At 70.9% G+C, this 44,537-nt stretch carries 44 protein-coding genes; 22 read left to right on the top strand and 22 right to left on the bottom strand.

Features of this window, described 5'->3' with window-relative positions; translation table 11 throughout:
• Positions 1-124: 124 nt before the first annotated feature.
• From secD to ACZ5C2_RS11365, 4 genes are read right to left on the bottom strand one after another with little or no spacing between them, the layout of a single operon-like run.
• Positions 125-2,449: a protein translocase subunit SecD gene (gene secD, locus ACZ5C2_RS11380; protein ID WP_468789073.1), complete on the bottom strand. Its 2,325-nt coding sequence runs from the start codon at positions 2,447-2,449 to the stop codon at positions 125-127.
• Positions 2,450-2,492: 43 nt separating this feature from the next.
• Positions 2,493-2,915, bottom strand: a complete 423-nt coding sequence (locus ACZ5C2_RS11375; RefSeq protein ID WP_468789071.1) for a hypothetical protein — start codon at positions 2,913-2,915, stop codon at positions 2,493-2,495.
• The gene (locus tag ACZ5C2_RS11370; protein ID WP_468789069.1) at positions 2,912-3,598 is read right to left on the bottom strand and encodes a response regulator; all 687 of its coding nucleotides are present in this window, start codon (positions 3,596-3,598) and stop codon (positions 2,912-2,914) included. Before ACZ5C2_RS11370 ends, ACZ5C2_RS11375 begins: the two co-directional genes overlap by 4 nt.
• Entirely contained in the window at positions 3,595-4,575 is a 981-nt protein-coding gene (locus ACZ5C2_RS11365; RefSeq protein WP_468789146.1) for a HAMP domain-containing sensor histidine kinase, read from the bottom strand. Before ACZ5C2_RS11365 ends, ACZ5C2_RS11370 begins: the two co-directional genes overlap by 4 nt.
• A 280-nt stretch (positions 4,576-4,855) precedes the next feature.
• Here ACZ5C2_RS11365 and ACZ5C2_RS11360 point away from each other — a divergent pair, with 280 nt between their 5' ends.
• From ACZ5C2_RS11360 to ACZ5C2_RS11345, 4 genes are all read left to right on the top strand, one after another.
• Positions 4,856-5,182: a TraR/DksA family transcriptional regulator gene (locus tag ACZ5C2_RS11360; protein WP_468789067.1), complete on the top strand. Its 327-nt coding sequence runs from the start codon at positions 4,856-4,858 to the stop codon at positions 5,180-5,182.
• A 49-nt stretch (positions 5,183-5,231) separates the two neighbouring features.
• A complete protein-coding gene (locus ACZ5C2_RS11355; RefSeq protein WP_468789065.1) occupies positions 5,232-5,597 on the top strand; it encodes a TraR/DksA family transcriptional regulator in 366 nt (121 codons plus the stop codon).
• Positions 5,594-6,397: a rod shape-determining protein gene (locus ACZ5C2_RS11350; RefSeq protein WP_468789063.1), complete on the top strand. Its 804-nt coding sequence runs from the start codon at positions 5,594-5,596 to the stop codon at positions 6,395-6,397. Before ACZ5C2_RS11355 ends, ACZ5C2_RS11350 begins: the two co-directional genes overlap by 4 nt.
• Positions 6,398-6,476: 79 nt before the next feature.
• Positions 6,477-7,100 (top strand): Rv1733c family protein, encoded by a 624-nt coding sequence (locus ACZ5C2_RS11345; protein WP_468789061.1) that lies wholly within the window; start codon positions 6,477-6,479, stop codon positions 7,098-7,100.
• 7 nt (positions 7,101-7,107) lie between these two features.
• On the opposite strand, the gene ACZ5C2_RS11340 is transcribed toward ACZ5C2_RS11345, so the two are convergent.
• A complete protein-coding gene (locus ACZ5C2_RS11340; protein ID WP_468789059.1) occupies positions 7,108-7,362 on the bottom strand; it encodes a hypothetical protein in 255 nt (84 codons plus the stop codon).
• Positions 7,363-7,597: 235 nt separating this feature from the next.
• Between ACZ5C2_RS11340 and ACZ5C2_RS11335 the strand changes: the two genes are divergently transcribed.
• Together ACZ5C2_RS11335 and ACZ5C2_RS11330 are read left to right on the top strand one after the other, a co-directional pair.
• Positions 7,598-8,602 (top strand): glycoside hydrolase family 11 protein, encoded by a 1,005-nt coding sequence (locus tag ACZ5C2_RS11335; RefSeq protein ID WP_468789057.1) that lies wholly within the window; start codon positions 7,598-7,600, stop codon positions 8,600-8,602.
• A gap of 25 nt (positions 8,603-8,627) precedes the next feature.
• On the top strand, positions 8,628-9,632 hold the full coding sequence (locus ACZ5C2_RS11330) for a polysaccharide deacetylase family protein (protein WP_468789055.1): 1,005 nt from the start codon (positions 8,628-8,630) through the stop codon (positions 9,630-9,632).
• Between the two features lie 57 nt (positions 9,633-9,689).
• On the opposite strand, the gene ACZ5C2_RS11325 is transcribed toward ACZ5C2_RS11330, so the two are convergent.
• Positions 9,690-10,331, bottom strand: a complete 642-nt coding sequence (locus ACZ5C2_RS11325) for a dienelactone hydrolase family protein (protein WP_468789053.1) — start codon at positions 10,329-10,331, stop codon at positions 9,690-9,692.
• A gap of 14 nt (positions 10,332-10,345) precedes the next feature.
• Complete coding sequence (locus ACZ5C2_RS11320) at positions 10,346-10,771, bottom strand: DUF2267 domain-containing protein (RefSeq protein ID WP_468789051.1); 426 nt, start codon at positions 10,769-10,771, stop codon at positions 10,346-10,348.
• 155 nt (positions 10,772-10,926) lie between these two features.
• Between ACZ5C2_RS11320 and ACZ5C2_RS11315 the strand changes: the two genes are divergently transcribed.
• On the top strand, positions 10,927-11,262 hold the full coding sequence (locus tag ACZ5C2_RS11315) for a DUF6343 family protein (protein WP_468789049.1): 336 nt from the start codon (positions 10,927-10,929) through the stop codon (positions 11,260-11,262).
• 123 nt (positions 11,263-11,385) lie between these two features.
• Here the strand turns inward: ACZ5C2_RS11315 and ACZ5C2_RS11310 are convergent, their stop codons facing one another.
• The 4 genes from ACZ5C2_RS11310 to ACZ5C2_RS11295 form a co-directional block, all read right to left on the bottom strand.
• Positions 11,386-12,123, bottom strand: a complete 738-nt coding sequence (locus ACZ5C2_RS11310) for a nitroreductase family protein (RefSeq protein WP_468789047.1) — start codon at positions 12,121-12,123, stop codon at positions 11,386-11,388.
• Positions 12,124-12,213: 90 nt separating this feature from the next.
• A complete protein-coding gene (locus tag ACZ5C2_RS11305) occupies positions 12,214-12,339 on the bottom strand; it encodes a hypothetical protein (protein WP_468789045.1) in 126 nt (41 codons plus the stop codon).
• 164 nt (positions 12,340-12,503) lie between these two features.
• Positions 12,504-13,163 (bottom strand): SDR family oxidoreductase, encoded by a 660-nt coding sequence (locus ACZ5C2_RS11300; protein WP_468789043.1) that lies wholly within the window; start codon positions 13,161-13,163, stop codon positions 12,504-12,506.
• A 293-nt stretch (positions 13,164-13,456) separates the two neighbouring features.
• Positions 13,457-14,095 (bottom strand): hypothetical protein, encoded by a 639-nt coding sequence (locus ACZ5C2_RS11295; protein ID WP_468789041.1) that lies wholly within the window; start codon positions 14,093-14,095, stop codon positions 13,457-13,459.
• A 144-nt stretch (positions 14,096-14,239) separates the two neighbouring features.
• Between ACZ5C2_RS11295 and ACZ5C2_RS11290 the strand changes: the two genes are divergently transcribed.
• On the top strand, positions 14,240-14,572 hold the full coding sequence (locus ACZ5C2_RS11290) for a deoxyxylulose-5-phosphate synthase (RefSeq protein WP_468789039.1): 333 nt from the start codon (positions 14,240-14,242) through the stop codon (positions 14,570-14,572).
• A gap of 26 nt (positions 14,573-14,598) precedes the next feature.
• Complete coding sequence (locus tag ACZ5C2_RS11285; RefSeq protein WP_468789037.1) at positions 14,599-15,438, top strand: SMI1/KNR4 family protein; 840 nt, start codon at positions 14,599-14,601, stop codon at positions 15,436-15,438.
• Between the two features lie 171 nt (positions 15,439-15,609).
• On the opposite strand, the gene ACZ5C2_RS11280 is transcribed toward ACZ5C2_RS11285, so the two are convergent.
• Together ACZ5C2_RS11280 and ACZ5C2_RS11275 are read right to left on the bottom strand one after the other, a co-directional pair.
• Positions 15,610-15,954 carry a hypothetical protein gene (locus ACZ5C2_RS11280; RefSeq protein ID WP_468789035.1) on the bottom strand — a complete coding sequence of 115 codons (345 nt, stop codon included), beginning with the start codon at positions 15,952-15,954 and terminating at the stop codon, positions 15,610-15,612.
• A 125-nt stretch (positions 15,955-16,079) separates the two neighbouring features.
• A complete protein-coding gene (locus ACZ5C2_RS11275; RefSeq protein ID WP_468789033.1) occupies positions 16,080-18,629 on the bottom strand; it encodes a GmrSD restriction endonuclease domain-containing protein in 2,550 nt (849 codons plus the stop codon).
• Between the two features lie 715 nt (positions 18,630-19,344).
• Here ACZ5C2_RS11275 and ACZ5C2_RS11270 point away from each other — a divergent pair.
• Positions 19,345-19,587: a hypothetical protein gene (locus ACZ5C2_RS11270; protein WP_468789031.1), complete on the top strand. Its 243-nt coding sequence runs from the start codon at positions 19,345-19,347 to the stop codon at positions 19,585-19,587.
• A 359-nt stretch (positions 19,588-19,946) separates the two neighbouring features.
• On the opposite strand, the gene ACZ5C2_RS11265 is transcribed toward ACZ5C2_RS11270, so the two are convergent.
• The 3 genes from ACZ5C2_RS11265 to ACZ5C2_RS11255 form a co-directional block, all read right to left on the bottom strand.
• Positions 19,947-20,831, bottom strand: a complete 885-nt coding sequence (locus tag ACZ5C2_RS11265; protein ID WP_468789029.1) for a fructosamine kinase family protein — start codon at positions 20,829-20,831, stop codon at positions 19,947-19,949.
• Positions 20,832-20,975: 144 nt separating this feature from the next.
• Complete coding sequence (locus tag ACZ5C2_RS11260) at positions 20,976-21,386, bottom strand: GNAT family N-acetyltransferase (protein ID WP_468789027.1); 411 nt, start codon at positions 21,384-21,386, stop codon at positions 20,976-20,978.
• A 456-nt stretch (positions 21,387-21,842) separates the two neighbouring features.
• On the bottom strand, positions 21,843-22,865 hold the full coding sequence (locus ACZ5C2_RS11255; protein ID WP_468789025.1) for a LacI family DNA-binding transcriptional regulator: 1,023 nt from the start codon (positions 22,863-22,865) through the stop codon (positions 21,843-21,845).
• 138 nt (positions 22,866-23,003) lie between these two features.
• On the opposite strand from ACZ5C2_RS11255, the gene ACZ5C2_RS11250 reads away from it, so the two are divergent.
• The 9 genes from ACZ5C2_RS11250 (at position 23,004) to ACZ5C2_RS11210 (ending at position 33,507) form a co-directional block, all read left to right on the top strand.
• Positions 23,004-24,308, top strand: coding sequence for an ABC transporter substrate-binding protein (locus ACZ5C2_RS11250; protein ID WP_468789023.1), 1,305 nt, complete (start codon positions 23,004-23,006; stop codon positions 24,306-24,308).
• 10 nt (positions 24,309-24,318) lie between these two features.
• The gene (locus ACZ5C2_RS11245) at positions 24,319-25,275 is read left to right on the top strand and encodes a carbohydrate ABC transporter permease (RefSeq protein WP_468789021.1); all 957 of its coding nucleotides are present in this window, start codon (positions 24,319-24,321) and stop codon (positions 25,273-25,275) included.
• Positions 25,272-26,090, top strand: a complete 819-nt coding sequence (locus ACZ5C2_RS11240) for a carbohydrate ABC transporter permease (protein ID WP_468789019.1) — start codon at positions 25,272-25,274, stop codon at positions 26,088-26,090. Before ACZ5C2_RS11245 ends, ACZ5C2_RS11240 begins: the two co-directional genes overlap by 4 nt.
• On the top strand, positions 26,087-28,468 hold the full coding sequence (locus tag ACZ5C2_RS11235; RefSeq protein WP_468789017.1) for a beta-xylosidase/alpha-l-arabinosidase: 2,382 nt from the start codon (positions 26,087-26,089) through the stop codon (positions 28,466-28,468). Before ACZ5C2_RS11240 ends, ACZ5C2_RS11235 begins: the two co-directional genes overlap by 4 nt.
• Positions 28,469-29,180: 712 nt before the next feature.
• Positions 29,181-29,528: a hypothetical protein gene (locus ACZ5C2_RS11230; RefSeq protein WP_468789015.1), complete on the top strand. Its 348-nt coding sequence runs from the start codon at positions 29,181-29,183 to the stop codon at positions 29,526-29,528.
• 360 nt (positions 29,529-29,888) lie between these two features.
• Positions 29,889-30,791 (top strand): universal stress protein, encoded by a 903-nt coding sequence (locus tag ACZ5C2_RS11225; RefSeq protein ID WP_468789013.1) that lies wholly within the window; start codon positions 29,889-29,891, stop codon positions 30,789-30,791.
• A gap of 33 nt (positions 30,792-30,824) precedes the next feature.
• A complete protein-coding gene (gene adhP / locus ACZ5C2_RS11220; RefSeq protein ID WP_468789011.1) occupies positions 30,825-31,847 on the top strand; it encodes an alcohol dehydrogenase AdhP in 1,023 nt (340 codons plus the stop codon).
• A gap of 541 nt (positions 31,848-32,388) precedes the next feature.
• Entirely contained in the window at positions 32,389-32,868 is a 480-nt protein-coding gene (locus ACZ5C2_RS11215) for an erythromycin esterase family protein (RefSeq protein ID WP_468789009.1), read from the top strand.
• A 78-nt stretch (positions 32,869-32,946) separates the two neighbouring features.
• Positions 32,947-33,507 carry an ester cyclase gene (locus ACZ5C2_RS11210; protein ID WP_468789007.1) on the top strand — a complete coding sequence of 187 codons (561 nt, stop codon included), beginning with the start codon at positions 32,947-32,949 and terminating at the stop codon, positions 33,505-33,507.
• 62 nt (positions 33,508-33,569) lie between these two features.
• On the opposite strand, the gene ACZ5C2_RS11205 is transcribed toward ACZ5C2_RS11210, so the two are convergent.
• Both ACZ5C2_RS11205 and ACZ5C2_RS11200 read right to left on the bottom strand, forming a co-directional pair.
• A complete protein-coding gene (locus ACZ5C2_RS11205; RefSeq protein WP_468789005.1) occupies positions 33,570-37,190 on the bottom strand; it encodes a SpoIIE family protein phosphatase in 3,621 nt (1,206 codons plus the stop codon).
• A gap of 3 nt (positions 37,191-37,193) precedes the next feature.
• Positions 37,194-37,400 (bottom strand): hypothetical protein, encoded by a 207-nt coding sequence (locus tag ACZ5C2_RS11200; protein WP_468789003.1) that lies wholly within the window; start codon positions 37,398-37,400, stop codon positions 37,194-37,196.
• A 485-nt stretch (positions 37,401-37,885) separates the two neighbouring features.
• Here ACZ5C2_RS11200 and ACZ5C2_RS11195 point away from each other — a divergent pair, with 485 nt between their 5' ends.
• Positions 37,886-39,301, top strand: coding sequence for a DEAD/DEAH box helicase (locus ACZ5C2_RS11195; protein ID WP_468789001.1), 1,416 nt, complete (start codon positions 37,886-37,888; stop codon positions 39,299-39,301).
• Between the two features lie 214 nt (positions 39,302-39,515).
• Positions 39,516-39,758 (top strand): DUF5302 domain-containing protein, encoded by a 243-nt coding sequence (locus ACZ5C2_RS11190; RefSeq protein ID WP_468788999.1) that lies wholly within the window; start codon positions 39,516-39,518, stop codon positions 39,756-39,758.
• A 377-nt stretch (positions 39,759-40,135) separates the two neighbouring features.
• On the opposite strand, the gene ACZ5C2_RS11185 is transcribed toward ACZ5C2_RS11190, so the two are convergent.
• The 4 genes from ACZ5C2_RS11185 to ACZ5C2_RS11170 all read right to left on the bottom strand — a co-directional run bounded on the left by ACZ5C2_RS11185 (position 40,136) and on the right by ACZ5C2_RS11170 (position 43,069).
• Entirely contained in the window at positions 40,136-41,407 is a 1,272-nt protein-coding gene (locus ACZ5C2_RS11185; RefSeq protein ID WP_468788997.1) for a PP2C family protein-serine/threonine phosphatase, read from the bottom strand.
• Positions 41,407-42,219, bottom strand: a complete 813-nt coding sequence (locus ACZ5C2_RS11180; protein ID WP_468788995.1) for an alpha/beta fold hydrolase — start codon at positions 42,217-42,219, stop codon at positions 41,407-41,409. The genes ACZ5C2_RS11185 and ACZ5C2_RS11180 overlap by 1 nt, the downstream gene beginning before the upstream one ends.
• Positions 42,186-42,380: a hypothetical protein gene (locus tag ACZ5C2_RS11175; protein ID WP_468788993.1), complete on the bottom strand. Its 195-nt coding sequence runs from the start codon at positions 42,378-42,380 to the stop codon at positions 42,186-42,188. Before ACZ5C2_RS11175 ends, ACZ5C2_RS11180 begins: the two co-directional genes overlap by 34 nt.
• 299 nt (positions 42,381-42,679) lie before the next feature.
• Positions 42,680-43,069 carry an ArsR/SmtB family transcription factor gene (locus tag ACZ5C2_RS11170; RefSeq protein ID WP_468788991.1) on the bottom strand — a complete coding sequence of 130 codons (390 nt, stop codon included), beginning with the start codon at positions 43,067-43,069 and terminating at the stop codon, positions 42,680-42,682.
• Between the two features lie 93 nt (positions 43,070-43,162).
• Here ACZ5C2_RS11170 and ACZ5C2_RS11165 point away from each other — a divergent pair.
• Positions 43,163-44,537: heavy metal translocating P-type ATPase (locus tag ACZ5C2_RS11165; RefSeq protein ID WP_468788989.1), on the top strand; the 1,375-nt coding region annotated here is incomplete at its 3' end.

Raw genomic sequence — 44,537 nt, 5'->3', positions numbered from 1 at the left:
CCGCACCCACCACAAATTCCCGCGCCATCCGTCCTGCCCGCTCTACCACGCACCCCCCCCCCCCCCCCCCCCCCCCCCCCCCCCCCCCCCCCCCCCCCCCCCCCCCCCCCCCCCGCTTCGGTCGTCACTCCCCGGTATGCGTGGCCCTGGCCCGGCCCGCCTCCTTCCCGGCGCCGGACTTCGCCCGGCCGGAAGCGCCACGGCCACGACCGCGGCCCCGCTTCCGGCCGCCCCTGCCGTCACCGGCGAGCGTGTCGAACTCGATGGCGAGCGGCGAGGCGGTCAGCACCGACGAGTACGTGCCCACGAGCATGCCGATCAGCAGGGCGAGCGCGAAGTCGGTGAGCGAGTCTCCGCCGAGCAGCACCAGCGCGGCCAGGATGAAGATCACACCGATACCGGTGTTGACGGTCCGGGGCACCGTCTGCAGGATCGCCAGATTGGTGACGTCGGCCAACGGCGCCTTGCTGTCCTTGCGCCACAGCTCGCGGATCCGGTCGAAGACCACCACGGAGTCGTTCACCGAGTAACCGATCACGGTGAGCAGCGCGGCCAGGAACACCCCGTCGATCGGCTTGCCCAGCCAGGCGAAGATGCCGACGAGGATCACCACGTCGTGCGCCACGGCGGCCACCGCCCCCGCACCGAAGATCCAGCGGAACCGGAAGGCCAGGTACAGCAGCTGGGCGCCGAGTGCCAGACCGAGCGCGATCAGCGCGTTGCGCCGCAGCTCGTCGCCGAGGCTCGGGCCGATCAGCTCGTCGCGGACCTTCTCCGCCCCGCCGCCGACCTCACCGATGGCGTCGGCGACCTTGACCGCCTCCGCGTTGGTCAGCTCCTCGGTGCGCACCGTCAGCTTGTTGTCCCCGGACGACTGCACGACCGCCTGCGGGAATCCGGCGTCGGCCACGGCCTCCCGGGCCCGTTCCGGGTCGACGGCCGTGCTGGTCGAGTACTCGATCAGCCGGCCGCCGGTGAACTCCACACCGAAGTTCAGCCCGCGCACCACGATGCCCGCGCCGGCGACGGCCAGCACGACGGCGGACACCGCCAGCCAGCGGCGCGGACGCCGCATCAGCTGCGGGTTACGGCGGGTGAGGTAGGTACGGACCCGGCCGATGGAGGCCAGACCGGTGAACGCCGGCCGGCGGTGCACCCAGGGGCGGGCCACGGCGAACTCGGCCAGCACCCGGGTGATCACCAGGGCGCTGATCATGGAGGCGAGGACACCGATGCCCAGCGTGACACCGAAGCCCTTCACCGGACCGGAGGCGAGCAGGAACAGCAGCGCCGCCGCGATCAGCGTGGTGATGTTGGAGTCCGCGATGGCGCTGAACGCGCCCTTGAAACCGGCGGTCAGGGCCGAGCGGCTGCTCGGCCGGTTGCGCTTGCCGTACTCCTCCCGGGCCCGTTCGAAGACCAGCACATTGGCGTCCACCGCCATACCGATGGCCAGCACGAAACCGGCCAGACCGGGCAGGGTCAGCGTCGCGCCGAGGCCCGCCAGAGCGGCGTAGGAGATCAGGCCGTAGCAGAGCAGGGCCAGCGTGGCCAGGACACCCATCAGCCGGTAGACGACGATGATGAAGAGCGCGGTCAGGGCCGTGCCGACGACGGCCGCCCAGGCGCTCGCCTCGATGGCCTCGGCACCCAGCGTCGGGCCGACGGTCCGCTGTTCGACCGTCTCGACCGGCACCGGCAGGGCGCCGCCCTTGACCAGCAGGGCCAGTTCCTTGGCCTCGTCGCTGGTGAAGGAACCGGTGATCTGGGTCGATCCGCCGGTGATGCCGACGTCGCAGGAGACGGACGGGTCGACCTGGGGCGAAGAGATGATCTTGTCGTCCAGGACGATCGCGACCCGGCGCTGCGGGTCACCCGCCGGGTGGCAGGCGGCCTCACCGGTGAGCCGGGCCCAGCCCTTGTCGTCCTTGAAGTCCACGGTGACGTGCCAGCCCGCGCCGGTCTGCTGGTCGAACTGGGCCTTGGCATCCTCCACGTCCTGGCCGCTGAGAGCCGCGGGACCCAGCCGCAGCCGCTCGCCGGACTCGTCGGACAGTACCTCCTCGCCCTTCTCCTTCGGTTTGTCCGCCGCGGTGGCGGTGCCGAGTACCGGGTGGACGGAGAGCTGCGCGGTACGGCCCAGGACGTCGGCGGCCTGCCGCGGGTCCTGCAGACCCGGCAGCTCCACGATGATCCGGTTCTCACCGGAGCGGACGATGCTCGGTTCGGCCACCCCGAGCGCGTCGACACGGCCGCGCAGCACCTCCAGGGTGCGCTCGGTGGCCTCCCCGTCGGCCTTCACGGTCTCGGAGTCACGGGTCTCCAGCACGATCTGGGTGCCGCCCCGCAGATCCAGACCCAGACGGACCGGAACGGTGACGGCGATGAACACGGATGCGGCGATCACGATGAGCGCGAACAACGCCCTGAAGCGGGCGGGACGTTTCACAGATGCCTCCAGCAGGCACGCAAAAAGTGAGGAAGAGGGAATCTCAGATGCTGGAGGCCGCGGGCGGCGCCCGCCCCAGGTCCGACGGCACGTGCGCGGCGGCGGGCGGCGCATGCCCGGCCGCCGGCGCGGGCCGCGCCGGTCGGGGTGGCATCAGCGGTGTGTGCGCCGCGGTGAAGAGCAGATGCCCGGTGGACACCGTCCGCTCACCGGCGTACCGCTCCAGCCGGGTGAGCAGCGAGCGGACACCGACGTAGGCGTCGTCACTGTACGGACGGGTGTCGGCGGAGTGCGACGAGGGAGCGGGGGGCGCCGGGGGGAAGGACGCGGGGGACCCGGCGCGGGGAACGAACTCGGCACCGCCGGTGACCCCCAGGGCCAGCAGCACGGCCGCGAACGCGGCGAAGGCCGCCGCGGCCGCACGGAGCGGAAGGCGGGGGAAGGAGCCCCGCGGGTCGGCGGTCAAGGCTCGACGAGCCCGGCGCGAATGGCGTAACGGGTCAGTTCGAGGCGGTCCCGCAGCCCCAGCTTGTGCAGCAGGTTCTCGCGGTGCCGCTGCACCGTTTTGACGCTGATGAACAGCAGCTCGGCGATCTCCTTCGACGAGTGGCCCTCGGCGACGAGCTTCAGCACCTCCTCCTCACGGGGAGTCAGCAACTGCTCGGGCGCCTCCTCCCCGTGCCGTACCCGGTCGAGGTAGTTGCGGATCAGCGCGGTCACCGCGCCCGGGTACAGGAACGGCTCGTCCCGCATCGCGGCTCGGCAGGCGGCGACCAGATCGCGGTCGGCGACGGACTTCAGCACATAACCGCCGGCGCCCGCCTTCAGCGCCTGGAACAGGTACTGCTCGTTGTCGTGCATCGTCAGCATCAGGATACGCAGACCCGGCTTCAGCGCGGTCAGCTCGCGCGCGGCCTGCAGACCGGTCAGCCGCGGCATGGCGATGTCCAGGACCGCCAGGTCCACATCGTGGGTACGGGCCATGGCGATCGCCTCCGCACCGTCACCGGCCTCGGCCACCACCTCCAGATCCGGCTCCCGGTCGAGGATGAGCCGGACGCCGCGCCGCACCAGCGCGTGGTCGTCGGCGAGCAGAATCCGGATCGGCGGCTGCGTCTGGTGGCCGGCGGGAGTTTCCTGTGGGGTCATGACTGCTTCCTGACGGCGGGCACGGTGAGCCGGACACGTGTCCCGATTCCTGTCGCGGGGATCGCGGAGGTCTCGTCCGGGCTCGTGATGTCCAGCATGGCCCCGATCAGCAGCGCCCGTTCCCGCATCCCACGAAGACCGGCGCCCTCCCGCGCCGCACCGATACCGCGTCCGTCGTCGCTCACCTCGAGAATGACGCGTCCGTCCGCACCGCGCAGGCTCACCTCCACGCTCCGCGCCTCGGCATGCCGGGCGGCGTTGGTCAGACTTTCCTGCGCCACACGGTAGATCACCAGCTCCGTCTCGTGGTCGAGCGCGGGCAGATCGGAGTCGAAGCGGCGCCGCACGCGCAGCCCGGTGTGCGTGGCGAACTCGGTGGCCAGTGAGGTCACCGCACTGACCAGGCCGAGATCGTCCAGTACGCCCGGACGCAGTCGGCGCACCAGCCGGCGGACCTCGTCGAGGCTCCCCCGGGTGATCTCCTGCGCCTGCTGGAGCTCACCACGCAGCGGCTCGGACGCCTCGTCCGAGGCCCGCTTCAGGGCCAGCAGCACGGCGGTCATGCTCTGGCCGACCTCGTCGTGCAACTCCTGGGCGATACGGCGACGCTCGCCCTCCTGGGCCAGAATGGCGCGGGCACTGCTCGCGACGCGTTCCCCCTCGAGCCGCTCCAGCATCGCGTTGAACGCGCTGACCAGCTCGGCCACCTCGCCGCCGCCACCGCTCACGGGCAGCCGCTGACCGGGACGCAGCAGGTCGACGGTGGTCATCAGCCGGGTCACCCGGTCGAGCGGGGCCAGCCCGATGCGCAGCAGGGCGGCGTTGGCGACGAGCATGACGCCGAGCCCGCCCACCAGGATCACCGCCTCGGTCAGCAGCACCGGAACGGACACGGTCACCGGGGCCCACAGCAGCAGTGCGGTGGCACCGCCCAGCACCACCGCGTTGAGCCCGAAGATCCGCCAGTACAGGGACACGGAGGTCACGCCTTCCTCTTTCTCGTCTGCCTCTACTGTCGGTCACCGCGCCGTCTTCCGCGGCGGCGGCCCCCTTGTCCCGGCTGACAGCGGCCAGCGTGCACGGCACCGGCTGCCCGGGTCGATGGGGCCCGCGCCCCATTTCCGGCGGCCCGCCCGACCCATGCCGCACGGGGTGGGTCCTCGAACCCGTCACAGATGGGTACCGCGCCCAATGGGCCCCAGACCGGAAACGGGCGATGGTGAGGACATCACCCGTACGTCTTGAGGAGGCCCCTCCGTGTCGCTCGACCTGCCCCGCACCGAACCGCGTACCGTCCACCCGGCCGCGGACGAGGTCCGTCAGCGGCTGGAACACGCCCGAACAACCCGGCTCGCACAGCTCAAGGCCCTCGACGAAACCGGGCAGAACCCCGGTGACCACCTGATGTCCAACCAGAAGGACGCCATCAAGCGCGTCCTCACGGAGATCGACGAGGCATTCGCCCGCGTCGAGGAAGGCACCTACGGCACCTGCCTGGGCTGCTCGAAGTCGGTCCCGCCGGAGCGGCTGGAGATTCTCCCGCACACCCGCTACTGCGTCGCCTGCCAGAGCCGCGCCGCCTGACCCCCTCGAGACCCGTCCTTCTCGCCCGCTCTGCCCAAGGGGTGCAGTGGTGACCCACCAGACCATCGACGAGCCGGACACGGTCCTCACCCCCGAGGACCTCGCCGCGCTGCGCGAAAGCCTGCACGAGCAGCGACTGTTCCGGCAGGAGCAGCTGGGGCAGTTCGCCTCGGCGAACCGCGCCGACGACCGCCGGCGGCGGGCGGACGCCGCCCAGATCGAGGTCGGCGTCAAACTCGCCGCCTCCGCGCGCATGGTGCTCGCCGATGTCGAGGCGGCGCTCGCCCGGATGGACTCCGGGGACTACGGCACCTGTCATCTGTGCCGCCGCCCGGTCGAACGCCACCGCCTGCTGATCGTCCCCCAGGCCCGCTACTGCGGGCGCTGCCAGCAGGTGAGGGAGGCCGGCCGGTGACCGCGATCCGGCACCCCCGGCCGAAACCCGTACGTCACCGGCACTGGCCGCTGTGCCGGCGCTGCTCAGGTATCGCTCTCGACCTGGGCAGCGCCCGCACCCGCGCGTGGATCGCGGGGCGGGGCATGGTCCTGGACGTCCCCACCGTGACCTTCCCGGGCACCGGTGCCGTCCACCCCATCCAGCGCGGCACCATCGTGGACACCGCCGGCACGGCCCGGATGCTGGACCGGCTGCTCGGGCACCGGATGCCCAGGATCGGCCGACCGCTGGTCGTCGTCACGGCACCCGTCCTGGACGGGCTCGCCTTCCGGACCGCGGCCCGCACGGCCGTGGAGATTCTCCGTCCGCGCGCCGTACTGACCGTGCCGGGCGCACGGGCGGTGGCGCTGGCCGCCGGAGCCGATCACATCCGGCCTCTGCTGATCGTGGACATCGGCGCCCACCTCACCGAGGTGGTGCTGCTCGCGGACGGCACGGTGACCGACGCCCGGCGTACCGCGCTGGGCACCGGCGACCTGCGCGACGGCACGGCACCCGAGCTCGTCACCGAGGCGGTGACCGGGATGGTGACGGCGATGCTGCGGCAGGACCGTACCTCGCTCACCCGCACCGCCCTGCGCCGGGGCGTCCTGCTGGCCGGCGGCGGCGCGCTGCGCCCCGACATCACCCGCGACCTGCCCGACAGCCTCGGCTGCGCGGTCCAGCCGGTGCCGTCCCCGCACACCGCCGCCGTGCGGGGCGCCGCCGGGCTGCTTGCCTCGGCGCACCACCACCCCTCTGTCGGCGGAACCCTCTGACCGGTCCCGGCTGCCGACGGCTCCGCACGAGCCGACGGCTTCGCACGAGCGGACGGCTCCACACGAGAGGAGAGACGACGTGGCGGGCGAAATACCTCCGGCACAGCCGCCCCCCGGCCCACCCCGGCGCCCCCTGCTGTGGCGGTGGCGGCGCAACCCCCTGCGCCGCCGATCCGACCGGTTCCACGCCTGGACCGGCCTCGGCGTGCTGATCGCCGTACTGGCCGTGGCACCGGTGGCCGCGGTCCTCGTCGGCGACGCCGCCCGCGGCCACTACGAGGACATCGCACGCCACCAGACGCAGACCCGGTACGAGACGAACGCGACGCTCACCCGGGACGCCCCCCGTCACCCGGAGCCGGGCTCGGACGAGGAGAAGCAGACCCGCTACCCGGTCGAGGTCCGCGTCGTCACCCGCGAGGGCCGGATCCGCACCACCCGCGCGGAGGTCGAGCCGGGGCTGACCGCCGACAACAGTGTCCGCATCTGGATCACCGCCGACGGCGAGGCGACGGACCCGCCGCTCACCTCCAAGGAGATCCGCAGCCGCACCATGGGCTGGACCCTCGTCGCCGCCATGGGCGTCGCCCTCACCGGCGCCGCCGCCCACGCCCTGACCGGCCTCGTGCTGCGCCGCCGCAACCTGACCCGCTGGGACACGGCCTGGGCGGAGACGGCCCCCCGCTGGACGACACCCACGTGAGCCGCGGTCAGCGGGTCTCCGCCGTGAGCGCCTCGACCCGGCGCAGGGTGCGGACCGCCTCCGCGGCGTGAACGCCGTCCAGGGTCGCGGATCCTCCCGGCGAGGAACGTGATGCCGTGAGCCGCAGTGCGACCGGACCCTCCTCAGCACGGGCCCGGGACAACGCCGTCTCGGAGACAGGGCCTTGGCTCGCCCCCGACAGGACGCCCGACGTCCCCCGGGAGCGGCTGACCACCCCGCTGTCGAGTCCGCCGTGGCCCATCGAAACATTCGGTAACGCCATATCAGGCTTCGGCACTTGCTCGGCTCATTCCATGTGTTCCCTGAATTTGACCGGTTCAGTACCTCTCGTGAACTGCGGAAACCCGTAGCCGGCCTCGTTTTGGATCAAGCGAAGATTTCGAAACATTGACCGAAACTGTTGACGGTTGACGCGCACAGACCAACACTGTCCGGCATTGACCTCCCCAACCGAGCCGTCACAGGAGGCGCACCACATGAACGTGTCCGCACCCCCGAGGGGCCACAGACGCAGCCGTCTGCTGCTCAGCGTCAGAAGTGTCTGGACCATCGCGCTGGCCGCCGTCACCGCGTTGCTCCTGACCGCCACCACGGCCACCGCCGCCGTGACCACGAACCAGACCGGCACCAACAACGGCTGGTGGTACTCGTTCTGGACCGACGCCCAGGGAACCGTCTCCATGGACCTGGGCTCCGGCGGCAACTACAGCACTCAGTGGAGCAACACCGGCAACTTCGTCGCGGGCAAGGGCTGGAGCACCGGCGGGCGCAAGACCGTCAACTACTCCGGCTCCTTCAACCCGTCCGGGAACGCGTACCTGACGCTCTACGGATGGACCACCGGCCCGCTCGTCGAGTACTACATCGTCGACAACTGGGGCACCTACCGGCCCACCGGCGAGTACAAGGGCACCGTCACCAGCGACGGCGGCACGTACGACATCTACAAGACGACCCGGTACAACGCCCCCTCCATCGAGGGCACCAGGACCTTCGACCAGTACTGGAGCGTCCGGCAGTCCAAGCGCACGGGCGGCACCATCACCAGCGGCAACCACTTCGACGCCTGGGCGAGCAAGGGGATGAACCTGGGCAACCACAACTACATGATCATGGCCACCGAGGGCTACCAGAGCAGCGGCAACTCCAACATCACGGTGAGCGAAGGCTCCGGCGGTGGCGGTGGCGGTGGCGGTGGCGGCGGTGGCACCCCCGGTGGCTGCAACGCGACCCTGTCGGCCGGCGAGAAGTTCGGCGACCGCTACAACCTCAACGTCTCGGTGAGCGGTTCCAGCAACTGGACCGTCACGATGCGGGTGCCGTCCCCGGCGAAGGTCTCGGCGACCTGGAACGTCAGCGCGTCCTACCCCGACAGCCAGACGCTCGTCGCCACGTCCAACGGCAACGGCAACAACTGGGGCACCACGATCCAGACCAACGGCAACTGGACCTGGCCGTCGGTCTCCTGCAGCGCCGGCTGACCCTCGCACGAGGAGGACTCCTCTCATGAGCACCGGAAAACGACAGTCGGTCACCCGGTACCTGGTCCCGGGACTGGCCGTCGCCGCACTGACCGTGGCAGGCACCGTGACCTCGACCGTCAACGCACCCGAGTCGCACGCGGCCGCCTGCAACGGCTACGTCGGCCTCACCTTCGACGACGGCCCCTCGACCAGCACCAGAAGCCTGCTCAACGCGCTCACGCAGAACGGGCTGCGGGCCACGATGTTCAACCAGGGTCAGTACGCCGCCGCCAACCCGTCCCTGGTCAAGGCGCAGGTCGACGCAGGCATGTGGGTTGCCAACCACAGCTACACCCACCCCCACATGACCCAGCTGAGCCAGTCCCAGATGGACTCGGAGATCGCCCGCACCCAGCAGGCGATCGCCAACGCGGGCGGCGGCACGCCGAAGTTGTTCCGCCCTCCGTACGGCGAGACCAACTCGACACTGCGTGCGCTCGAGGCCAAGTACGGTCTGACCGAGGTCATTTGGGACGTCGACTCGCAGGACTGGAACAACGCGAGCACCGACGCCATTGTGCAGGCCGCCTCCCGGCTCACCAACGGTCAGGTCATCCTGATGCACGACTGGTCGGCCAACACCATCGCCGCGATCCCGCGCATCGCGCAGAACCTGGCGTCCAGGGGTCTGTGCGCCGGCATGATCTCCCCGGGGACCGGCCGCGCCGTGGCCCCCGACGGTTCCGGAGGCGGTGGCGGGGGAGGCGGTGGTGGTGGCGGTACCTCGTGCGCCGCGACCCTGTCCGCGGGCAGCCGCTGGGGCGACCGTTACAACCTCAACGTCTCGGTCAGCGGTGCGGACAACTGGACCGTGACCATGAACGTGCCCTCACCGGCCAAGGTGTCGGCGACCTGGAACGTCAGCACGTCCTACCCCGACGGTCAGACGCTCGTCGCGAAGTCCAACGGCAGCGGCAACAACTGGGGGGTGACGATTCAGACCAACGGCAACTGGAACTGGCCGACGGTCTCCTGCAGCACGAGCTGAACCCGAACCAAGGGCGAGCCGCAGCGCACACCACGCCGCGGCTCGCCGCACGCCCTGTCACAGATGCGTACGGAACCAGTCGGCGGCGAGCCCGGCGACCTCCTCCAGCGCGCCGGGCTCGGGGAAGAGGTGGGTCGCGCCGGGCACCACGTGGATGCGGTGCTCGGCGGGCAGTCGCCCGGCGGCCCGGCGGTTGAGCCCGAGGACCGTCTCGTCGTCACCCCCGACGACGAGCAGTACCGGGGACACGACCAGGGCCAGCGCGTCTCCCGCCAGATCCGGACGTCCGCCCCGCGACACGACGGCCGCCACCCGCCCGGGCCGCTCCGTCGCCGCCACCAGTGCCGCCGCTGCACCCGTGCTCGCCCCGAACAGGCCCACCGGAAGGTCCACGGTGTCCGGGCGCTGCTCGAGCCAGTCGATCGCATGCGCCAGGCGCCGTGCCAGCAGCCCGATGTCGAACCGGTGCCGCCCCGTCGCGGCGTCCTCGCTCTCCTCGTCCTCCGTCAGCAGGTCCAGAAGCAGCGTGCCGAACCCCGCCCCCTGCAATGCGGTGGCGACGGCCCGGTTGCGGGGACTGTGCCGTGAGCTGCCGCTGCCGTGCGCGAACAGGACCATCCCGCGCGCCCCGGCGGGAATCTCGAGATCACCGGCCAGATCCGCCCCACTCGAGGGAACCGTCACGGATGTGGACACCATGCCCGGTCACCCCCTCAGTCGGGGTTCTCGGCGGCACGCCCGACGGGCAGCAGACCTCCGATGTCCTTCGGCAGCGCGGCAGCCACCTTCTCCGTCAGCTCCGGAGCGAGGGCCGCGTCGAGCACCTCCAGCACGGCGGCAGCATCCCGCAGCGCGGCGTCCTCGTCCGTCTCCGCACGGCCGGCGATGCGTCCGGCGAACGTCGTCAGGCCGAATCGTTCACCCGAGGTGGCGGCCGGCCCCTCGACGACGGCATCCCTGGCCTGACGCATGGGTGCGGCCAGAGTCGGAGGCAGTTGGGCGGCCACATGGTCCGCCGGGCCGGACGGCAGCCGCTCGGCCGGCGTGCTCAGCACGGCACGGGTCGCCATCTCCGCCGATCCCCGGTCCGGGAGCCGGGTGAGGGCCTGCACTTTCCCGATGATCTCATCGTGATGCATGAGGTGGTGTCCTTCCGCACGGTGCGGTCGTCGGCGGACGAGTACCCGCGACGGATGCCCGGGACACCGGTCTGCGCTCGGATGCCCGGATACCCGTTTGCCCTCGTCACACCCGGATACCCGGCCCGTCCGGACCAGCCCGGGAGGAGTGCGGCATGCGTGACCAACGTACCGGCCGAGCCGGGAAGCCGGCCTCCCCTGCCCGCTCCGGAGCGGTCGGCCGCCGCTTCCCCCGCTCCGGCACCGAGCCGGTCACCGCCCGCAGCCCGCTGCGTCTGCGCCTGCTGCTCGCGGCGGTGTTCCTGCCCCTCTTCGTCGCGGGCTGTGCCCTCTTCGGCGTCTGGGCCGCGAACGCCGACCCGGGTGACAGCCCCGGCCGTGGCCCGCTGATCTTCCTCTCGGCCGTCTGTGGAGTGCTCGCCCTGACGGCCCTCCTGGACCTCCTCGTCGTACTGCGCCGCCTGCGGGGCGAACGGGGAACCGCCCGCTGACCGACCGCGGGCGACACTTTCCTGCCCCGCTCGCGGGCCGACGGGTCCGCAGACCGGGTGCCCGGGCCACGACCGTGTACCCGGGCGGGAACCAACCCCCCACCCTGGACGAGCCGTTGCGGCCTACCAGCCGTTCCGGTGCACGACCTCGGCCACCGGGCGGCGGCTCACCGGGCCGAACCTGCCGCGCGGCCATCCCACCGGGATGGCCGCGAACGTGTTCATGGCGTCGGGGATGCCCAGCGCCGCCTTCCACTCGTTCTCCAGGAACAGGTGCCAGATGGTGATGTTGGCGGCGAGACCCAGGCCCCGCGCGGCGAGCAGCAGGTTCTGTACGCCCGGGTAGACGCAGGAGCCCTCCGCCAGCGCGGAGAACCGCTCCTGGATCCGCCCCATGCGCTCCGCCGCCTCCGCGCCGAGAGCCTCGGCGTAGCGCTGGAGGCCCTCCTGCTCGATCCTCGGCTCCGGGAACTGGTAGCAGGGCACGATCAGCGCCGGGGTCTCGGCGAAGTGGTCACGCTGGTACTCGATGGCGGCGACCATGCGTCCGTACGCGGCCTCGTCCATGCCGGCGGGAGCGTACTTGCCGGTGGTGGCCAGGTAGGCGTCCACACACCGCTTCCACAGGGGGGCGAGATCGGCCATGACCGCGGGGTCGGTGACGACGACGTACTCGAAGCGCTGCATGTTGCCGCCGCTGGGACCCCAGACGGCTGCCTGTATCAGCCGGTCCAGGAGCTCGTCGGGAACCGGATCGGGCCGCAGGCGCCGCATGGCCCGCATGGTGGACATCGTCGTGAAGAGGGCCGGTTCGGCGGTGTCGCCGACCGGTGCCTCGGACAGGGCGTCTGGAGTATGCATGATCGCGAGTGTAGGGACTGCGTGTGCCGGGAAAGGCCATCAGTCCCAACAACCGCGGACATTGACGCTGCCTCAGCGGCACGAGGTGTGTCAGATGTCGAGTCCGCCCGCCGCGAGCAGGTCGGACACGTCGCTCGCAGTGAGGAGCTGCCGGGCCCTCACGGACTCCCGGGTGAGAGCGCGTGTCGACGGGGAACGTGCCGTTGTGTTCAGCATCTGCTCCGCATCTCTGGCCGAACCGTCCACGTGCCGCTCCCGTTAGCCTCCTGCGTGGAGCAGGAGCATCCTCTCGTCCGTGACGTCTGGGCCTGGCAGGGGAGCCGGTGACAGACGAGCCCGTGTCGTGACCGTGAGCAGTTCGTCGTTGACGTTCCCACCCATCAGGTCGAGCGCCGCGTGCGCGGTCTGCTCTCCCATGGAGGAGCCATCTGCCGGTGAGCCTCCTCCCGGCTGATCTCCTCGACGGACACCTCGTGCCCCAGGGCCGCCCCGATCGCTCGGGCCTGCTGCCGGGGTGTGATCCGTGCCGGTCCGGTCAGTGCGTACGTCCGCCCGCGGTGCCCCGGCCGGGTCAACGCCGCCCGCGCCACCGCAGCGATGCCGACGGGTTGCACGGCGGGAAGTTCGATGTCCGCATAGGGCAACCGGATCGACCGGTGCTCCCGGATTGACACCGCCCACCACAGGGCGGCCGACGCGAACTGCGTCGGACGCAGGAGCGTCCAGCTCATTCCGCTGTCCCCGAGCAGCCACTCGACGGCCAGGTTCCCGGCGGCGGCGGGCAGGTGCGGATGGGTCCGCACCGTCACGGAGGACACGAGCACCACGTGCTCCACACCCGCCTGCCGGGTGGCGGTGAGAATGTTCGCGTCCGCGCCCATGCCCGGTACGAGGAACAGGGAACGCGCTCCGTCCAGTGCCGGCTTCAGCGAGGCGGGCCGGACGAGGTCACCCTCGAGGGCTTCGACTTCGTCGGGGAAGGAGGACTGTGTGGCGTCACGCGTCAGGCCCCGCACGGGTGAGGCGCCGGACTCGTGCAACTGCCGTACTCCCACAGGCCGGGCCGGGGGAAGTCGAGCACCCGATTGTCGGCGTTGAGCCACTGCCGGTAGAAACTGCGCAGGAGAGGTGGGCGAGCGCGGGATTCCTCGTCGATGGTCCGGTCGGGATGCGGGAAGCCCGGCAGGCACGCGGGGCGTGTGCGAGTCGACGATCCCGCGTCTTCTTGAAGAGGAGGGCCTTGGCCTCCGGGTCTCTCGCCCGCTGCCGCCGTGCCTGGTGCCGACGGCGTCGCAAGCCGCGCCCCGCGCACATGACGGCGGGGCGACACGTCCTATGCGCCGGGCGTACCCGGGTCGCGGAGGAGCAGGGCGCGGGCGAGGGCGGACGTCACCGGGGCTGCGTGGCCGGGCAGTTGTCGGGCGGCCCACGCGACCGCCAGGACCAGGAACTCGGCCAGGTCGCGCTCCGCGCCGGTGAGTAGACGTCGCAGTTCGCCGGCTGCCAGCTCGATCACGGGGCTGTCGTCCCGGTCGGCGTCCACGGTCAGGCGGACGACGTCGCCGTGACGTTCGGCGAGCGGGGATGGGTCGTGGCCGAAGGAGGCCCAGCCGTCTCCGTCGAGGACGTCGAACCAGTCGCGGCGTTCCTCGAGGCCGTTGCAGCAGCCCGGCAGCAGGGTGACGCCGGAGGCCGTGTCCGTGACCTGCAGGCCGCCGGACGCGTGGAGGTCGTCCATGGTGAGCAGCCCGTGCAGGAAGGAGCCGAGCGGGTCCGCGGGCCGCGACGGGTGGCCGTCGGCCGCCGGTACGACGTCGTTGTGGGCGGCGATGCTCATGACCGCCGTGCCGACGTCGGCGGGAGCGAGCGTGCCGCTGAGCGGCAGGAGGCCATACGACTCGATCCCGGCGACCGGCCAGTGCGTGAAGTCGGCGGGGGCGGAGACTTCGAGGACAGGCTGCAACACGATCATCCGGAGAGTGTGCGGCACGTCGTCCCCGTTCCGCACTGCCACACTGCGACGGCTACCGTCCGTGAGAATCCCCGAAGACCTCCAGGCAGTGCCCCTGCTCCCAAATGCGTGGAACCCCGCACAGGTGCCGCCTACCCTTGCCGCATGGGCCACGCGAAGACCTCCTACGTTTGCCTGCCCTGTCGGGCCTCGTACAAGCAGCCCTACGACAGGGACAGGCCGCACCGCACCTGTCCCCGCTGCGCGGAACCGCTCATCCACGTGGGGTCGGCCTTCGCGGCACCCCCACGCCGGGACACCACGGCCTGGCGCACGCTGTCCGTCCTCCTCCACGCCGGCGTCCGCTTCCACAAGGGGTGCTGCGGCGGGCCCGGTTACCGTCCGCGTACGCTGAGGGAGGTACGTGAGCGCATGACGTACGCCCGCCGCACGGGAGAGTCCTTCGCCAGGGCGCTCGTACGCCACGACGTGCCGTGACGGAAAACGTAGGACTGGCACGGTTCGTGACTCCACCTCCGGTCCCCGTCGACGCCCGCGGAAGCTGGTCGGCGGTGGAAGCCGCGCTCGGGACGCGGCTGCCCGAGGACTACAAGCACCTCGTCGAGGCGTACGGGTGGGGCGAGTTCTGCGACTACCTCAATCTCCACACCCCGTTCGGCACGAGCAGGCACAACGGCCTCGCGTGGCAGAGCGGCAGGCCGTCCGGCATGGCGGAGAGAGACCGGGAGCGCTACCCGTACCCTCTCCATCCGGATCCGGGCGGACTGCTGCTCTGGGGCACCACCATCGACGCCGACCGGCTCTGCTGGCTCACCACGGGAACGGCCGAGAACTGGCCCGTAGTGGTGTGGAGCAGCGAAAGCCGTTACGAGACCCATCCCATGGGTGCCGCCGGGTTCGTCGAGGCATGGACCAGGGGATGCATCACCTCCCGGCTGCTCGCGGACATGGAGCCGGAACCGGCCCCGTGGTTCAACGCGTTCCGGCCCCGTATCCACCGCTGCCTGCGCCTCTCGGAGGGGCCACTCGACCACGACCAGCGCCTGACGATCCTCCGGGAGGCGCTGGCCCCGACCGTGGACCGGGGCACCTGGCGGTCGGAACGGGGCGACGCCGGTCAGGACCACTTCGCCACCGTCGATACCGACTGGCTGCTCACCTACGACGTGTCGCACCCGCACCAGATCCGGAGCTCGTTCCCGCCGGAGGACGGCCCCGCGGCCCGGCGACGCCTTTTCGCCGCCGTCCGGAGGATGCGGTGCGAGGTGACCCGGATCAGCGCGTCCGACGGCGTGCCGCTACCCGCCTGGGACACGGTCACCGACGAGGACACGCAGGCGTAGGCGGCGCGTGTCCCGAGGGCGTGGCTCAGGCGGGACAGCCGGCCCTGCGAGGTGATCGTGCCCCAGCGGATCACCAGGTAGCCCGAACCGCCGATCTCCGCCACGGCGTAGTGGGTGCACGGCCAGCCGTCGCCCGAGGTCTGCCGTTGGTCCCCCAGGGCCCGGCACGCCTCACCGGCGACCATGTCCGCCCAGGTCTCGGCCGCCGTCCGGACTCAACCAGCCGATGTGACGAAACACGGGCACGATACGGAAGTGGACGAAGCCGGGTACCGGCGTCTCCTCGTCCTCGGCGGGGAAGAACAAGGCGTGCTGGAGAGGCTTCTCGTCCTGGGGATCCTCCAGATCGACGAGCGGCAGGTTAGGACGGTCGTAGCCGGGTTCCAGTGTGACGCCTCCCCGCGCCGTCAGCTCTCGCAGTGCAAGCAGTCCCACCCGATCGGTGAGGTCCCACGTGGTCAGAGACCTGGTGAACCGCGGCCTGTCGCGCCCGCCGACGTACGTCAGGTACACCATGATGCGGAGTTCTGGCCGCCCGGCGTGCGAGTGACGCCCGAACGCAGCCGTTCGTGGAGATTGGACAGGGCCGAGGGCATCTCGGGCATCACCGGAGGCCTGTGGAGCCGTGATGGTCGCTTCGCTCAGTCGCGATGTGTCAGATCCAGTGCCATCGTGTGTACGAACCAGTCCAGCACCCCGCAGATCTCCTCCCCGTGCTCCGCGAACACCCGCACCGGGAAGGACGGGCGCAGCTCCAGCTTCGCTTCGGGCAGGTCGATGCCGTCGATCTTGTTGAGGCGGTTCAGCAGCTCACGGCGCTGTTCCGTGTCGTCGAAGGGACGGCGGTCCTTGAGGTACTGGAAGACGACCTCGACCGCTCCGCCCACCGGGTAGATCGCCAAGGGCCAGATCAGATGAGGGCGGCGACTGGTGCCGGCGTCGAGCATCGGGAAGCAACTCGTCTCCTCATGGCGGCCGTAGTTGACGTAACCACCTTGGAGACGCCAGAAGTCGAGTGCGCCCAGGACCCCGGCGGACGCCTCGGGCCAGTGTCCCTGCAACTGTGCGCGGAAGCGCTCGGCCGCCGCCGCGTCCTCTCCGCCGGGGAGGGGATCGTGCGAGACGGACTGCGCGACGTCCTTGCCGAGCAGGGTGGCCAGCTCGGCGGCGGTCAGGCGCTGCGAGCCGTGGGCACGGCCCGACGGGTCGAACATCACGCCTTCGCTCATCAGCAGCTCCTGCGGCGGCTGCCGCTCGCTGCCCTCCTCCCAGCGGAACGCCGGGGAGATCTTTCCGTCCGCGGTGAGGACACGGTGGGCCCCGATCACGGTGGGGTTGGAGCCCAGGTAGGTGCCGACCGGCACCGGGTGGCTGCCGATCAGCTCGGCGACATCACCGTACGTCGTCCACGTGCCGCTCGGCATCGCCACCAGGACCGCCCGCAGTTCCGCCCATCCCGGCCATTCCTCGCCGGTCGGCTTGACTCCGCCGATGGGGCCGGGCCACAGCTCCACCGCCCGTTCCGTCAGACGGTCGGCACGGGCCAGGATCTCGTTCTTGCCCCATCGCCGCTCCGCGGCGATCTCCTGGTTCATGCGCAGGGCGCTCGAGTCGAGGATCTGCTGCTTGCGCTCGAACGGGCTGTTGGACAGCTTCGCGTTGTCCCCGGTGAGGGTCAGGTTGCCCAGTGTGTGCACCAGCAGATCGTGCAATTCCTGGGGGGTCTGGTTCGGCTCGGTCTCGTCGGCGAGCAGATCGAACCAGGCCGGGGCCGGGCGCTGCGGAAGCACGTGCTCGACGCTGAGGGCCGCCTTGACGAAGTCGACGGGCTCGCTGGAACCGTAGCTCTCCTCCAGCCTGCGCAGGATGTGACTCCGCTGCGGGGGCCGGCCGCTCCAGTAGAACGGCTTGCTGCGGATCGCCTCGCGCAGTTCCTCGTCGCTCGGCCACCGGCGGCGTCGCCCGGACAGGAACCGCCGGACCGCCTCGGCGGCGGGGCGGTCGGTCTCCAGCTCCTTCGGAGCCTCCATGAAGATGCGGTTGAGGCCGGTGGTCGGCGTCTGGCAGATGAGTCGCCGCACCAGGTAGGACTCGACGTACCGCAGTGCCTCCGCCGCGTCCTCGGATGTGGTGGTTCCGCCGTCGACGAGGTCCAGCAGGTGCAGGGCCAAGGGGTAGTGGGTCTGGCCGCCCCAGGCGGCCAGGCGCTCCAGCACGGCGCGCAGCGCGGGTGACCGTTCACGCCGGGGCTCGATGATGCGGAGGAACCGCTTTCCCCGCTCGGCCAGCTGCGCGATCTCACGCTGCAGTGAGTCCTCGTCGCCGGCCAGTGGCAGCAGCCGCTTCTGCTGCTCCCGGTAGATCTCGCTCTGCTTGGTCTTGTGGTGGCCCCGCACCACCAGGTCCAGCCAGACGAGGAGTTCGAGGTTCTTGGGGCCGAGGCTCTGCTGCATGGGCAGCCACAGTTCCTGGTAGACCCGCTCACCCTGCTTGGGCAGGAGCATGAACACGTAGTTGCGCAGCAGGTCGCTCTGGCTCAGCCCGACGCCCGTGTTGTTGATCGACTCGAAGATCCGGTACACGTTGTCACCGGACTCCGCGGTGATCTCCACGATCGACAGCAGATCCTTGAGGACGGTGCCGACCGTCGCGATCCACCGGTCGTCCCCGGCGGCTTCCTGCCCCTCGGCGAGCGCGCCGAGGAAGAAGCGGTAGGCGGCACCGATGTTGTCGCTCCCGCCGGCCTCCGCCCGGGACTGGACGCAGGCCGTGTACGCCTCGCGGTCGGCCTGCGTTGGCAGCAACCGGTAGTGGTCGAGGCCCTCGTGGTATTCGTTCACCAGGAGCTGACGGTGAATCCGGGTGACACCGCGTGTGTCACCCGTCTTCTTGAGATGGTCGCGTAACGCGGCGAACGCCAGCATCAAGGTGGTCAGTCGTTGCTGGCCGTCCACGACGAGCCACCGCTGCACACCGCCGGCCTGGAATTGGCCGGGTGCGAGCACCACGGAGCCGAGGAAGTGCGGGGCGACGGTTTCGCCCGACAGTTGCTGGTCGACGAGTTCGCCGACATCCTCCCAGAGCCGCGTCAGCTGCTCCCTTCCCCAGCTGTACGTCCGCTGGTAGAGGGGGACTTGAAACTGCTTCTCCCCTTGGATCAGCTTGAGGAAGGTGATTTCCTGCGCGCGCATACGCTTCCTTTCCCGGCCAGGTGGGCAAGGCCTGACGCTTGTCCAACGGGCTCGGTCCCACGGCGGTCACTCAATCCAGGATGCACTCAGTCAACAGCGAGGGGTGTCAAGCCACCCGCGGTTGAGGGAGTACCCCTGTGGGCCGGAACGCTTGCATCGACGGAGCGAGTGACGAACTGCTGGCCATGACCTACGCGGCCCGCCCTACCCGGCGTTGACCCGAGCCCTCACGGCCGCAGCGGAGCGGGGTGTGGCCATCGACGTGGTCGTCGAGACTCTGGCAGGCGCGAGAGGGCTCCTTTCCGGCCGGGAGCCGGCCGAGGCGTTCGGGGGTGCGCCTGTGGCACTGGGCTCGCGATCTGGTCCGTCACCCGCACTCGCGTCAGCACGCCAAGGTCGCGGTAGCCGATCGCCGGACGCTGTTCCCGGGCAGTGCCAACCTGAGCGGTGGTGAGGCACCGAAGCGAGCGGCCGAGCACATCGTGGAGTTGCAGCGTCTCGGGGAGTTGAGGCGACTTCCGTCCTGACCGCGGAGGACCTCGCGCCCGGCGTGCCGATGAGCGTCGGGCTGTGCGCGGGGCGGACCGGACGCCAGGACGGCGAGCGGAGTTCGGCCACACCGTGCTTCCGACGCCGCTCCAGGTCTGCTCGGCGACGGGTGCCTGCTTCGTCGATCCGGTGACGGACCGGCCACGCGTGCGATCATGCTGGTGCCATGACCCTACGTGATCCGAAGGCCGAGGTGCAGCAGCTCCTCTACGAACTCTGTGTCGACCTCGGCTTCTGTCTCCCACCACAGGAACAGCAGCGACTGCAGGAGACGCCACCGGTCGACGCGGACGACTTCACCGACGCCGTCTTTCAGGCGGAAGGCATGGACCCCGGCCGGCACGGGCAACTGCGACGTCAGGTGCGGGAGAAGGTGGATCGGCACATGCGCGAGTGGGGCGGTCCCTGAAGCCTGCCGGAGTCCTCTACGTACATACATGGCGTGTGCTGAGGCGGCCGTTTCGGCGCGGCTGCCGCCGTTGTGAAGGCTGCTGCGGCGGCGGGCACGGATACCGTCCGCGTACCCCGAGGGGGGTCTGCGAGCGGATGACGTACGCCCGCCACACACGCGAGCCCTTCGCCAGTGCACTCGTGCGCCACGACCTGCCGAGACGGAAACCCCGGAACGGCACAGTCAGTGACGCCAATTCCCGGGTCCCGGTCCCCGTCGCGCCCGTGGAAACCGGACGGCATCGCGGGGCGGCGGTCCGGCAGGCCACTCGCCCGAGGTGAGGGCCGTTGTCAGCCGGAGGGCCGGGATCTTCCCGGTCAGGGTCGTCGGCGGAACGGAGCGAGCGTGGCGCGGACGAGGTCGGCGGCACCCCAGTCGGGGTCGAACTGCGCGATCACGGCCAGGTGTTGGCGGAGCTGGAGGATGGGCATGCGGGCGCGCCAGTCGCGGTCGAGCCGGGTCAGCTCGGCGTACAGCTCGAACAGCACGTGCGCCTCGGGTGGCGGTGCCGTGGTCCACAGGTGGGCCAGGTCGACCTCGGCCCACGTGTACGACACGGCCGGGTCGATCAGTGCGGGCCGCCCGTCGGGAGTGGCCATGACGTTCTGCGCCCACAGATCGCCGTGCGTCAGGCACGCGGGCGCGACCGGCAGCAGTTCGGGCAGCCGGGCGCACAGCCGCTCCAGCGCCTCCCGGTCCGCGTGGTCCAACGCCTCCTCGACACGGGGCTCACTCAGCCAGCGCAGCAGCCGGTGCCGCGCGAAGAACTCGAACCCGTCGTCCTCCCAGGTGTTGACCTGCCGACGACGACCCAGCCGGTTGTCCTGGTGCCACCCGAACCGAGGGTGGCGGGTGGTGGTGTGCAGATGTGCGAGCCCGTGCGCGAGGTGCTCCCAGAAGACCTTGGTGCGTGGCGGGGGTTGGAGGACGGACAGCACGAGCAGGTCGCGGTCCGCAAGGATGACGTCGGGTGTGGTGATGCCGCCCGCCTCGCGCAGCGCGGTGAGTCCTTCGGCCTCCGCGCCGGCGGCGTCGCCTGACGACGGCTCACCGAGCGCCTTGGCGAACACCGTGGTGCCGTCACCGCGGCGGGCGAGCCCCGCGGTCGCGGCGAGCCCTCCCGTGGCCGGCTCGACTGCGACGACGTCGTGCAGACCGGCCGCGTGCAGGCGGGAGAGCAGAAGGGACATCGGTTCTGTCACGAGTGGGCTCCTCAGTGGTGGTGACCATCGGGGAAGTGGGGCGGTGCGCAGCGCCGCCCGACGCCACCTGCCTGCCCGGCGCCGCGTTCGGAGTATGCACGCCCCGGACGTCGGCCACGGGCCGGATGGGCGGGGTGCTCGCGCTCAGGCCGATACGGGTTCGGCCGGACCCACCACGCCGTCGTCCGGCGCGTCGGCAAGCGGAAACTGTCCCTGCTGCTGGGAGAGCGCGAGGTCGCGGTGGCTGGCGGCGCCGGTGGACAGGACGATGCGCCGGCTTCCCTCCCCGGCCGACTCGGCCCGGCGCAGCAGCCACCGCCCCACACCCAGCCCCCGCAGGTCGGGCACGAAGGCGAGCCGCCCGACGTGCAGATCGGCGCCGGTGTGACGGGTGCGGGCCATACCGAGCGGCTGCCCGTCCTGCCACAGCCCCGCCGTGTCCCAGTCGGCCAGCCGGGCGCGCACCTCGTCGGGCGACTCGTGGAGCGCCGCAATCGCCAGGGTGTCGTCGGCGAGCGCCTCGTCCATCCGGCAGCAGCGCCGCAGGACCGTCACCTCGGGGGCGCCGTCCGAGCCGAGACGCCGGGCGTACGAGCCGGGGAGCGGACCCCGCCACGGCGTCCGCCCGTCCGCCCGTCCGCCCGTCCGCGTTCGCGCACGGGGACAGGGCCCCCGAGGCGTCCGCCCGTTCCTCCAGCAGCTCTGGCCGCCGAACTCGCCCGTGTCCGCTGTCTGCGGTCCGTGGCTGGGTCGTGTGGCGCAGGGGCTGACCGGCGGGACGGCCAAGGGTGTGTTGCGAAGGCGGCGCCCGCCGCACGACGCCCGGCACGCCCTCTGGCCGCACCGTCCGAAAGCCCGGTGACGCCGAGTGCAAGGGCTTCCCGGGCGGTACGCCGAGAGCGCGCACCGGACGCCGCGAGGCCGCCCTCCGGGCGACGACGCCACGTTCTCAACAGCCGGGCGCACGTCGGCCTTATCCGAGGCAGCGGGGCCGCTTGGCGCGCGTCGGCCTCACGCTCCTTCGAGCCGGGCCGTGCTCTGCCGCACCACCAGATGCGTCGCCAGCTCGATGCGCTGCGCCGCCGCGCCGGGGTCCTCCGGGCGGAGGAGCATGCGGGAGGCCTCCTCGGCCATGCGCCGCAAGGGCTGGTGGACCGTGGTGAGGGGCGGGCTCGACCACTGGGCCAGGGGGACGTCGTCGTAGCCCACCACCGACAGATCCTCCGGCACGCGCAGGCCCGTGACCCGGGTCGCCTCCAGGACCCCGAGCGCCTGGAGGTCGCTGCCCGCGAAGACGGCCGTCGGCCGGTCGCGGCCCTTGAGCAGGTCCATGGCATGCTCGAAACCGCTCTGTACATGGAAGTCGCCGAAGCGCATCAGACGCGGGTCGGTCTCCAGGCCCGCCATCGCCATGGCCGAGCGGTAGCCGTCGAGGCGGGCGAGTGAGCAGAGCATGTCCTCGGGGCCGGTGATGATCGCGACCCGCTCGTGACCGAGGTCGGTGAGATGGCGGGTGGCGGCGAGGCCGCCGGCCCAGTTCGCGGAGCCGACCGAGGGGACGTCGGGGTCGGGGTCGCCGGCGGGGTCGATGACCACGAAGGGGATGGCCGCCGCCCTGAGCTGGCGCTTTATGTCCCCCGGGAGGCTGGAGAAGACCAGCACGACGCCCAGCGGCCTGCGCTGCAGCACCCCCGGGAGCCACTCGGGTGCGGGAGTGTGCCGGGTGCCGCTCTCGGTGAGCACCACCGTCGCGCGGTTGTCCTTGGCGACGTTCTCCACGCCCCGGATCAGCTCCATCGCCCAGACGCTCTCCAGCTCGTGGAAGACGATTTCGATGAGCGGGGAACGGGACGACGGCTGAGCGCGACGGCGGTAGCCGTGGGCGTCCAGCAGTCGTTCCACCTTGGCCCGGGTCGCGCGCGAGACATCCGAACGGCCGTTGAGGACCTTCGAAACTGTCGGCATCGAAACGCCGGCCTCTTTCGCCACCGTGGCCAGGGTGACTCTGCCGCTCACCTCGTCGTCATCGTGCATAGGCGCAGGATACGGCACGGCGTGTCGATAACGGTTTGGGTGAGTACCGACTCGACCGTTGACCGAAACACCGGTCTGACCTACTGTCCCACGGCATGGACTTTCGGTGATGAGGCCGAAACTTTCGAAAGGCGAACGATGAAGACACGTGCGCGCTTGCCCAGACTGGTCGCCTTTGGTGCGACGCTCTCCCTCGCACTCAGCCTCTCGGCCTGCGGTGACGGGAACGGCGGGGCGTCGGCGGACGACGGCAAGATCCATATCCTGGTCTACGGGGACGCCACCAACAAGATCGAGAAGCAGGTCGTCGACAAGTTCAACAAGACGTCCGACGTCAAGGCGGTCCTCGACACCATTCCCGGTGCGGAGTACCAGCAGAAGCTTCAGACGATCATCAGCACCCCCCAGGCCCCGGACGTCTTCTTCAACTGGGGCGGCGGCAGCATCAAGCCGTTCGTCAAGGCCGACCTGCTCCTGCCGCTCGACGGCTTCATCAAGAAGAACCCGGACCTCGAGAACAAGTTCCTGCCGTCCGTCTTCAGCAACGCCGTGGTCGACGGCAAGCCGTACGGCGTCCCGATGCGCGGCACCCAGCCGGTCCTGCTCTTCCACAACAAGAACGTCCTCAAGGACGCGGGCGTCACGCCGCCGAAGACCTGGGACGAACTGCTCGACGCCGTCGGCAAGCTCAAGGACAAGGGTGTCACGCCGATCGCACTCGGCGGCGGTGACATCTGGCCGACGCAGATGTGGTTCCAGTACCTCTTCGACCGCATCGCCGGACCGGACCTGCTCGCGAAGGCCATCAAGGGCGACAAGAGCGCCTGGGAGAGCCCGGACAGCAAGAAGGCCCTGAACATGATCAGGGAGCTCGTCGACACCGGCGCCTTCGGCAAGAACTACGACTCCGTCAAGTACACCAACGGCGGATCGGTCCAGCTGCTGGCTTCGGGCAAGGCCGGCTTCGAACTGATGGGCTCCTGGTACTACTCCCAGCAGCAGACGGACCACCCGGACTTCGCCGAGAAGGGCCTCGGCTACAGCGCCTTCCCGACCGTCGAGGGCGGTAAGGGCGACCCGGCCAACGTCGCCGGCAACACCAACAACTACTACTCGGTGATGAAGAAGACCAAGCACCCCGAGGCCGTCGCCGAGTTCCTGAAGCTCATGTACTCCGACGAGTTCGTCAAGTCGCAGCTGGACGTCGGCAACCTGACGACCACGACCAACACGGACAAGTTCATCGACACCTCGGCCACCCCCGAGTACTCGCGCTTCCAGTACGACCTGGTCGCCGACGCCCCGTCGTTCCAGCTCTCCTGGGACCAGGCGTACCCGCAGAAGGCCAGCTCGGACCTGCACAAGGCCGTCCAGCAGTTCTTCAACGGACAGCTCGACACGGACGGCTTCATCAAGGCCATGCAGGCACTCCCGACCGACTGACGAACGGCTCATGACCACAAAGATCACGAGCGCCCGGTCCGCCGCCGGACCCCGCAAGGGGTCCCGGCGGCGGCCGCCCGCCTCGTCCGCAACGCAGGTGGGTCGCCCCGGCTTCGCCTGGGCGCTGCCCGCCGCAGTGTTCTTCGCCCTCTTCGCGATCACCCCGCTGATCATGGTGGCGGTGTTGTCCTTCATGAGCTGGGACGGGATCGGCTCGCCCGAGTTCGTCGGCATGGACAACTGGTCGCGCCTGATGGACGACCCCGTGATGCTCAAGAGCATCTGGCTGACCCTGCTGCTGACCGTGCTCGGGGTGGTCATCCAGACCCCGCTGAGCATCGTGCTCGGCGTCTGGGCGGCCGGCCACCAGCGCAACCGGGCCGTCCTGTCCGTCATCTACTTCATCCCGCTGCTGCTGTCCGCCACGGCCGTCTCCGTGCTCTGGCGGGCGCTGCTCGACCCGAACTTCGGCATCCCGGCCGACGCCACCTGGCTGTTCGGCGACGGCAACCTGTTCGGTGATCAGGCCACCGCCATCGGTGTCCTGGCGTTCGTCAGCACCTGGCAGTTCACCCCGTTCCACACCCTGATCTACCAGGGCGCCGCCCGGGCCGTTCCGCGCGTGCTCTACCAGGCCGCGGAGATCGACGGAGCGGGCCGCTACCGGCAGTTCTTCCACATCACCCTGCCGCAGCTGCGCAATGCGATGATCACCTCGATGATCCTGATGATCGTCGGCGGTCTGACCACCTTCGAGACCGTGCTCATCCTGACCCAGGGCGGCCCCGGTACCGACACCACCATCAGCGCCTACTACATGTACGACAAGGCGTTCAAGGGCTTCGACTTCGGCGCCGGCTCCGCCATCGCCCTGGCCCTGGTCATCGCGGCCACGATCATCTCGCTCATCGTCGTCCGGGTCTCCGGCTACGACAAGATGCGCAGCACCATGGAGGGTGTGTCATGAGGCGCCGTCCCAACTACCTGGCCGGCGCCGGATCCCTCTTCTGGCTCTTCGTGGTCGGCCTGCCGCTGTACGTGCTGCTCGCCGCGACCCTGCGCACCCGCCAGGACTACGCCGAGAACGGCCCGGTCTCCATCCCGGACACCTTCACCCTGGACAACTACACCGGCGCCTTCAACTCGGGCTTCGACCAGTACTTCTTCAACACGCTGGTCGTCACCGCCTGCGTGATCGGCATCGTGCTGCTGCTGGTCCCGCCGCTCGCCTACGCGATCGTCCGCAGCCGCGGCCGGACCACGTCGGCGATCTTCCGGCTGTTCCTGCTCGGCCTGGCCATCCCGGCCCAGGCCGTCATCGTGCCGATGTTCTACCTGATCAGCGAAGCCGGGCTGTACGACAACCTGCTGGGCGTCATCCTGCCCACGGCCGCGTTCTGCCTGCCCATGTCGGCTCTGATCCTCAGCGGCGCGATGCGTGACATCTCCCCGGAACTGTACGAGGCGATGGCCATGGACGGCGCCTCCCCGCGGCGCATGTTCTTCCAGCTGGTACTGCCGCTGTCGAGGGGCGGACTGTCCACGATCGTGGTCTTCTCCGCGCTCCAGGCATGGAACGGCTTCCTGTTCCCGCTCGTCCTGACCCAGTCCGACTCCAGCAAGGTCGTGACCCTGGGTCTGTACAACTTCCAGACCGAACACGGCATCGACATCCCCGGTCTGCTGGGAGCCGTGGTGCTGTCGATGGTGCCCATCCTGCTCGTCTACCTGTTCGCCCGCCGTGCCCTGGTCCAGGGCCTGATGGGTGTCGGAGGAAAGTGACTGCCGACGTGGCCGTAGAGACCACCCCCGAAATCCCCCTCTGGAACGACCCCGACCGCCCAGTCGCCGCCCGGGTCGACGCGCTGATCGGCGCGATGACCCTGGAAGAGAAGATCGCCCAGCTGTACGGCGTGTGGGTCGGCGCGTCCGCCAACGGCGGCGAAGTGGCCCCGCACCAGCACGACATGGAGGAGGCCGTCGACCTCGACGCGCTTCTGCCCTCCGGCCTGGGCCAGCTGACCCGCCCCTTCGGCACCGCACCCGTCGACCCGGCGCTCGGCGCGCTCTCCCTGCTGCGCACCCAGTCCCGTATCACCTCGGCGAACCGCTTCGGCATTCCCGCCGTCGCCCACGAGGAGTGCCTGGCCGGCTTCGCCGCCTGGGGAGCCACCGCCTACCCCGTCCCGCTGTCCTGGGGCGCCACCTTCGACCCGGACGTGGTGCGCCGCATGGCCGCCGCCATCGGCCGCGACATGCGGTCCGTCGGTGTCCACCAAGGTCTCGCGCCCGTCCTCGACGTGGTGCGCGACGCCCGCTGGGGTCGGGTGGAGGAGACCATCGGCGAGGACCCGTACCTGGTCGGCACCATCGGCACCGCGTACGTGCAGGGCCTGGAGTCCGCCGGCATCGTCGCCACCCTGAAGCACTTCGTCGGCTACTCGGCCTCCCGCGCCGGACGCAACCTCGCCCCCTCGTCCATGGGCGCCCGCGAACGGGCCGACGTCCTGCTGCCGCCGTTCGAGATGGCCATCCGCGAGGGCGGCGCCCGCTCCGTGATGCACTCCTACACGGACACCGACGGCGTCCCCGCCGCGGCCGACGAGAGTCTGCTGACCGGACTGCTCCGCGACGCCTGGGGCTTCGACGGCACCGTCGTCGCCGACTACTTCGGCATCGCCTTCCTCAGGACCCTGCACGGCATCGCGGGCGACTGGGCCGGCGCCGCGGGCGCCGCGCTCAAGGCCGGCGTCGACGTCGAACTGCCCACCGTCAAGACGTTCGGCGCACCGCTCGTCGAGGCCGTCACGGACGGCCGGGTACCGGAGTCGGTCATCGACCGCGCCCTGCGCCGCGTCCTCGGCCAGAAGGCGATGCTCGGCCTGCTCGACCCGGACTGGAGCCCGGTGCCGCCCGCGCTCGACGGCGCCGACCTGGACGACCCGGACGCCCTGCGCGGCAAGATCGACCTGGACCGGCCGGAGAACCGGGAACTGGCGCGCGAGATCGCCGAGAAGGCGGTCGTTCTGCTCACCAACGACGGCACCCTGCCGCTCACCCGGCCCCGCCGCATCGCCCTGGTCGGCCCCAACGCGGCCGAGGCCACCGCCGTACTGGGCTGCTACTCCTTCCCCCAGCACGTGGGCGTGCAGCACCCGGACGTCCCGGTCGGCATCGACCTGCCCACCCTGCGGGACACCCTGGCCGCCGAGTTCCCCGACGCGGACATCACGGTCGTCCGCGGCACCGGCGTCGATGACGGAGACCTCTCCGGCATCGGCGCGGCGGTCGACGCGGCCGGGGAGGCGGACATCGTTATCGCCGTACTCGGCGACCGCGCGGGCCTGTTCGGCCGCGGCACCAGCGGCGAGGGCTGCGACGCGGAGTCCCTCGCGCTGCCCGGCGCCCAGCAGCACCTGCTGGACGCGCTGCTCGACTCCGGCAGTCCGGTGGTGACCGTCCTGCTCGCCGGGCGGCCGTACGCGCTCGGCCGCGCCACCGCCGAGTCCGCGGCGATCGTGCAGTCCTTCTTCCCCGGAGTCGCCGGCACCCACGCCATCGCCGGGGTACTCAGCGGACGCACCGACCCCTCCGGAAGGCTCCCGGTCAGCGTGCCGCGCGGCCCGGGCTCCCAGCCGACCACCTACCTCGGTGCCCGGCTCGCCCAGGTCAGCGAGGTGTCCAACATCGACCCGACGCCGGCGTTCGGCTTCGGCCACGGCCTGACGTACACGGAGTTCGCCTGGAGCGACCTCACCGTGGACACCGAACAGGCTCCCACCGACGGAGAGTTCACCCTCTCCCTCACCGTCCGCAACACCGGTGACCGCTCCGGCACCGACGTCGTGCAGCTCTATCTCCACGACCCGGTCGCCTCCGTCGTCCAGCCGGTGCAGCGCCTCGTCGGCTACGCCCGGGTGCCGCTGGAGCCGGGCGAGGCCCGCCGCGTCCACGTCACGGTCCCGGCCGATGTGGCCAGCTTCACCGGCCGCGACGGCCGCCGGGTCGTCGAACCCGGTGACCTGGAACTCCGCCTCGCCACGTCGAGCACGGACGCGCGCCTGACGGCGGCGGTCACCCTGACCGGCCAGGAACGCCAGGTGGACCACACCCGCCGCTTCCACGCGGCCTTCACCCAGGAGCCGGCGGCGCAGGCCTGACCCGGACAGTCCGACACGGTCCCCGGCCGGCAGGCACCGGCCGGGGACCGCGCCATGGCGGGTTCATGGAGCGACGCCCGCTCTCACCGTGTGGTGCGCGACGTGACCGACTGGCGTGCGAAACCATGCCGTCCGCGCGCCCCCGTCTACGACACCCGGCGACCCGTGCCCAACTCCACGCCATTCCGCAGCTTTCCCTCAGCGGCCCGCCGGTGGAGGCCGAGTGAGCCCCCGGGAACCGGTGCCCTCCATGACGGCGTTGGGCACCGCCTCGCTCGAGGAGGCGGCACTGGACCTGCTGCTGGACATCGGCTGGGGTCAGACGCCGAGCCCACCCGTCGCGAGCAGGTCCGCGACATCGCTCACCAGTTTCCTGCTCAGGTCGCCGGCCCTGTTACCGGCTCACACCGATCCTCGGCCGCGGTGCGATGGACCCTGTCCGGCAGGGGTGTGACCTGCGCCTGGAGCGACCCGTGGCCGCTCAGCGCAGTCGGCCGCCAGTGGCCCCTTCGCGCACGATGGTGCCGCAGGGCACGCCGTCCCGTGCGCGAGGCCCAGGCTGATCTGCTGGTCCTCCCGCGTTCCCGTCAGGCTCGTGACCTCGGCGACGAACACGTCTGCCCCGCGTCGCTCACCTGCACGGCCCGGCCTTGTGTGCGGGCCCCGATATCGGGTAGCCGGGCGAAAACGCCCGAATCATGAGGTGAGAGCGATGCTCATGTTGGCGCTTCTGCTGGTGCTGGCCACCGCGGCTTTCACGACCATCGCCGTCGTGGAGAACTTTTCCGCTGGGCCCGACTACGCGGTGGAGATGTTCGGCAATCACCTGGTGACGCTGAGCGCGCCGGGGCTGTTCCTTTCCGGCGTGGGACTGACGTTGATCTTCTGCCTGGACTTGCCACGCTCGCCGCCGGTCTCAAGCGGCGACGCCGCGTGCGCAGGGCCGGCGCATCCCCACGCGCGGCATCCACGCCGGGGGAGGAGCGGACTGACCGTCCACCGCGGTCGCAGTCCGCTCACCACCGACGGGGACGGCACATCTTCGGACATTGAACCGTAGGCACACCGGGCGGTCGGAGACCCGGTGTGCCGAGGACGACCTCGGTGGTGTGCGAGTCCCCGTCACGGGAGGAGCGGTGCCGACCTGCCCCGGACGGCGGCGTCACGCCGGCCGGGTCCGCAGGAGCGGGGAGCGCGGGCAGCGAGACCTCTCCCAGCGCGCACCGATGTTCCTTACCACCATCGGGCCAGACGCCTGCTGCCGGTGCGGCGAAGTACGCCCCCGGGCTCGCCGACGGGCGCACCGCACCGGCGCACCGGTGGGGCCGGTCGGTCCTGGAGGGGGGCCAGGAGCCCCTGGTCCGAGAATCCGTCCTACGAGACGCTTGTAGCCGGAGCACCGATACTGGAGGAGGGCACCATGGCCCGCACGATCACCGTAGGACTCGACGGCTCGGCCGAGAGCCGCGCCGGTGCCGAGTGGGCGGCCCGCGAGGCGGAACTGCGCGGCCTGCCGGTCCGGCTGGTTCACGTGTGGCAGCCGGTGCCGGAGCCGATCGCCCAGGCTCCGCTCCTGGGTGCGGAGACCCAGCAGTGGACCGAGCGGATCCCCCGCGAGGCAGCGGAGGACCTGGGGCTGCGTCACCCCGGGGTCGAGGTGCGCACCGAGCACCGTTCCGGCACGCCCTCCGACATCCTGGTGGAGGTCGCTCGTGACGCGGAGCTGCTGGTTCTTGGATCCCGTGCGCTGAGCGGGCTGGGCGGATTCCTGGTGGGGTCCGTCGGGCAGGCCGTGGTCGCCCGGACCGAGGTGCCCGTGGTCCTGGTGCGCGCCGGGGCACAGGCCGCGGACGAACACGCGCTGGACCCGGCCGGTGTCCCGTCCGCCGCCACCGCGTTCCGGCCGGTCGTGCTCGGCCTGGACGCCAAAGGCTCCGACGACACCGTCATCGACTTCGCCTTCCAGGAGGCACAGCGTCGCACCACGGACGTGCGCGTCGTTCAGGCCTGGAACGCGTCGCCGTACTCCGTCTACACCGTGGGCTCGGGCTTCGAGCCCCATGAGGAGTTCGCCCGCGAGAGGGCCGACGCACTCGCCGTGGCATTGCGTCCCTGGCGGCAGAAGTACCCGGACGTGCCGGTCGTGGAGATCTCCCGCCCGGGCAGCGCCGCCGCCCTCCTGATCGACGCCTCCCGTGACGCCTCCCTCGTCGTCGTGGGCCGGCGCATACGCCGCGGTCCCTTCGGCGCCCACATCGGTGCCGTCACCCACGCGGTGCTGCATCACTCCACCGCTCCCATCGCCGTCGTCGCACACGACTGACGCGTTCCACCACGCAAGAGAAGCGAGCACATCATGAAGGCAGCGGTCGTACGGGAGTTCGGAAAACCCCTGGTCATCGAGGAGCGCCCCGATCCCGAGCCCGGCCCCGGCCAGGTCCGCGTCCGCGTGGAGGCGTCGGGGTTGTGCCACACCGACATCCACGCCGCGCACGGTGACTGGCCCGTCAAGCCCACTCCACCCTTCGTGCCCGGCCACGAAGGTGTCGGCCTCGTCGAGAAGCTCGGCGAAGGCGTCACGCACCTCGCCGTCGGTCAACGGGTCGCCGTGCCGTGGCTGGGCAGCGCGTGCGGGCGGTGCGAGCACTGCCTGTCCGGCTGGGAGACGCTGTGCGAGAGCCAGGTCAACACCGGCTACGGCTGTGACGGCGGCTACGCCGAGAAGATGCTGGCATGGGCCGACTTCGCGCAGCCCGTGCCCGAGGGCGTCAGCGCCGTCGACGCCGCCCCGCTGACCTGCGCGGGCGTCACCACCTACAAGGCTCTGAAGGTCGCCGACGTCCGGCCCGCCCAGCTCGTCGCCATCTCCGGCATCGGCGGACTCGGCCACCTGGCGGTCCAGTACGCGAAGATCGCCGGCGCCACCGTCGCGGCCATCGACGTCACCGACGACAAGCTCGAACTCGCCCGGGAACTCGGCGCGGACATCCTCATCGACGCCCGCACCCAGGACGTCGGCGCGGAGCTCAGGCGGCACGGAGGCGCCCATGCCGCCCTCGCCCTCGCCGTGAACCCGGCCGCCTTCGAAGCAGTCAACTCCGGCCTGCGACGCGGCGGAAAGCTCGTCATGGTCGCCCTGCCCGCCCACGGGACCATCCAGGTGCCCATCTTCGACACCGTGCTCAACGGCACCTCGGTGATCGGCTCCATCGTCGGCACCCGCCAGGACCTCGCCGAGGTCTTCCAACTCCACGCGGCCGGCCGGACCAGGGTCATCCAGGAGACCCGCCCGCTCACCTCCGTCAACGAATCCATCGACGAGGTCCTGCACGGTCAGGTCAAGGCCCGCATCGTCTTCGACCTCGGAGCGGGAGGCTGAGCACGCTGCACCAGGTCGTCGCGTCGACGGGCCGATTCCGGCCCGCCGGCCGTCGACGGGCGGCCGGCGCCTACGACGCGGGGCCGGCCGGCGGCGGCCCCGAACCCCGGACCCCGGCACAAGGACGCCCGGCGCCCAGTACGGCGAGACCGTGGGCAGCGAGCGTGCTCCGGGTTCCTCGCGGGCACAGCGCCGGGGACCGGTGACGCGGTAGCGCTCGCCGAGAGCCGTGCGGGGGATGACACCGTCGCGGGCGCCGACGATGGCCGGCTTCCGATACCCGAGACCCTTGTGGCGGTGCATCGTGCCGACGTGCACCTCACCGCCCTCTTGTGCCCGTCCTCGGAGAGTGCGGCGACCGTGATCCCCGCCCTGGTGGCCAGGCGGAAGCAGCACCCTCGAGCTCGCCCCGGCCGCCGTCGCCGCGTCCGGGGCGCATCACGGACGCCCGCCGACACCGCGTCCGGTAGCGCCTGCGGTACTCACAGGAAGGCAGCCTGGGGGTTGGTGCGGGTCTCCCCGCGCACGGAAAGCTACTGGCATGACACCACGCAAGGCAGCAGTGCTCTCCTCGGCCCTCCTCCTCTCCCTGGGCATGTCGGCGGTGGCCACGCCGGCCACCGCCGACATGCCCAGGCACTCCTCCGGCCGGAGCGCGACGAGCGTGGTCCACGTGATCGAGCGCAGCGCCCACACACTGAGAAGCACCGAACCCCACGGCACGCTGCGGGACTTGGACGCGCTGGGCCGCATGGTGGGGAACGCCGAGGTGGTGGGTCTGGGCGAGGCCACCCACGGCTCCGGGGACTTCTTCCGGATGAAGCACCGGGTCCTGCGTCACCTGGTCGAGCAGAAGGGCTTCCGGGCCTTCTCCCTGGAACTGCCCTGGAGCAGCGGCGTACGGATCAACGAGTACGTGCTGTACGGCAAGGGTGACCTGGGCCGCATAGCCCGCGAAGAGTTCCAGGGCTCCTACCGTATCTGGAACAACCAGGACTACCTGAACCTGGCTCCCGGATGAACCCCGGCACTGGTCCACACGTTCAGTCAGACGGGCCGCATCTCCCACGGCGTCCACCCCATCCGAGGAGGTTCCACCATGTCGCGATTCGTCCTGCCGTCCGAGGAGGTTCTGCGCGCCCGCGAGAAGGTCGTGCTCGACCACTTCCGTGACGAGGTGCGCCAGGACTGGGACGCCACCCTGTCCACGTTCCCGCATCCGCACTACGAGCTCGTCGCCCAGATGACCGTGCACGACGGCGACGGCGCCGTGCGCGAGTACTACCGTGACACGCGGGTGGCCTTCCCCGACCAGGACCACGAGATCATCGCGTTCCGGCACAGCGTCGATGCGGTGATCGTGGAGTTCTGGCTGCGGGGCACGCACAAAGGGCCGCTCGGCAGGATTCCGCCGACCGGGTCGGAACACCGCACCCGCATGACGGCGTACTTCGTCTTCGACGAGCACGAGAACCTCGTCACCGAGCGGGTCTACTTCGACCAGCTGACCATCCTCAAGCAGCTCATCCGCGGTGTCGACAGGCGCAGCCCGCGTGGCCTGCTCCGGCTTGTCCGCGTCCTCAGGGGTGTCCTCGCGATGTCCGGTGACGCCCCCGACCCGCGGCTGCTCCAGACCACGCCGCCCGACTTCGTTCGCTGACCACGCCGAGCAGTGGGCCACGGTCGGACAGCGGGGGCAGCCGGTTCCGCGGGCCACGCCGGTCAGCCGCCGAGTGTCCCCGGTGTTGTCTGCTCCGCCCAGATGACCTTGCCCTCCTTGGTGTAGCGCGTGCCCCAGCGCTCGGCGAACTGGGCCACGAGGAAGAGGCCCCGTCCGCCCTCGTCCATGCTGGCCGCGTAACGCAGATGCGGTGAGGTGCTGCTGTGGTCGGAGACCTCGAAGATGAGCGCACGGTCGCGGATCAACCGCGCCTTGATCGGCCCTGTGGCGTGGCGCACGGCGTTGGTGATCAGTTCGCTGCAGATCAGCTCCGTGGTGTAGACGAGATCCTCCAGCTCCCACTCCATGAGCCGGGCGGAGACGGCAGCGCGTACCCGGCGAACGGCGGCGGGATCGCGCTCCACGTCCCACTCGGCGACCTGCCCCGGCCCCAGCATCCGTGTACGGGCGACGAGCAGTGCGATGTCGTCGCTCCGGGGCTCGGGGAGCAGGGCGTCGAGCACGGCGTCGCAGGTCCCCTCGGGCGACGGGTCCGCGCGCGCCAGCGTCTCGCGGAGCAGCCGGAGACCGATGTCGATGTCCAGGGCGCGGCGCTCCACGAGGCCGTCCGTGAACAGGACGAGCCTGCTGCCCTCGGCCAGACTCAGCTCGGTGGCCTCGAAGGGCAGCCCGCCGATGCCCAGGGGAAGGCACGGCGGCACGTCCAGGAACTCCACCCTCCCGTCGGGATGTACGAGCGCGGGCGGCGGGTGACCGGCGCTGGCGATGACACAGGTGCCGGACACGGAGTCGTAGACCGCGTACAGGCAGGTGGCGCCGGTGACTGTGGTCTTGTCGCCGGCCGTGATCGCGTCCTGGTCGATCAGGGTGACCAGCTCGTCGAGGTGGCTGAGGAGTTCCTCCGGTGGCAGGTCCAGTGGCGTGGAGAAGTTGTGCACGGCGGTACGCAGCTGCCCCATGGTGGCTGCGGCATGCAGTCCGTGCCCGACGATGTCCCCCATGACCAGCGCCACCCTGGCGCCCGGCAGCGGGATGACGTCGAACCAGTCGCCGCCGACTGCCTGTGCGGGGAGGTAACGGGAAGCGACCTCGACGGCGTTCTGTTCGGGCAGCCCGCGGGGCAGCAGTCTCCGCTGCAGCGCCACGGCCAAGCCGTGCTCGCGGGTGTAGCGGCGCGCGTTGTCGACGGAGACGGAGGCCCGGGTGGCCAGTTCGGCCGCGAGGGAGAGATCGTCCTGATCGAAGGGCTCGGGCCTCTCGGAGCGCCAGAAGTGGACCATGCCCAGCAGCACGCCGCGGGCGGACAGCGGTGCCGTGATGAGCGAATGGATCCCGTAGTCGATGACGCGGGAGCCCCGCGCGGGGTCCAGGTCCACTTCCTGCCATTGCGTGGAATCACGCAGATGAGGCACCAGGACCGCCAGGCCGCTCTCGACGGCGCGGGCCTGCGGGGAGGACGGCGCGAACGTCATCCGGTCGCCGACGGCGAACAGGGGAGCATCGTCGCGGATGCCGCTGACGGCCGCGCGCTGCATCCGTTTACTGCCGGTGTTGGCGCCGTCCGCCCCCAGTTCCTCCTCGCGCAGCACGGACTCGGCCAGGTCGACGGCGACGTAGTCGGCGAAGCGCGGAACCGCGACCTGCGCCAGCTCTTCGGCCGTACGGGTCACGTCCAACGTGGTGCCGATGCCGCCGGTCGCGTCGTAGAGCAACTTCAGTCGCCACCGGACCAGCTCGACCCTCTGTGACGCCTCGCCGATCATCTGCATCACTTCTTCGGTGCCGACCTCCTCCTCTCCGGCGACCGCGGCGACCGCGAGCCTCGCGGACGCGGCGCCCACCGAACCGGCGAGCTGGGCCTCCACGTGGTGGACCAGCTCCGGCGACGCTTCGGCTGCCGGTGAGCCGGCTCTGCCTCCCGGGGAGGAGAGCAACACGCGCTGGGCGCCCTCCCGCCCCAGGAAGCGTTCCAGCAGGGTCTGCAGTTCGCCGACCGTGGCACGGACCTGCCAGCGTCGCTCCCTGAAGGGCTCCTCGGGGACCCCGACGAACTGCACCGCCTGCGCCCGCTCGGCAGCGCCCGGTCGGTCCGCGAGCGAGACGACGACATACCCGCCGACGTTCACCAGCGCACTCCAGAACATCGCGTGACTGATCGGGTCCATCGCCGGCATGCCGAACAGCTGCTCCGGCCGAAGCGGCCCGATGCCGAGCGGGCCCTCCCGCAAGAACGAAGAGGACAGCAGCCCGGCATCGGCGAAGGTCGGCAGCACCAGCGTGTACGCCCACACGACGAACCCCGCCACCAGGCCGGCCAGCACGCCCCGGCGGGTTCCGCCCTTCCAGAACAGGCCGCCCAGGATGGCGGGCGCGAACTGTGCCACAGCCGCGAACGAGACCAGGCCGATCGACACCAGTGCCGTCTCCTCGCCCGCGACCCGGAAGTACGCGTACCCGAGCAGCAGGATCAGCACGATGGCGGCCCGGCGAATCCCCAGGACCAGCCCGGCGAGGTTGTCCCGGTGCGCCAGCCTGGACTTGCTGCGCAGCAGCAGCGGCATCACGAGTGAGTTCGACACCATGGTGCTGAGCGCGATCGTCTCGACGATGATCATGCTGGTGGCCGCGCTGAGACCACCGATGAAGACGAACAGCGCGAGTGCCCCCTGGCCTCCGGCCATCGGCAGGGTCAGCACGTAGGTGTCGGCGTCGGCCCCCTTCCCGAACCGCAGAAGCCCGCCTGCCGCGATCGGGAGGACGAAGGCACTGATCATGAGCAAGTACAGCGGGAACAGCCACAACACCCGTTTGAGGTGCCTCTCGTCGACGTTCTCGACCACGCTGATCTGCCACTGGCGGGGCAGCAGCACGATCGCCAGCATGGACAGCACCATGAGCCAGACCCAGGAGCCGTAGCCGGTCTGCCCACGCAGCGTGAACAGCGTGGTGTGGCCCGCGTCCGCCGCCCGGGAGAACAGGTCGTCGAACCCGCTGAACATCCAGAAGACCACGAAGATCCCGACGGAGAGGAATGCCACGAGCTTGACCACGGACTCGAACGCGATGGCGGCGACCATGCCCTCGTGGTGCTCGGTGGCGTCCAGATGACGGGTGCCGAAGAGGATGGTGAACGCGGCGAGCACCAGCGCCGCGTACAGCCCGGTGTCCTGCAGCACCGGGATATGACTCAGTTCCGGGGCGGAGGTGATCTCGGGGTGGCGCCGAATGGTCGCGAAGGTGATGGAGACGGCCTTGAGCTGCAGTGAGATGTAGGGAATGACCCCCACCACAGCGATGACCGTCACCAGAGCGCCCAGTGCGGTGCTCTTGCCGTAGCGGGCGGAGACGAAGTCGGCCAGCGAGGTGACCCGGTGCCGGCGGCTGATCCGGATGATCCTGCGCAGTACCAGCCAGCCCAGCGCGAGCATGATCGTCGGCCCCAGGTAGATCGGCAGGAAGCCGACTCCGGCCCTGGCGGCCCATCCGACGCTGCCGTAGTACGTCCACGAGGTGGCGTACACGCCGAAGGACAGCGCGTAGACCGTGGCATTGTTGATGACGCTCCGGCCGGAATCCGCCCGCCGGTCACCGTAGAAGGCCACGGCGAAGAGCAGGCCGAGGTACCCGGCCGAGACGGCGACGATGAACCAGGTCTGGAGCACTGCCTACCTCGATCTGCCGCCGATCACGGCGACCAGGCCGATGACGATCGCCCACACGAGAAACAGGTAGGCCGCGAGTACGGGGACGCCGAACACCTGGCCCACGCGATCGAACCGCGCCAAGAACGGCGGAATGATCAGCACGAACCCCAGCACCGCTACGGCCGTCAGGCGCAGACCGAGTTGCTCGTCGTCCCGCGACTCCGCCATGAGTCGCCTCCACATCCTCAATGTCACGCGTCGTGACGTGCGCCTGCATGCCGGTCATGTCACACCACGGGCCCCACCGGCGCCGCGGTGACGCGCACTCCGCTCAGTTCAGCACGGCACCGGGACGCCCGCTACCTCGCCGAACCGGGGCCCCACTACCCGCTGCGCGTGACGGGCGGCCGGCCGACGGATGGGTGACGCGGCGTACCGGAGCCGCCGGCGGAGGCTTCAGGTCGGCGGCGCGAGCCGGTGGACCGGGTCGGCCGGCGGTTCCTCGTGCGGTTCGGTCGAGGCCGCGACACCGGATGTGACGGTGGCTCGGGGCGCCGGTGTCCGGGCATGTCGCGATGCGATGCCTTGTGTTAGTGTCTTGCGTTTGCGTGGTCGTCGCGGTGGGCGATTCTGCCTGTTCGGTTCCCCTGGTGCGTGGGCTGTTCAGTCCTGCCGGGCCTTCCTCGGTACGTTCTCCTGCGGAAGGCCTGTTCATGAAGCATCCCGATGACTCCGGCATCGCCCACGGCGGTACCGCCCGGCCCGGGGCCACGACCCCGGCGCCGCCCACGGCCGTCTCCTTCGCCGGTCTGGAACTGCCGGGCGAACTGCTGCGGACACTGAGCGAACTCGGGGTGCGCGAACCCTTCCCCATCCAGGCCGCCACACTGCCCGATGCCCTTCGGGGGCGCGACGTCCTGGGACGCGGGCGCACCGGATCGGGCAAGACGCTAGCCTTCGGCCTGCCGCTGCTGACCCGTACGGCCGGGCGGCGCGCCGAACCGAAGCAGCCCCTCGCTCTGGTCCTCGTGCCCACCCGGGAGCTGGCCCAGCAGGTCACCCAGGCGCTGACGCCGTACGCCGAGGCGCTGCGGCTGCGGATGGCCACGGTCGTCGGCGGCATGTCGATCGGCCGGCAGGTCGCCGCGCTGCGCCAGGGAGCCGAGGTGGTCGTCGCCACCCCCGGACGCCTGCACGACCTGATCGAGCGCGGCGCCTGCCGCCTGGAACGGGTACGGATCACCGTGCTGGACGAGGCCGACCAGATGTGCGACCTGGGATTCCTGCCGCAGGTGGTCGACGTCCTCGACCAGGTGCGGTCCGACGGTCAGCGGATGCTGTTCTCGGCCACGCTGGACCGCGATGTCGACCAGCTGGTCCACCGCTACCTCCACGACCCCGTCGTCCACGCGGTCGACCCGTCCGCGGGCACGGTCACGACGATGCGGCACCACGTTCTGGTCGTCCACGGACCTGATCGCTACGCCGTCGTCACGGAGATCGCCGCCCGCGACGGCCGGGTCCTGCTGTTCCTCGACACCAAGCACGCTGTCGACCAGCTCACCCGGCATCTGCGGGCCAGCGGGGTGCACGCCGGGGCCCTGCACAGCGGCAAGTCCCAGCCACAGCGCACACGGACCCTGGCGCAGTTCAGGAACGGACAGGTCACCGTTCTGGTGGCGACCAATGTCGCGGCCCGTGGCCTGCACGTCGACGACCTCGATCTCGTGGTCAACGTCGACCCGCCCACCGACCCCAAGGACTACGTGCACCGGGCGGGCCGCACAGCCCGCGCCGGTGAGTCCGGCAGCGTGGTCACACTCGTCCTGACGGGCCAGCGCCGCGAGGTCAGCCGCATGATGGCCGGGGCCGGCATCGAGCCGACCGTCACCAAGGTGCGCTCGGGCGAGGCGGAGCTGAGCCGGATCACCGGCGCCAAGGCACCCTCCGGGACCCCGCTCGACGGCGGGCCCGCCGCCCTCCGGCCCAAGAACACCAACGCTCCCTTCCGTGGCCTCGGCACCAGCAAGGACACCTCCCGTGCCGCAGGCGGCAAGTCCCGGAAGGCCGGCGAGGCCCGCAAGCTCGTCGAGGCCCGCAAGGCCGCCCGCGTGCGCCGCAGCGGCTGAGGGCCGGACCGCCGGCCGGTCTCCCGTCCACGGGCTCACGGCGCATCCCGGCCCGCGGCCCGCCTGTGCCTCTCCCCCTACGAAGCGAACGTCCTTGGAATCCGGGAGAGGCACATCCGCCGAAATGTGGCGGGATGACGTTGCCGGTGCCCCGCACCACGCCCGGCATGACAAGCTGTGCTTTCACCACCCCGCCCGAACCCAGGAGGTCACCATGACCGCAGAGCCCACAGCCACGGAAGGTTCGGAGCCGACCGACCCCGAGACGCCCCCCTTGGCGCCGGACAGCGACGGCAACTACGACCTCAAGCGCAAGTTCCGCGAAGCCCTGGCGCGCAAGCGCGGTGCGCAGGCGGACTCCGCCGATGCCGCCGCCAATCCCAACGCGTCGAAGGTGCGGGCGGCGCACGGCCCGGCCGCGAACCAGCGGTCGTTCCGGCGCAAGAGCGGCGGCTGAGCCGATCACTCCCGTGGTCCGGCCGCCTTGCGGGGATCGGCCGCCGGAGCCGGAGCATCGGGGGGCGGGGCCGTTCCGCGAGGTCCCGCTGCCCCGCCCGGTGCGGGCAGCGATCGAGGGGTGACAGGAGAAGCACGGCACCACGCAGGAGGGCTGCTTTCCCCGCGGACCGCACGCGTCGGCGCTCCATCGGCTCCGTGCGGTGCCCCTGCGGAGGCTGAGGCCGCCGAGGTCGAGGACGAGCTGCTGACCCGCATGCAGGGAGAGCCTGGGCAGCGCATTGCGGACGTCGTCGGCGGTGTGGTGGTCCAGTTCCCCGGCGAGCGCGATGACCGTTCCGGCGGGGATGGTGCGGGTGCGGAGGGCCGGGTGCTGGGTCACTCCTGCTCTTCACCGGGAAGCCGGGGCACGTGGATGGCTAGGACGGCCGTGTCGTCGTCCACGCCGGTGCCGAAGGTGTCGAGCAGGTCGCGGATCGCGCCGATGGTGGCGGACGCCGTGGTGGGTGCGAGGGCGCGGCCGAAGTCGAGAAGGGCTTCGTCGCCGTAGCGTTCCGCGTTGCCGGCGGTGGCGTTGATGTGGGCTTCGGTGAGGCCGTCGGTGTGCAGCAGCAGGGTGTCGCCGTTGGCGAGGTGGATGTCGGTGGTGGCGATGTGGGCGTCGGACAGGACGCCGATGAGCTGCCCGCCGGGGGTGGGCAGGTAGTCGGCGGTGCCGTCGGCCCGCATCAGCAGGGCGGGCGGGTGGCCGCCGCTGGCCAGGGTGATGTGGAAGCCGCCCCGCTCGGGGTCCGGGGTGAGCAGGCCGAAGATGACGGTGCAAAAGCGGGGGTCGGTGCCCTCGTACTCGTGGTTGAGGACCGTGTTGAGGTTGGCGAGGACGGCGACCGGGTCGGGGTCGTAGACGGCGGCGGCGCGCAGGCTGTAGCGGGCCAGGGAGGTGATGACCGCGGCGGCGGCGCCCTTGCCGCACACGTCGCCCAGGAACAGGCCCCAGGAGCCGGCGGACAGGGGGAAGAGGTCGTAGAAGTCGCCGCCGACCTCGTCGATGGAGGCGATGTGGTAGTACGCCGAGACGTCCAGGCCGGGTACGTTCACCAGCACCGGCGGTAGCAGAGTCTGTTGCAGGGTGGCGGCCAGCTGCTGGAGGCGCTCGCGTTCCTGATCGGCTTCCTGGCGGGCGCGCAGCAGTTCCGCTTCGTAGGCGCGGCGGTCGCGGGCATCGACGACGGTGGTACGGATCAGCAGCGGCTGCCCGTCGTCGCCGGTTTTCACCGTGGACGTGACCAGGACCGGCAGGCGCGAGCCGTTGGCGGCCTTCAGCTCCAGGGCGATACCGCTGATCTCGCCCTGCATCCGCAGCAGCGGGGCGAAGTGTGTCTCGTGGTAGAGCCTGCCTCCGACGGTGAGCAGCTCGGAGAAGTGCCTGCGGCCCACCAGGTCGCCGCGCCGGTAGCCGAGCCAGTCCAGCAAGGTGGCGTTGACCTTGACGATCCGGCCGTCCAGCAGCGTGGACAGATAGCCGCATGGCGCCCGCTCGTACAGATCTTCGGCACTGTCCTCGAGCAGAGCGGCGAACTGTGCCTCCTCATCCGAAAAGCTCTCGCCCTGTTCCGGGCCCCCGCCTTCTTCGTCGCTGGCTGTGCACATTATTGGACGGCTCCCGCGAATGCGGCGATGGCCGCGGCGGTCTCCTCGGGGGCGGAGAGCTGGGGGCAGTGTCCGGTGGCGTTCAGCGTGATCAGGCGGCTGTGCGGGATCTGCGCGTGGACGAACGCGCCCACCTCGGGCGGTGCGATCGCATCGTTGGAGCACTGGGCGACCAGCGTGGGAACACCCACCTCGGCGAGGTCGGTACGGTTGTCGGACAGGAACGTCACCCGGGCGAAGACCCGGGCGACGTCCGGGTCGGTGCGGCAGAAGCTGTTGGTCAGCTCCTCACCCAGCTCCGGCCGGTCGGGATTGCCCATGATGACCGGGGCCATCGCGCCGGACCAGCCCAGGTAGTTCGCCTCCAGCGACTCCAGCAGCTCCTGGATGTCATCAGCGCTGAACCCGCCCCGGTAGCCGGTCGCCGGGTCGTCGACGAAACACGGCGAAGGTGCGAGCAGCACCAGCCCGGCGAATGCCGCGGGCTCCCGCACGGCGGCCAGCACACCCATCATGGCGCTCACCGAATGCCCCACGAACGTCACCGGGCCGAGCGCCAGCTCCCGGCACAGCTCCAGCACATCCTCGGCATACCCCTCGACCGACGAGTACCGCTCCTCGTTCCACGCCGACAGGTCCGACTGCCCCGCACCCACATGATCGAAGACAACGACGGTGAAGTCACGCTCCAGGGCCGGCACCACCAGACGCCACAAGTTCTGATCACACCCGAACCCGTGCGCCAGCATCACCACCGGCGCACCGGCGGCACGCCCGGTCACCCGCACGTGGTTCCTGCTCCGCGCATCCATAAGGCCCATGCTCGCAGATCCCGGAGCAGCAGGGCCTCGCAGAGGACGTCCGAGACGCCGTGGTCGATCTCGCCGCGCACGGCTACGACCCGGACGCCGCCGATCCCGTGGTGTCCGATGACGAGCCGGTGGGGCCGGTCGCCGCTCGCGGGGTCGGCCACCGTCTCCGCGACCGCGAAGCGAGCTGGTCCGTTCAGGGCGCGGGGCCATCGGCATGCGTCGACACGGGCGCCGCGTGCCCTCGGCACCTACGTTCGGCCCGGGAGCGTTCGCGTGGCCGCTGGTGCGGTGAGCCCTCGTGGTCGCTGTGCGTGACCGCTACGGCAAGGCTGCCGCGGGTCCGCCCGGCGGCGGCCAGGGCGCTGGTGGTGGTCGCGGTCACGCCTGCCGCGCGACCCGGACCCGCCGGAGCTGGACGACGACGGCGAACAGAGCTGTGGCGCCCGGTAGCTTCCCCTGCTCAGTGCCCATCGGCCGGGGCGGCCGCGGGGGCCGGGGTGTCGCGCAGACCCAGGCGCAGGTGCTCGACGTGGTAGAGGGCCTGGTCGAGGAGCTCGGCGACGTGGTCGTCGTAGAGCGAGTACACGATGGAGCGGCCCTGCCGCTCGCCGGTCACCAGGCCGAGGTTGCGCAGCAGCCGGAGCTGGTGGGAGCAGGCGGAGGCTTCCATGTCGACGGCTTCGGCGAGGTCTCCGACCGAGCAGGGACCTTCCTGGAGGCGGGCCAGGATGTGGAGCCGGGAGGGCGTGGCGAGGGCCTGGAGGGTGGCGGCGACGTCGGCGGTGCCGACCGCGTCGAGGCGGCTGCGGGTGGTGGCGCTGCCGGCGGTGGTGTCGCGTCCGTGACCCATTCCCCCATCATACCGATAACACCTGAAGACCTGTTCAGATGTTCATGTACGGTAGGGCGTAGCCCCGTCCCGCCCGTGAAGGGTTGTTCCGTCATGTCTTCCGTCCTGGATCAGCGCGCCGCGCCGCCCGCCGGCGCCGCGCCTCCGGTACTGTCCCGGCGCCGCACCCGCCTGCTCGCGCTGCCCGAGGCCCGCTGGGCGCTCGCGGCGCTGGTGCTGTTCCTCCTCGCGCTGCCGGTCCACCTGCTGGACGGCCCGGCATGGCTGTGGGGCACCCTGTTCGCCGGGACCTACGTCACCGGCGGCTGGGAACCGGGCTGGGAGGGTTTGCGGGCCCTGAAGGCAAGGACGCTGGATGTGGACCTGCTGATGGTCGTCGCCGCCCTCGGGGCCGCCGCGATCGGCCAGGTCCTCGACGGCGCGCTGCTGATCGTCATCTTCGCCACCTCCGGCGCCCTGGAAGCGGTCGCCACCGCCCGGACCGCCGACTCCGTGCGCGGTCTGCTCGACCTCGCGCCCACCACCGCCACCCGGCTTCTGCCGGACGGCACCGAGGAGACGGTGGACACCGGGCGGCTGGCGGCCGGGGACACCATCCTGGTCCGGCCCGGTGAGCGGATCGGCGCGGACGGCCGGGTCCTCGACGGGGTCGGTGACGTGGACCAGGCCACCATCACCGGCGAGCCGCTGCCGGTCTCCAAGCAGAGCGGGGACGAGGTGTTCGCCGGCACCGTCAACGGCACGGGCGCCCTGCGGGTGCTGGTCGAGCGCGATCCGGCGGACTCGGTGATCGCCCGGATCGTGAAGATGGTCGAGGAAGCCTCCGAGACCAAGGCCCCTACCCAGCTGTTCATCGAGAAGATCGAGCAGCGCTACTCCATCGCCATGGTCATCGCCACCCTCGCCGTCTTCGCCGTTCCGCTCGCCTTCGGCGACACCTTCTCCTCGGCGCTGCTGCGGGCCATGACGTTCATGATCGTGGCCTCGCCGTGCGCGGTGGTGCTCTCCACCATGCCGCCGCTGCTGTCCGCCGTCGCCAACGCCGGCCGCCACGGCGTGCTCGCCAAGTCCGCCGTCGTCATGGAACGCCTCGGACGGATCGACACCGTCGCCCTGGACAAGACCGGCACCCTCACCGAAGGCACCCCCCACGTCATCGACCTGCGCCCCCTTCCCGGCAGCGGCCTGGAGGAGGATGCGCTCCTCACGCTGGCGGCCTCCGCCGAGCATCCCAGCGAGCACCCCCTCGGCAAGGCCGTGGTCACCGCCGCCCGCGAACGCGGCCTGCCCCTGGCCGACGTCGATGGCTTCACCTCCACCCCGGGGCAGGGGGTCACCGCCACCGTCGACGGTCGCACGGTCGTGGGGGGGGGGGGGGGGGGGGGGGGGGGGGGGGGGGGGGGGGGGGGGGGGAGAGAGGGGGGGGGGGGGGGGGGGGGGGGGGGGGGGGAGGGGGGGGTGGGGTTTC

It is taken from the genome of Streptomyces sp. NPDC031365 (genome assembly GCF_055569765.1).
The sequence above is the reverse complement of the archived record's forward strand: the minus strand, read 5'-3'. Positions and strand labels throughout refer to the sequence as shown.

Excerpts from the sequence above, each read along its gene's own strand:
- ACZ5C2_RS11370 (WP_468789069.1), bottom strand. The coding sequence starts at position 3,598 with ATGACCCCACAGGAAACTCCCGCCGGCCACCAGACGCAGCCGCCGATC.
- ACZ5C2_RS11340 (WP_468789059.1), bottom strand. The coding sequence starts at position 7,362 with ATGGGCCACGGCGGACTCGACAGCGGGGTGGTCAGCCGCTCCCGGGGG.
- ACZ5C2_RS11335 (WP_468789057.1), top strand. The coding sequence starts at position 7,598 with ATGAACGTGTCCGCACCCCCGAGGGGCCACAGACGCAGCCGTCTGCTG.
- ACZ5C2_RS11330 (WP_468789055.1), top strand. The coding sequence starts at position 8,628 with ATGAGCACCGGAAAACGACAGTCGGTCACCCGGTACCTGGTCCCGGGA.
- ACZ5C2_RS11325 (WP_468789053.1), bottom strand. The coding sequence starts at position 10,331 with ATGGTGTCCACATCCGTGACGGTTCCCTCGAGTGGGGCGGATCTGGCC.
- ACZ5C2_RS11320 (WP_468789051.1), bottom strand. The coding sequence starts at position 10,771 with ATGCATCACGATGAGATCATCGGGAAAGTGCAGGCCCTCACCCGGCTC.
- ACZ5C2_RS11315 (WP_468789049.1), top strand. The coding sequence starts at position 10,927 with ATGCGTGACCAACGTACCGGCCGAGCCGGGAAGCCGGCCTCCCCTGCC.
- ACZ5C2_RS11310 (WP_468789047.1), bottom strand. The coding sequence starts at position 12,123 with ATGCATACTCCAGACGCCCTGTCCGAGGCACCGGTCGGCGACACCGCC.
- ACZ5C2_RS11305 (WP_468789045.1), bottom strand. The coding sequence starts at position 12,339 with ATGCTGAACACAACGGCACGTTCCCCGTCGACACGCGCTCTCACCCGG.
- ACZ5C2_RS11295 (WP_468789041.1), bottom strand. The coding sequence starts at position 14,095 with ATGATCGTGTTGCAGCCTGTCCTCGAAGTCTCCGCCCCCGCCGACTTC.
- ACZ5C2_RS11290 (WP_468789039.1), top strand. The coding sequence starts at position 14,240 with ATGGGCCACGCGAAGACCTCCTACGTTTGCCTGCCCTGTCGGGCCTCG.
- ACZ5C2_RS11280 (WP_468789035.1), bottom strand. The coding sequence starts at position 15,954 with ATGGTGTACCTGACGTACGTCGGCGGGCGCGACAGGCCGCGGTTCACC.
- ACZ5C2_RS11275 (WP_468789033.1), bottom strand. The coding sequence starts at position 18,629 with ATGCGCGCGCAGGAAATCACCTTCCTCAAGCTGATCCAAGGGGAGAAG.
- ACZ5C2_RS11270 (WP_468789031.1), top strand. The coding sequence starts at position 19,345 with ATGACCCTACGTGATCCGAAGGCCGAGGTGCAGCAGCTCCTCTACGAA.
- ACZ5C2_RS11255 (WP_468789025.1), bottom strand. The coding sequence starts at position 22,865 with ATGCACGATGACGACGAGGTGAGCGGCAGAGTCACCCTGGCCACGGTG.
- ACZ5C2_RS11250 (WP_468789023.1), top strand. The coding sequence starts at position 23,004 with ATGAAGACACGTGCGCGCTTGCCCAGACTGGTCGCCTTTGGTGCGACG.
- ACZ5C2_RS11245 (WP_468789021.1), top strand. The coding sequence starts at position 24,319 with ATGACCACAAAGATCACGAGCGCCCGGTCCGCCGCCGGACCCCGCAAG.
- ACZ5C2_RS11240 (WP_468789019.1), top strand. The coding sequence starts at position 25,272 with ATGAGGCGCCGTCCCAACTACCTGGCCGGCGCCGGATCCCTCTTCTGG.
- ACZ5C2_RS11230 (WP_468789015.1), top strand. The coding sequence starts at position 29,181 with ATGCTCATGTTGGCGCTTCTGCTGGTGCTGGCCACCGCGGCTTTCACG.
- ACZ5C2_RS11225 (WP_468789013.1), top strand. The coding sequence starts at position 29,889 with ATGGCCCGCACGATCACCGTAGGACTCGACGGCTCGGCCGAGAGCCGC.
- adhP (WP_468789011.1), top strand. The coding sequence starts at position 30,825 with ATGAAGGCAGCGGTCGTACGGGAGTTCGGAAAACCCCTGGTCATCGAG.
- ACZ5C2_RS11215 (WP_468789009.1), top strand. The coding sequence starts at position 32,389 with ATGACACCACGCAAGGCAGCAGTGCTCTCCTCGGCCCTCCTCCTCTCC.
- ACZ5C2_RS11210 (WP_468789007.1), top strand. The coding sequence starts at position 32,947 with ATGTCGCGATTCGTCCTGCCGTCCGAGGAGGTTCTGCGCGCCCGCGAG.
- ACZ5C2_RS11200 (WP_468789003.1), bottom strand. The coding sequence starts at position 37,400 with ATGGCGGAGTCGCGGGACGACGAGCAACTCGGTCTGCGCCTGACGGCC.
- ACZ5C2_RS11195 (WP_468789001.1), top strand. The coding sequence starts at position 37,886 with ATGAAGCATCCCGATGACTCCGGCATCGCCCACGGCGGTACCGCCCGG.
- ACZ5C2_RS11190 (WP_468788999.1), top strand. The coding sequence starts at position 39,516 with ATGACCGCAGAGCCCACAGCCACGGAAGGTTCGGAGCCGACCGACCCC.
- ACZ5C2_RS11185 (WP_468788997.1), bottom strand. The coding sequence starts at position 41,407 with ATGTGCACAGCCAGCGACGAAGAAGGCGGGGGCCCGGAACAGGGCGAG.
- ACZ5C2_RS11180 (WP_468788995.1), bottom strand. The coding sequence starts at position 42,219 with ATGGATGCGCGGAGCAGGAACCACGTGCGGGTGACCGGGCGTGCCGCC.
- ACZ5C2_RS11170 (WP_468788991.1), bottom strand. The coding sequence starts at position 43,069 with ATGGGTCACGGACGCGACACCACCGCCGGCAGCGCCACCACCCGCAGC.